The 42,438-nt window shown below is 64.0% G+C and carries 42 protein-coding genes (1 of these 42 running past the window's edge); 17 read left to right on the top strand and 25 right to left on the bottom strand.

Translation table 11 applies throughout. The features are described 5' to 3' along the window. The 14 genes from PVA39_RS23620 to folE2 form a co-directional block, all read right to left on the bottom strand. A partial coding sequence (locus PVA39_RS23620; protein WP_443201004.1) for a hypothetical protein occupies positions 1–138 on the bottom strand: 138 nt, incomplete at its 3' end. Between the two features lie 318 nt (positions 139–456). Next, the gene (locus PVA39_RS22465) at positions 457–1,404 is read right to left on the bottom strand and encodes a dihydrodipicolinate synthase family protein (protein WP_093506508.1); all 948 of its coding nucleotides are present in this window, start codon (positions 1,402–1,404) and stop codon (positions 457–459) included. A gap of 102 nt (positions 1,405–1,506) precedes the next feature. Continuing rightward, positions 1,507–2,562, bottom strand: coding sequence for a trans-3-hydroxy-L-proline dehydratase (locus PVA39_RS22460; RefSeq protein WP_274125945.1), 1,056 nt, complete (start codon positions 2,560–2,562; stop codon positions 1,507–1,509). 12 nt (positions 2,563–2,574) lie between these two features. Continuing rightward, entirely contained in the window at positions 2,575–3,297 is a 723-nt protein-coding gene (locus PVA39_RS22455) for an amino acid ABC transporter ATP-binding protein (protein ID WP_092371754.1), read from the bottom strand. Beyond that, positions 3,290–3,940: an amino acid ABC transporter permease gene (locus PVA39_RS22450; RefSeq protein WP_274125944.1), complete on the bottom strand. Its 651-nt coding sequence runs from the start codon at positions 3,938–3,940 to the stop codon at positions 3,290–3,292. The genes PVA39_RS22455 and PVA39_RS22450 overlap by 8 nt, the downstream gene beginning before the upstream one ends. Before the next feature lie 9 nt (positions 3,941–3,949). Further along, the gene (locus tag PVA39_RS22445; protein ID WP_093506515.1) at positions 3,950–4,615 is read right to left on the bottom strand and encodes an amino acid ABC transporter permease; all 666 of its coding nucleotides are present in this window, start codon (positions 4,613–4,615) and stop codon (positions 3,950–3,952) included. Further along, on the bottom strand, positions 4,608–6,419 hold the full coding sequence (lhpI, locus tag PVA39_RS22440; protein WP_274125943.1) for a cis-3-hydroxy-L-proline dehydratase: 1,812 nt from the start codon (positions 6,417–6,419) through the stop codon (positions 4,608–4,610). The genes PVA39_RS22445 and lhpI overlap by 8 nt, the downstream gene beginning before the upstream one ends. Before the next feature lie 96 nt (positions 6,420–6,515). Then, positions 6,516–7,334 carry an ABC transporter substrate-binding protein gene (locus PVA39_RS22435; RefSeq protein WP_093506519.1) on the bottom strand — a complete coding sequence of 273 codons (819 nt, stop codon included), beginning with the start codon at positions 7,332–7,334 and terminating at the stop codon, positions 6,516–6,518. Between the two features lie 221 nt (positions 7,335–7,555). Continuing rightward, entirely contained in the window at positions 7,556–8,305 is a 750-nt protein-coding gene (locus PVA39_RS22430; RefSeq protein WP_274125942.1) for an AraC family transcriptional regulator, read from the bottom strand. A gap of 635 nt (positions 8,306–8,940) precedes the next feature. Further along, complete coding sequence (locus PVA39_RS22425) at positions 8,941–10,206, bottom strand: NAD(P)/FAD-dependent oxidoreductase (RefSeq protein ID WP_274125941.1); 1,266 nt, start codon at positions 10,204–10,206, stop codon at positions 8,941–8,943. Continuing rightward, entirely contained in the window at positions 10,203–10,439 is a 237-nt protein-coding gene (locus PVA39_RS22420) for a (2Fe-2S)-binding protein (RefSeq protein WP_093506525.1), read from the bottom strand. The genes PVA39_RS22425 and PVA39_RS22420 overlap by 4 nt, the downstream gene beginning before the upstream one ends. Next, positions 10,432–11,547 (bottom strand): NAD(P)/FAD-dependent oxidoreductase, encoded by a 1,116-nt coding sequence (locus tag PVA39_RS22415; protein ID WP_274125940.1) that lies wholly within the window; start codon positions 11,545–11,547, stop codon positions 10,432–10,434. The genes PVA39_RS22420 and PVA39_RS22415 overlap by 8 nt, the downstream gene beginning before the upstream one ends. Then, complete coding sequence (locus PVA39_RS22410) at positions 11,544–12,476, bottom strand: 4-hydroxyproline epimerase (RefSeq protein WP_274125939.1); 933 nt, start codon at positions 12,474–12,476, stop codon at positions 11,544–11,546. Before PVA39_RS22410 ends, PVA39_RS22415 begins: the two co-directional genes overlap by 4 nt. 105 nt (positions 12,477–12,581) lie before the next feature. Continuing rightward, positions 12,582–13,469 (bottom strand): GTP cyclohydrolase FolE2, encoded by an 888-nt coding sequence (gene folE2, locus PVA39_RS22405; RefSeq protein WP_274125938.1) that lies wholly within the window; start codon positions 13,467–13,469, stop codon positions 12,582–12,584. Between the two features lie 79 nt (positions 13,470–13,548). Here folE2 and dksA point away from each other — a divergent pair, with 79 nt between their 5' ends. The 3 genes from dksA to PVA39_RS22390 are packed head-to-tail and all read left to right on the top strand — an operon-like array spanning position 13,549 to position 15,827. Beyond that, complete coding sequence (gene dksA / locus PVA39_RS22400; protein ID WP_274125937.1) at positions 13,549–13,953, top strand: RNA polymerase-binding protein DksA; 405 nt, start codon at positions 13,549–13,551, stop codon at positions 13,951–13,953. A 27-nt stretch (positions 13,954–13,980) separates the two neighbouring features. After that, positions 13,981–15,183, top strand: a complete 1,203-nt coding sequence (gene zigA / locus PVA39_RS22395) for a zinc metallochaperone GTPase ZigA (protein ID WP_274125936.1) — start codon at positions 13,981–13,983, stop codon at positions 15,181–15,183. Beyond that, positions 15,183–15,827 (top strand): DUF1826 domain-containing protein, encoded by a 645-nt coding sequence (locus tag PVA39_RS22390; protein ID WP_274125935.1) that lies wholly within the window; start codon positions 15,183–15,185, stop codon positions 15,825–15,827. Before zigA ends, PVA39_RS22390 begins: the two co-directional genes overlap by 1 nt. A gap of 390 nt (positions 15,828–16,217) precedes the next feature. Here PVA39_RS22390 and PVA39_RS22385 read toward each other — a convergent pair whose 3' ends face one another. Beyond that, entirely contained in the window at positions 16,218–16,571 is a 354-nt protein-coding gene (locus PVA39_RS22385) for an NADH:ubiquinone oxidoreductase (RefSeq protein ID WP_274125934.1), read from the bottom strand. Between the two features lie 98 nt (positions 16,572–16,669). Between PVA39_RS22385 and PVA39_RS22380 the strand changes: the two genes are divergently transcribed. Continuing rightward, positions 16,670–17,623, top strand: a complete 954-nt coding sequence (locus PVA39_RS22380; protein WP_274125933.1) for a CobW family GTP-binding protein — start codon at positions 16,670–16,672, stop codon at positions 17,621–17,623. Between the two features lie 18 nt (positions 17,624–17,641). Here PVA39_RS22380 and PVA39_RS22375 read toward each other — a convergent pair whose 3' ends face one another. The 4 genes from PVA39_RS22375 to PVA39_RS22360 form a co-directional block, all read right to left on the bottom strand. Beyond that, complete coding sequence (locus PVA39_RS22375; protein ID WP_274125932.1) at positions 17,642–18,850, bottom strand: hypothetical protein; 1,209 nt, start codon at positions 18,848–18,850, stop codon at positions 17,642–17,644. A gap of 18 nt (positions 18,851–18,868) precedes the next feature. Next, on the bottom strand, positions 18,869–19,303 hold the full coding sequence (locus tag PVA39_RS22370; RefSeq protein ID WP_274125931.1) for a DUF3301 domain-containing protein: 435 nt from the start codon (positions 19,301–19,303) through the stop codon (positions 18,869–18,871). 98 nt (positions 19,304–19,401) lie between these two features. Further along, positions 19,402–21,123, bottom strand: coding sequence for a YbaL family putative K(+) efflux transporter (ybaL, locus tag PVA39_RS22365; RefSeq protein ID WP_274125930.1), 1,722 nt, complete (start codon positions 21,121–21,123; stop codon positions 19,402–19,404). Positions 21,124–21,301: 178 nt separating this feature from the next. Next, positions 21,302–21,784 carry an acyl-CoA thioesterase gene (locus tag PVA39_RS22360; RefSeq protein ID WP_274125929.1) on the bottom strand — a complete coding sequence of 161 codons (483 nt, stop codon included), beginning with the start codon at positions 21,782–21,784 and terminating at the stop codon, positions 21,302–21,304. Positions 21,785–21,936: 152 nt separating this feature from the next. Between PVA39_RS22360 and PVA39_RS22355 the strand changes: the two genes are divergently transcribed. Then, positions 21,937–22,665, top strand: a complete 729-nt coding sequence (locus PVA39_RS22355) for a tetratricopeptide repeat protein (protein WP_274125928.1) — start codon at positions 21,937–21,939, stop codon at positions 22,663–22,665. 242 nt (positions 22,666–22,907) lie between these two features. Continuing rightward, positions 22,908–24,671 (top strand): cation:proton antiporter, encoded by a 1,764-nt coding sequence (locus PVA39_RS22350; RefSeq protein ID WP_274125927.1) that lies wholly within the window; start codon positions 22,908–22,910, stop codon positions 24,669–24,671. A 127-nt stretch (positions 24,672–24,798) separates the two neighbouring features. Here PVA39_RS22350 and PVA39_RS22345 read toward each other — a convergent pair whose 3' ends face one another. The 4 genes from PVA39_RS22345 to uvrD form a co-directional block, all read right to left on the bottom strand. Next, entirely contained in the window at positions 24,799–25,206 is a 408-nt protein-coding gene (locus PVA39_RS22345) for an SMI1/KNR4 family protein (RefSeq protein WP_013789246.1), read from the bottom strand. Positions 25,207–25,479: 273 nt separating this feature from the next. Then, positions 25,480–26,337 (bottom strand): Tim44 domain-containing protein, encoded by an 858-nt coding sequence (locus tag PVA39_RS22340; RefSeq protein WP_274125926.1) that lies wholly within the window; start codon positions 26,335–26,337, stop codon positions 25,480–25,482. A 241-nt stretch (positions 26,338–26,578) separates the two neighbouring features. Further along, positions 26,579–27,679, bottom strand: a complete 1,101-nt coding sequence (locus PVA39_RS22335) for a TRAP transporter substrate-binding protein (RefSeq protein WP_274125925.1) — start codon at positions 27,677–27,679, stop codon at positions 26,579–26,581. Between the two features lie 319 nt (positions 27,680–27,998). Next, positions 27,999–30,200, bottom strand: coding sequence for a DNA helicase II (gene uvrD / locus PVA39_RS22330; protein ID WP_274125924.1), 2,202 nt, complete (start codon positions 30,198–30,200; stop codon positions 27,999–28,001). A 407-nt stretch (positions 30,201–30,607) separates the two neighbouring features. On the opposite strand from uvrD, the gene PVA39_RS22325 reads away from it, so the two are divergent. The 11 genes from PVA39_RS22325 to PVA39_RS22275 all read left to right on the top strand — a co-directional run bounded on the left by PVA39_RS22325 (position 30,608) and on the right by PVA39_RS22275 (position 41,198). Further along, complete coding sequence (locus PVA39_RS22325) at positions 30,608–31,123, top strand: MaoC family dehydratase (protein WP_274125923.1); 516 nt, start codon at positions 30,608–30,610, stop codon at positions 31,121–31,123. A gap of 73 nt (positions 31,124–31,196) precedes the next feature. Next, a complete protein-coding gene (gene dctP, locus PVA39_RS22320; protein ID WP_274125922.1) occupies positions 31,197–32,189 on the top strand; it encodes a TRAP transporter substrate-binding protein DctP in 993 nt (330 codons plus the stop codon). Next, the gene (locus tag PVA39_RS22315) at positions 32,189–32,749 is read left to right on the top strand and encodes a TRAP transporter small permease (RefSeq protein ID WP_274125921.1); all 561 of its coding nucleotides are present in this window, start codon (positions 32,189–32,191) and stop codon (positions 32,747–32,749) included. Before dctP ends, PVA39_RS22315 begins: the two co-directional genes overlap by 1 nt. Before the next feature lie 9 nt (positions 32,750–32,758). Beyond that, positions 32,759–34,024: a TRAP transporter large permease gene (locus tag PVA39_RS22310; protein WP_274125920.1), complete on the top strand. Its 1,266-nt coding sequence runs from the start codon at positions 32,759–32,761 to the stop codon at positions 34,022–34,024. A gap of 12 nt (positions 34,025–34,036) precedes the next feature. Further along, on the top strand, positions 34,037–35,428 hold the full coding sequence (locus tag PVA39_RS22305; protein WP_274125919.1) for an MmgE/PrpD family protein: 1,392 nt from the start codon (positions 34,037–34,039) through the stop codon (positions 35,426–35,428). A 31-nt stretch (positions 35,429–35,459) separates the two neighbouring features. Beyond that, positions 35,460–36,611 (top strand): acyl-CoA dehydrogenase family protein, encoded by a 1,152-nt coding sequence (locus tag PVA39_RS22300; protein ID WP_274125918.1) that lies wholly within the window; start codon positions 35,460–35,462, stop codon positions 36,609–36,611. Next, a complete protein-coding gene (locus PVA39_RS22295) occupies positions 36,608–37,792 on the top strand; it encodes a CaiB/BaiF CoA transferase family protein (protein ID WP_274125917.1) in 1,185 nt (394 codons plus the stop codon). The genes PVA39_RS22300 and PVA39_RS22295 overlap by 4 nt, the downstream gene beginning before the upstream one ends. Position 37,793: 1 nt before the next feature. Then, positions 37,794–38,564, top strand: coding sequence for a GntR family transcriptional regulator (locus PVA39_RS22290; RefSeq protein ID WP_274125915.1), 771 nt, complete (start codon positions 37,794–37,796; stop codon positions 38,562–38,564). After that, positions 38,557–39,756: an MFS transporter gene (locus PVA39_RS22285; protein WP_274125914.1), complete on the top strand. Its 1,200-nt coding sequence runs from the start codon at positions 38,557–38,559 to the stop codon at positions 39,754–39,756. The genes PVA39_RS22290 and PVA39_RS22285 overlap by 8 nt, the downstream gene beginning before the upstream one ends. Before the next feature lie 54 nt (positions 39,757–39,810). Continuing rightward, the gene (locus tag PVA39_RS22280) at positions 39,811–40,611 is read left to right on the top strand and encodes an HpcH/HpaI aldolase/citrate lyase family protein (protein ID WP_274125913.1); all 801 of its coding nucleotides are present in this window, start codon (positions 39,811–39,813) and stop codon (positions 40,609–40,611) included. 17 nt (positions 40,612–40,628) lie between these two features. Next, positions 40,629–41,198, top strand: a complete 570-nt coding sequence (locus PVA39_RS22275) for a TetR/AcrR family transcriptional regulator (RefSeq protein ID WP_274125912.1) — start codon at positions 40,629–40,631, stop codon at positions 41,196–41,198. 28 nt (positions 41,199–41,226) lie between these two features. On the opposite strand, the gene PVA39_RS22270 is transcribed toward PVA39_RS22275, so the two are convergent. Continuing rightward, entirely contained in the window at positions 41,227–41,703 is a 477-nt protein-coding gene (locus PVA39_RS22270; protein WP_093506590.1) for a MarR family winged helix-turn-helix transcriptional regulator, read from the bottom strand. A gap of 218 nt (positions 41,704–41,921) precedes the next feature. Continuing rightward, a protein-coding gene (feaR, locus tag PVA39_RS22265) for a transcriptional regulator FeaR (protein ID WP_147176140.1) crosses the window boundary here: on the bottom strand, positions 41,922–42,438 show its 3' portion. 389 nt of this gene lie beyond the right edge of the window; the window shows 517 of its 906 coding nt (coding positions 390–906); its start codon lies off the right edge, out of view — the gene reads right to left on this strand; its stop codon occupies positions 41,922–41,924.

The raw sequence follows: 42,438 nt of genomic DNA, 5'->3' as shown, positions 1-42,438 counted from the left end.
ATCGACTTCTTCAGGGGTGGCCTGGATGAAATCGTAGGAAAGGGCTTCGCCAGTAGTGGCGTCGTGACTCTTGTGGACTACGGAGCCGGCTGCGCTGTAAGCGCCGCCGATGATGTTGTGGCCGATGGTAGCGGGCATTGTTAGCTCCTGTTGGGGACGAATGAACACGTACGAAAAGGCTTTGATTGTACGATGTCTGATCAGTTGCGCAAGTCTGCTATTTTTCTTGCGGCGTACTGAACGCTTTAGCCGCCATATTCCAATGAGCAGGGCTTGGGTAGGCAGAGCGGAAAGGCGCAGCGCCAGGCTTGATCAGCGGCCGATATGAGTATCTGGATGATCATCTCGGTAGATTTGGGCAGGCAAGGCGATCTACCCGCTGAACTGCGCAGGTTGCCGACCACTGCGAGCCCGCTCGGCCGGATGCGCTGGACGCATCCGGCCGACGTACAGTGATCAGGCGATGTTGTTTTCGACTGACCAGTTGGCGTACCACTGGCGGAACAGGGTGTACTGGGTCTCGGCGTAGTTGCGCTGGGCGTCGCTGAGGGCATCGGTTTCATAGAAGTGCAGGGCGTATTCCTGGTCGCCGCCCAGCACCATGAGGTGCTTGTAGTAGAGAACCAGGTCGGTACCTTCGTCGAAGGAAGACAGTACGTTCAGCGCCTCGGACAACTCCAGGGCGCGGCGGCGGGCGACGGCGTCGCCTTTGGCGGCCTGCTTGCTCAGCTCGACCAGTTGCAGCACTTCGCGCGGCAGAGCGTTACCAATCCCGGTGATGGCACCAGTCGCGCCGCAATTGACGAAGCCATGCACCACCTGGGTGTCGACGCCGGCCATGAGAATCACGTTCTCATCCTGGGAGGTGATGTGCTCGGCGGCGTAACGCATGTCGGCGGCGCCACCGAATTCCTTGAAGCCGATCAGGTTGGGATACTTGCGGCGCAGCTTGAAGAACAGCTCGGCGCGGGTGGCGAAGCCGTAGTACGGGCTGTTATAGATCACTGCCGGCAGTTTCGGAGCAGCTTCGAGAATTGCAGCGAAGTGGGCTTCCTGAGCGGCTGGCGAAGCACCTCGGGACAACACGCGCGGGATGACCATCAGGCCATGGGCGCCAACCTTGGCGGCGTGGGCAGCATGGGAAACCGCTTCGCGGCTGTTCACCGCACCGGTGCCGACGATGGTCGGGATGCCGGCAGCGACCAGGCGCGCCACCCCTTCCTGGCGTTGGGCTTCGGTGAGTAACGGCCAGTCGCCCATGGAACCGCAGTAGACCACCGCGCTCATGCCGGCCTCGATCAGCTCTTTGCCCTTGCGCACCAAGGCGTCGAAGTCCGGCGTGCGCTCGGCGGTGCAGGGGGTCATTAGCGCGGGAATGGTGCCGGTGAAGATGCTGCTATTCATGGTATTGCCTCCTGGGAGCATTCAAAGTATTTCGTATACGAAAGAAAAATGTCGTAGTTGGTAGGCGTTATGCCCGTTTATTGCGCCGGCGAACCGGCAGTTTCAAATCTTCAGCAAGTCTTGCAGTTTCAGCTCCACCGGCCATGTATCCGACAGGCGATAGCCCGTTGGCCAGGGGTCGCTCGGGTCGAGCAGGTGCTGGTGAGTTCCGGTGATCCACGCGCGGCCGGATAGGCAGGGGTAGATCGCCGGGCGACCGGCCACGTCGGTCAGCGAGTCGATGCGGCAGTGAAATTCGGAGCCGATGATCGAACGGCCGATAAAGCGTTCGCCTACTGCCAGCTGGCCTTTGGCATGCAGCACCGCCATGCGCGCCGAGCAGCCGGTGCCGCAGGGCGAGCGGTCGATCTTGCCGGGGCGAATGACCACCGCGTTGGCGCCCGTGGCGATGCCGTTCTCATGCACCACCGGCGCGGCGATCTGGCAGAAGGAGATATGGCTCCAGTCCGGGTTCAGCGGATGCTGGAAACCGAGCTGTTCATTGGCGGCCTGAGTGATGCGCAGGCCCACAGCGACCAGATCGGCAGCTTCATCGGCCTGTATGGCGAAGCCCAGGTGGTGTGCATCGGCGATCACGAAACTGTCGCCACCGTAGGCGGTATCGACCTGCAGCGAACCCAGTCCTTCGACCTCGATCCAGGCGTCGAGCTTGTCGGCGAACGAGGGCACGTTCTTCACCTCGACGCGCTCGGCCTTGCCGCCCTTGCAGTCGGCGATCACTTCCACCAGGCCACCGGGCGCTTCCAGGGTCAGGAAGGTCTGCGGCTCGGTCATCGGCAGGATGCCGCTGTCGAGCAGCACGGTGGCCACGCACAGCGAATTGGAACCGGACATCGGCGGCACATCGGCCGGCTCCATGATGATCCAGCCCATCTGCGCCTTGGGATTCTTCGCCGGCACCAGCAGGTTGACGTGGCGGAACACGCCGCCGCGCGGCTCGTTGAGCACGAAGTTACGCAGGAAGTCGTCCTGTTCGATCCAGCGCGACTGCTGCCACAGCGTCTCGCCGGGCGGTGGCGCGACGCCACCGACGATGACGTCGCCGACCTCGCCTTCGGCATGGCAGCTGACCACGTGAATGACCTTGTTCGAACGCACGGCGCAGCCCTCTCAATGAACCGACTTGAGGAAGTCGGCGGTTTCCGGTTTCTGCGGATTGCCGAGCACCTGCTCGGGCGCGCCGATCTCGTGTACCAGGCCGTTGCGAAAGAACGCCACGCGGTCGGACACGTCACGGGCGAAGCGGATCTCGTGGGTCACCAGCACCATGGTCATGCCGTCTTCGGCGAGCATGCGCATGGTGTCGAGCACCTCGCCGACCAGTTGCGGGTCGAGGGCGCTGGTGGCCTCGTCGAACAGCATGTAGTCGGGGCTCATGGCCAGGGCGCGGGCAATCGCCATGCGCTGCTGCTGGCCCCCGGAGAGCTTGCCGGGGAACACCTTGAGCTTGTCGGCCAGGCCCACGTGGGTGAGCTGCTGCACGGCGATGGCCTCGGCCTCCTGCTTGCTCAGGCCGAGCACCTTTCGCGGCGCCAGCATGACGTTTTCCAGCACGGTCAGGTGCGGGAAGGCATTCCACTGCTGGAACACGATGCCGATCTTCTGGCGCAGCTTGTTGATGTCGGTGCCCGGCGCATGCACTTCGGTGCCGTCGACGCGGATGCTGCCGCTCTTGATCGACTCCAGGCCGTTGATGCACATCAGCAGGGTCGACTTGCCGGAGCCGGAGCCGCCGATGATCGACACCACTTCGCCCTTGTTGACGGTCAGGCTGACGCCCTTGATCACATCCAGGCTGCCGAAGGATTTGTGTACGTTGTCGATCTCAATCATTTTCCTGCCACCTTTTTTCCAGCCGTGCGCCCAGTTGGGCGACCACCAGGCTCATGACGTAGTAGATGAGGCCGGCGATGCACAGCACCAGCAACGGCTCTTGAATGCGCGTGACGATGGTTTGCGAGGCGCGCAGTAGCTCGACAATGCCGATCCACATCACCAGCGCGGTGTCCTTCATCACGCTGAGCACCAGGTTCAGCCAGCCGGGGAAGGCCACCCGCGTGGCCATCGGCAGCACGATGTAGCGCAGGTCCTGCAGGTAACTCAGGCCCAAGGAACGGCTGGCGCGGCGCAAGGTGAATGGCACCGAAAGCACGCCGCTGCGCACGATCTCGGTGAAGTAGGCGGCGGCATAGATGCCCAGCACGATGCAGCCCACCGCGAAGGCGCTGATGTCGATGCCGGCGATGCTCTTGAACGAGTTGAACAGCACGAACTGGATGAGCAGTGGCACGCTGCGAAAGACATCGAGCACCCAGGCCAGCGGCAGGGTGGCGCGCGGCAGCAGGGCACGCAGCAGGCCGAACAGCAGGCCGGCGAAGGAGCCCAGCAGGATGGCCCAGAAGGTCAGTTGCAGAGTGACCCAGGCGCCGTCGAGCAGGTAGAGGAAATCGTTCCAGGTGAAGCTGGTATCGAACATGAGCGATCCTCAGTAACGGAACAGGCGCCAGGCCAGCAGCCGGGCAACCGCTACGATCGCCTTGGCGATCAGGTAATACAGCACCGCCGCGATGGCGAAGAACTCGAAGGTGCGGAAGGTCTTGACGTTGTAGTCCTGGGTAACGCCGGTGAGGTCGTTGTTGAGGCCGACGATCACCCCCAGCGAGGTCATCAGCACGGCCCAGACCATCTGGTTGGTCAGCGGGTAGAAGACGATGCGCAGCAGCTGCGGCACGACGATCATGCGGTAGGCCTGAAAGGCGCTCATGCCCAGCGAGCGGGCGGCACGCACCTGGGTGCCGGGCACGGCCTTGAGGCCGCCACGGAAGTTTTCTGCCAGGTAGCCGGCATTGTTGAAGGTGATGCCGGCCAGCAGGGCGACCCAGGAGCTGACGTGCCAGCCCATCGAGCCCAGGCCGAAGTACAGGATGTAAATCTGGAACAACGATGGCGTGTTACGCGCGATGGATACCCAGGTGTTGGCGAAGCCGCGGGCCACGGGGTTTTTCAGCTCACGCATCACCGTCAGGGCGAGGGCGATGAGCACCCCGAAGATCATCGACAGGGCGGCCGTCTCGAAGGTCACCCAGGCGCCGGCGAGCATGTCGGGCAGTGCCTTGAAGGCCTGGCGCCAATGGAAGGTGTAATCAAACATGCGTGGGGTTCTCCACAGGGGAAGCCGATTGCAGCCAGCGCGGCAGACGGCCGCTGGCCTGGCCCGAACAGGCGGCGTCGACGCACTCGGCCAGGCTGGCGAAGTGCACCGCACGGCCGACCAGCCCTGGCGCGTAATGGGCGTATTTGCCCGAATTGGTCATCAGGGTGCGGCAGGTAGTCGGTACCACCGGCTCGCCGAGCATGCACCAGCAAGTGTCGGTGACCAGCGTTGCTCCGAAGGCCTCCAGCACGGCGAGGTAACCGGCCGCGCGGGCCTGCTCGTGAATCGCCCGGCCGCAGGTGATCACCAGGCTCACCTGAGCGTGCTTGCTGCGGCCCGTGCACAGATCGGCGAGGCGGGCGAGTTCACTGAGCGAGAAATGCGGATTGCCGAGGGCGATCAGCCCCACCTCGGCTTCATCAGCGCTGTTCAGCTCATCCCAGCTGCGGCGCAGATCGGCGAGGCTGATCCGTTTGATCGGAAGCTCTCTACCGTTGTGGATAACCTGCTGTGGATCACGGGCTTCCGGGGTAACACCGGCGATATGGAACAGTGGCGCCGCCGAACTGGTGGCGAAGGCGGCGCCAAAGGCCTTGAGATCGTCCAGGCTCGGCCCGGCGTTTTCCAGGCCGTGTACCAACGGAATATGGCTGCCGCAGAGCAGGCCGATGTGGTAACCGAGCAGTGGGTAGAAGGCATCGTCGAGTTCAGCGAGCTCGGGCAGCTCGATCTGCAGGCTGGCCATGCGCTGCTCGTCGAGGTGGCAGCCGACCTTGGGAGCACGGCCGGTGAGGGCGATGCAGATATCCAGATAATCGGGGTATTTGAGGGTGCGTGCCCCGAGCACGCTGTTGGCGTAGACCACCGCATTGGACTCGGCCCAGACGATCTGCTCGCCCTCGGCGGGCGCGCTGTCCAGCAGGTAAGGCGCACAGGTGAAGCTGAGCTGGGCACCCATGGCCATGTAGGCATCGCCGAGTGCACTGGCCGGTTCGCCGAAGGCGGCGTCTATGCCCAGAGCACGCCAGCGGCGCTGATCCACGGAAATCGAGTTGAGGGTAGTCGGTACCCGTACCTTGGCGCCCCAGGCCACCAGTTGCTCGGCGAAGCGCAGGCTGGCCGGACCGGTGTAGATGCAACCGTCGATATGCGCCTGGGTGACATCCAGCAGTTCGCTGGCGCCCTGTAGTTCGGCCATGCGCAATACCAGTTGCATGGCCACCTGTGCGGCCTTGCCGTGGCTGCCGTCGAGCAGGGCACGGTCGCTTTCGCTCAATTGCAGGGCGCTGGCGAAAGGCGGCTGCTGATGTATTGAAGCCACGCCTGTCGGCCGGGCATCGGCAGGGCGCTGTGGATAAAGCTGCAGTCGCTCACCGTCGAGGCGGGCGTAAGCCTGGCCGCGCAGGCGGGTGAAGGCTTCATGCCCGATGCACAGTACGGCAATGGAGCGCTGGAACAGCAGTTCAGCCACCAGCACGCCCAGTGTGAGAATCTCGTCTGCCTCGGCGAGCACCAGGGCGCTAGGCGCGTGCTCGCCGCTGAGCAGCTCCATCATCACGCTGCTGCCGGTGCAGGAGCCGCGACCACTGGGAATCGCCAGTACGCGGCCCGCCAGGCTCTGACCACTGAGCGGGTGATGACGATCGATCACCTCGCCCGTGAACGGGTCGACGCCGCCCCAGAAACTCAGGCCCATCTCGGCGAACAGCAACTCACCCTCGGCGCGCCCAGCGACCAGGCTGCGCCCCTGGAGCGCGCACGCTTCAGGGGCGGACGAGGTGTGATCCGCGACTGCTGTCATCAAGGGCTCCGCCTTAGGCAAAAGCTCGGCGCCACCGGGGCAAGCGAGCGAAAAAGGGTTGAATGCGCCGCCAATGGCGGCGCATTGATGCGTCGATCAGTAGTAAACGCCTGGTACGGTCAGGTTGGCCGGTTTGATTTCGTCGCCCACCCACTTCTTCCACAGCTCGTCATAGCGGCCGCTGCGTACCTGCTGGTTGACGAACAGGTTGAGGTAGTTGATCAGGCCGTACTCGTCGCGCTTGGCCGCCAGGGACACGTAATCGACGACGTAAGGCGCGTCACCGACCACTTTCAGGCCCTTGTACTTGCCGGACTTGAGGGTGGCCGCGGCCACGGTATTGGTGACCACGGTGGCGGCGATGTGGCCCTGAGCGACAGCCAGGATGGTGTCGTTCTGCGACTGATAAGCGCGGAAGCTGCCGTCGCCCCAGGCTTTCACGTCCTTCTCCAGGGCGATGGCCTCGTAGGTACCACTGGTGTTACCCACGGCCTTGCCCTTGAGGTCTTCGTATTTGTTGATGCCGGTATCGTCCCGCGTCAGTACGACCATCTGGAAGGCGAAGTAGGGCACGGTCAGGCCCACCGTCTTGGCACGCTCCAGGGTGTCGGAGGTGGAGGCGACGATCACGTCGGCACGGCCGGAAACCAGCGCCGGGATACGATCCGGGAACGGTGTTTCCACCACTTCGGCGTCGACGCCGAGAACTTTCGCCAGGTCGTTGCAGTAGTCGACGTCGAAGCCGACCGGCTGGTTCTTGTCGTCACGCGAGCCCATGGGTGGGAAGTCCAGGGTTACCGCGCAGCGGAGTTTGCCGGACTCGATGATCGAGTCGAGTTTGTCGGCGTGAGCGGTGCCGATCAGGGTGGTGCTGAGTACTGCGCTGAGGGCTACGGCAAAAGCGGGATTTTTCATAGGGGCCTCGAAACGGTGCAGACAATCATTATAGGAAATTTCGTATACGATATTTAATATGCAACCGCTGTGCCTGTTCTGCAGCATGGTGCTGCGGGCCGCGCGCTGTGACGGCTCCAGAGGGAATGAAGCGTAAACGGAGGAGTCTAGAGCGCAGGTCGGGTGTTACAGATGGGAGCGAAAGCCAAGCGCTGTCGCCCTGTTTCGGAACACCGGTGGTATCAGCCGGCGTGCGATTCGCGGAACTGGCTAGGCGTCAGCCCAGTAAGCGCACGGAACTGGCGGCTGAAGGCGCTGTGGTCGGTGTAACCGCAACGCAGGGCGATTTCGGTGATTGGCAGGTCGTGCTGCAGCAGGCGACTTGCCTCGCCAAGGCGCGCCTTGTGGATCATCTGTCGCGGGGTGAGCTGGAAGATGCGCTTGCAGTGACGCTCCAGTTGCGCCACTGACAATCCGGCCAGCTCGGTGAGCTCGGCCAGGCTGATTGGCCGGGCGAAGTGCTCGCGGATATAGGCATCCACCGCAGCCAGCTTCGGGTAGGCGGGATGGCCCGATTGTGGCAGCTGTACATCCCGGGAGATGCCGGCCAGGCCGATGATGTCTCCACACCGATTGCGCAGCGCCAGCTTGTGGGTCAGGCACCAGACCGGCTGGTTGCCGTAATAAAGGTGCAGCTCCAGCTGGTCGTCGAGCTGGCTACCCTCATCCAGCACGCGCCGATCCTGCGCGGTGTAGGAGGGCCCGAAGCTGGCAGGGAACACCTGTTCGGCGGTCATCCCCACCAGCTTGTCTTTGCTCTTGAAGCCCAGCCGCTGCACCAGCGTCTGGTTGACCAAGGCGTAGCGGGTCTGCGTGTCCTTGATGAAGAACACTACCTCGGGCATGGCATCGAGCAACGGCTCGATCTGCATGAGGGTGCTGATCAATGTCGGCAGGTCGGGATGAGGCGAGTTCGGGAGCAGGCTGTGCATGGCTGGCTGCAGACAGTTTGAATAGGTGCAGAGCCTAGCGCGTTATTGCAAGACGGGCAGCTAATTGAGCCTGTGGGTCTGCAAGGATTTGTGGTGCGAAGGCGAGGCGGCTGGCGAGAACGCCAGAAAGCAGAAAGGGGAGCCGAGGCTCCCCTAAATCTTGTTCGAATCATCGTTCTTGTTAGTGCTAACGGCCTATTGTTCTTGTTTTAGCCGAGGCCCCTAAAGGAGGCCAAGAGCGAACGGATTTGTTTGGACGCTGATGTTGCCGTGATCCGTAGATCCAACCCGTCTGTCGCTGCCTTGCAAAGCAGTTTTATTGTTCTCGACCCGGTTGCGGTACAAGCCCGAGGGCGGTCCTCTCCAAAGAAATCAGTTAGCTGCGTCTCTGCGTTTTTGTCTTTCTTATGCTAGAGCCGTTGTCTTGTTCTTGTTATCAGATGTGTCTTGTTATTTTTGTTGTGCGGGAGATAGAGCATAACCTGTGCCAATTTTGAAATATCGTTATTTATCAATGGCTTAATATTTTCGGTATTTTTCTGACTGTGCAGCGGAGCACAAAAGCGTTACCGCGCTACCCGCTTTGTTACCGTTTGAAGTGTGCGGCTGGCCCGCGATTAAAATAAGCGCCACGCTCACGGTGAGCTGCTCTGGGCCGCTTCTTCCAGCAGCGTAAGGGTGTCGATTCGCGTTGGTGTGAATGGCGGGCGCGGCGCGGCAGGCTGCCAATCGAACAGGTATTGCGTGGCGCCGCCGCAGATTCGTCCCTGGCAGGCGCCCATGCCGCAGCGGGTCGCCAGTTTCGCTTCGCGCCAGTTGTCGTGGGCTGCTACGGCGGCGTAGGGGACGTCTTCGCAGCGGCATAGCAGGGTGTCTGGTTGTGCCAGGCGTTTGAGTAAGGGGTCCAGCGCGAAGTGTTTGTTCAGCGCATCGGCAAAGCGTTGCCAGCGGGCACGGGCTGGCCACATCCGCCGCGCAGCCTCGCGGTTGCCGGCAGCGGCGTGGCCGGCAATGCGACCTTCGACCAGGGCCAGTTCGCTGCCGCCGAAACCGGTACATTCGCCCGCCGCGTAGATGCCGGCCATATCGGTCGCCTGCCAGGCGTCCACCTTGATGGCGGCGCTGCCCAGCGCACAGCCGAGCGCCTGCCCCAGTTGCACGTTGGGAATCAGGCCGAAACCGCAGGCAAGGCGCTCGCACTCCAGCTCTTCGATTTCGCCGCCGCGCTGCAGGCGCACGCCTTCCAGACGATCCTGCCCCAGCGCGGCGACGATGCGTGTACCAGGGCGATAACCGCCATCGAACAGGCCGAAGGACTGCAGCAGCTTGTGCGGCCAGCGCGGCAGTTGCAGGGCGAAGGCCGCGACTGCGCTTGTCGAGGCCTGCTCGGCAATGCGCAGCACCTGAGCGCCGGCCTGTTTCGCCGTGCTGGCGCTGGCCAGCAGCAGCGGGCCGCTGCCGGCAATCACGGTGCGCTCACCGGCCACCGGCAAGCCGCCCTTGATCAGTGCCTGCAGGCCGCCGGCACCGGTTACTCCGGGCAACGTCCAGCCAGGAAACGGCAGTAACAACTCGCGTGCCCCGGTGCACAGGATCAGCCGGTGATAGTCGATTACCCAGCCGCGCTCGGCATTTTCGACCAGCAGGCCAGTGCTGCCGGCCCTGGCCGCCACCCGCGTCGCAGCATGGCGCTGGATGGTGGCGTGGTTATCCACAGCGTCGCGCAACTGGCGAGCCTGGGCCGGCACCCTGGCCTGCGCACCATCGCGCCAGATCTGCCCGCCGGGCAGCGGGTTGTCGTCGACCAATACCACCCTTGCGCCGTCGTTGGCGGCGGCCAGGGCGGCCGACAGACCGGCCGGGCCGGCGCCGATGATCAGTACGTCAGCCTGTTCGCTCATGGCCGTGTCTCCACCTGCATGCCATCGCGGCACAGGGTCTGGCAGGCCAGGCGGCGCATGCCGTCGACGGTTACCCGGCACTCCTGGCAGATGCCCATGCCGCATAGCGGTGCCCGGCGCTGTCCGATTACCGAGGTACGTGCGCTGCCGTCGCCGCCCAGGGCAAGCGCGGCAGCGACCGTGGTGCCCGGCGCGACGCTGAGCGGGCGCCCATCGAGGTGCAGGTCAGGCATGGGCGGTTTCTCCAAGGTAACGTCGGGGCGCATAGGCGGCAGCCGGAATGGGTTCGGCCTCGTCCCACAGCAGCGCCGCGAGCAGGTCGGCGGTAGCCGGCGCCGCGGTAACACCCAGCCCCTCATGGCCGACCGCCAGCCACAGGCCAGGCTGCGCAGGGTGTTCGCCGATCAGCGGCATGCCGTCCGGTGTGGCGGCGCGAAAGCCGGCCCAGGCGCGGATGCCATTGAGTTGCGCCAGGCCCGGCGCATAGCTCGCGGCGTGCTTGAGCATGCGCGCCAGCAACCAGCCGTCGACTTCGGGGTCGAGGGTGTCGAATTGCCGCGAGGTGCCGATGAATAGCTGTCCGGTCGGCCGCGGCTGGATGTTGCAGGCCACCGAGGCGCCACTGCTGTTGTGCACGCTGGTCAGGTAGCTCAGCTCGGTGATGGTGTGGGTGACCGGGTGCGGGTAACGGTCGGTGATCAGCAGGTGGCCTTTCTTCGGCGCGATGGGCAACTCCGGGCAGAGCTCCACGGCTTGAATACCGTTGGCGAGCACCACGGCATCGGCGCCTAGCCAACTGCCGTCTTCGAGGCGCACGCGGTTGCCGTCCAGCTCCGTGACCTTGGCGCGCCGCCGGGTGATGCGCGGGTTGTCGAGCATCCAGCGTGCAGTATTCGGTGCGTAGAGAATGCCGTCGTCGGGCAGGCGCAGGGCGCCGTGCAAGCCGTCGCGCAGGATCGGCTCCATGGCCTGCAGCGCGTGGCCGGGCACCATCTCGCAGCGTATTCCTTCGGCGCGCAGGTTGCCGCTCTTGGCTTCTGCCGCCGCCAGCTCTTCTTCGTTGGCGGCCAACCACAGGGTGCCGTTGTTGCGATACGCGCAGTCGTCCGGCAATTGCGGGCCCAGCTCACGCCAGCGGTTCACCGAGTAGCGGCTGATATCGAGTTCGGCCTGGTTGTCATCGAGAACTAGCAAATGACCCATGCCGGCGGCGGTGGCGCTGTGCAGGCCGGCATCGATCACCAGCACCTGCTGGCCGCGGCGCGCCAGCTCGCGGGCACAGGCCGCGCCGATGATGCCGGAGCCGATAACGATCACATCGGCGACCCGCGTTGGCGTCATGGACGGATGCCCCAGGCGAACGGGTCGTCCGCATCGAGCAGCAGGGTCGCTTCGGCGCTGATATGGGCGCGGCCGCGGATGGTTGGAATCACCTTGTCGCCCTGCCACTGGTACGAGCCCTCGAACAGGCTGCCGATCACGCTGGCCTGGCGCCAGGTCTCGCCGGGCTGCAGCTTGCCATCGGCAGCCAGGCAGGCCAGCTTGGCGCTGGTGCCGGTGCCGCAGGGCGAGCGGTCGTAGGCTTTGCCTGGGCAAAGGACAAAATTACGGCTGTCCGCCTTATCGTCATCCGCAAACAGCTCGATATGATCGATCAGGCCGCCGTCCTCGCCACGAATGCCCTGATCTTCCAGCGCCTTTTGCACGGCGTAGGTGTAGGCGGTCAGCGCTTCGACGTTGTCGCCGGTGATGCGCTGGCCATGCTCGGCGATCAGGAAGAACCAGTTGCCGCCCCAGGCGATATCGCCCTGCACCGGGCCGTAGCCCGGAACCTGCAGTTCGACGGCCTGGCGGTAACGGTAGGACGGCACGTTGCGCACGCTGACCGAGCGATCCTCGTGCAAGGTTGCCTCGACCGTGCCCACCGGCGTTTCGATTTTGTGCACGCCAGCGCCGATACGGCCCATATGGGCCAGCGACACCACCAGGCCGATGGTGCCGTGCCCGCACATGCCGAGGTAACCGGTGTTGTTGAAGAAGATCACACCGGCACAGGCGCTGGGGTCGACGGGCTCGCAGAGCAGGGCGCCGACCAGCACATCATTGCCGCGCGGTTCGAGAATGCAGGCGGCGCGCCAGGCATCGTGCTCACTGGCCAGCAGCTGTTTGCGCTCGGCCATGCGGCCCGTGCCGAGATCGGGAAAGCCGCTGACCACCAGCCGGGTCGGCTCGCCGCCGGTATGAGAGTCGATCACTTCGATGCGTTTCATTGGCGCTGCGCCTGTATGCCGATTGAATGGCTACAGGGTGACGTGACGTGGCTTGCTCGGCTTGAGGGATTTGTTCGGATGCAATGACGAAATTGGCATAACGATTCAGCACCAGCCGTGGCTGGCTGATGCCACTGCATCATGGGCGTGCAGGCTTTCGGCGTGGGTCACCTGGATATGGAACGCGTCGATGCCCGGCATCTTCAACAACGCTTGGTACAGCCGGCGGGCGGCGTCCTCGCAGAACATCAGATTCTGGCCGTTGGCCAGAGCAAAGGCCTGTTCGTCCGTGCGTTTGACGGCGGTTTGTACGGCGGTGCCCAGGGCGGCTTCGGCACTATCGAGCAGGGCCAGAAAGGGCAGGTCGTTGGCCTCGTCAGGTAAGCGCACGCGGATGTTCGCGTCGCTGCGCTGGCTGTGGGGCGTGGCAACGATACCGGTGCTGCCCAGCCAGGCGTGCAGAGCGTCGAAATCCAGCGGAAGGTTCGCGAAGTCGGCGGCGAAGCGCTGCTGGATCAATTGCCTGGCCAGGGCGGCAGAGCAGGGGCAGATCGATGAATAGACCACGCGCAGGCCCAGCTCCAAATGAAAGCCTGCAGGATCGAGGCGTGCATTGATGGTCAGCGGATAGGCCTTGTAGCCGGCCAGCGGGCTGACCAGCGCCGGGCGCGAGAGCAGCCAGTCGCCGCGCAGTTCCAGGTAGGCGCAGTGCGACAGGCCGTAGTGGCTGACCAGAAAGTTTTCCAGCACATAGCGCAGCAGGGCTGGCGACAGCGGTTCGCCCTGCAGCGCGGCCAGGGCCAGGTACAGGCGCGACATATGGATGCCACGGCTCTGGCCGTCATCCAGGCTGACGCCAGCGTCCACCTGGGCATTGATTGGTTGCTCGCCCAGCAGCACCGGTAGGGCGATGCCGCCCATACCTACACAATCGAGTGGCACGTTGGCGTGAGCGCGTTGTGCGGCGATATCCGGCATGGGCTGGCTGTTCATCGGCTTCCTCTGAATGTTCGGCATGACAATATTTGGTTTAATGTTATGTTATAACAATTGAATCGAGTTCGAACCCACCATGACTGCCGATGAATTGCTGGCCCAGCCCGCCGAGGCCTACTTGAACGACGCTCAGCAGGCGTTTTTCCGTGACCTGCTCACCCGCCAACGCAAGGAACTGCAGCAGCGCATCGACGACGAGTTCGGCGAGCTGCGCGAGCAGGAGCGTCCCGCCGACGAGGCCGATATCGCCAGCCGCGAAGAACAGCGCCAATGGCAACTGCGCCTGCTGGAGCGGGAAAAGAAGCTGCTCGACAAGATCGACCAGGCCCTCGAGCGGCTGGCTCGGGGCGAGTACGGCTGGTGCCGTGAAACCGGCGAGCCGATCGGCCTGCGGCGCCTGCTGCTGCGGCCTACCGCCACCCTGTGTATCGAAGCGAAAGAGCGCGAAGAGCAGCGCGAACGCCACCAACGTGACCTGTGAACCCTGATGCCGATGAGGACCTGCGCCATGCCCGACCGCCTTCCCGTTACCGTGCTTTCCGGCTTTCTCGGGGCCGGCAAGAGCACCCTGCTCAACCATGTGCTGAAGAACCGCGACGGCCTTCGCGTCGCGGTGATCGTCAACGACATGAGTGAAATCAACATCGACGGCAGCGAGGTGCAGAAGGGTGTCAGCCTCAACCGCGCCGAAGAGAAGCTGGTCGAGATGAGCAACGGCTGCATCTGCTGCACCTTGCGCGAAGACCTGCTCGACGAGGTCAGCAAGCTGGCCCGCGACGGCCGCTTCGACTACCTGCTGATCGAGTCCACCGGCATTTCCGAGCCGCTACCGGTGGCCGAAACCTTTACCTTTCGCGACGAGCAGGGCCAGAGCCTGGCCGACCTGGCGCGTCTGGATACCTTGGTCACTGTGGTCGACGGGGTGAACTTCCTGCCCGACTTCCAGGCCGCGCAGAGCCTGGCCAGCCGCGGTGAAACACTGGGCGAGGAAGACGAGCGGTCGATCACCGACCTGCTGATCGAGCAGATCGAGTTCGCCGACGTACTGCTGATCAGCAAGATCGACCTTATCAGCCAGGCCGAGCGCGAAGAGCTGACCGCCATCCTGCGCCGCCTCAACACCCGCGCCCGGATCGTGCCGATGAGCATGGGCGCGGTACCGCTGGAGGCCATTCTCAACACCGGCCTGTTCGACTTCGAGCGAGCCGCCGAGTCGCCCGGCTGGCTCAAGGAGTTGCGTGGCGAGCACGTACCGGAGACCGAGGAATACGGCATCGCATCCAGCGCCTACCGGGCGCTGCGGCCGTTCCACCCGCAGCGATTCTTCGATTTCCTCAGCCGCGAATGGACCAATGGCCGGCTGCTGCGCTCCAAGGGCTTCTTCTGGCTGGCCAGCAAATATCAGGAGGCGGGCAGCTGGTCCCAGGCCGGCGGCCTGATGCGCCATGGCCTAGCCGGGCGCTGGTGGCGCTTCGTGCCGAAGAGCCAGTGGCCCCAGGACGAGGAAGAACTCAAGGGCATCATCCGCCAGTGGGACAAGGCCAGCGGCGATTGCCGCCAGGAGCTGGTGTTCATCGGCCAGCACATCGACTTCGATCAGCTGCACGCCGAGCTGGACGCCTGCTTGCTGACCGACGCGGAAATGGCCGCCGGCACCGAGGCCTGGCGGCAGTTGCCCGACCCGTTCGGCCCCTGGCAGGAGGCCGCGTGATGCTGGCGCTGAAGATCAAACCGGCGCCACTGCAGGTCAGCAGCGAGCGCATCGACGTGTTGGGTGAGGCCCTGCGTGATGAGGTCAACCTGGCGGTCTGGCAGCGCCAACTTCCCGAGCACCTCGCCGCATTCGCCTTCAGGCTGCTGGTTCAGGGTGAGCCGCTGGCTGAATCGCTGAGCATCGAGTTGGCCGACCCGGAAGCCGAGCCGGCGCTGCACGGGATGCTCAGCGGCTACAGCGATCTACCCGGCCAGGCGGCATTTCTGGCGGATGTGGCCTGGCTGGTACGTGCCTATGCCTGCCTGCTCGATGCGCGGCGTATCGGCCTGCGCCTGCGCGCGCTGGATGGCGCCATGTGTCCGCGCTTTCACGTCGACCATGTGCCGCTACGGCTGATCACCAGCTACGCCGGCCCCGGTAGCCAGTGGCTGGCCGAAGACGAGCTGCCGCGTCAGCTGCTGGGCGGCACACAGGCGTTGCCGAGGGAGGGCGCGGTGGTCGAGCAGATCGGCTGTGGCCACGTGGCGCTGGTCAAGGGCGAGCGCTGGGTGGGCAACGAAGGGCGCGGGCTGATCCATCGCTCGCCGGCCTTGCCGGCCGGTGAGCGTCGTCTGCTGCTGACCCTGGACTGGCTGGCCTGAATCGCGGGCAAAAAAATGCTGCGCCTGGGCGCAGCGACATCGCCACCGGGCCTGTCCGGTAGCCAAGAGAGGTTGCATTAACGCCGATGCAGATGACGATTGAATGACGGCTTGGAAGCGGTATGTGCATGAAGCGGCAACTACAAGGCAGAAGCAGGACATCCAGCGAACTCGCGGGAGCGGCTTTAGTCGCGAGTTTTTTATCAGGCAAACGAAGAGCTCGGGGCTAAAGCCCCTCCCACAAAAGCAGCTACGTAGGATGGGTCCATTGTGAGAATGGGCCACGCCCGCCATTTTTCGCGGGCATGGCCCGCTCCCACAGATAGTGCCCCAATGGCCGCTTGCGCCACTTAGCTATCACGGCGAGCGTGGGCTTAATAGAGCAGGCTCTTAGTACGCCATCCACACGCCCTTGCTCTGGCTTTCGCAGAAGGGCTTGAGGTAGGTGGCGTCTTCGGCGACGCCGTAGTAGTGGATGTCCTGCTGATAGGGCGTGCCGCCCACCCGAGCGTTGCGGCACACACCGAAGGCGCCGACCGGGCATTGCTCGACGAAGCTAACCTCGACCTTCTGGCCCTTGAGCTGCGGCTGGCAGAAACCGGTGCGGAACAGGTTCGGCGGAATACTGCGATTCTGCTGGCAAACCTTCACGTCCAGCCGCTCGGCCTGGCTGTGCACCACGCAGGCTTCGCCCCAGGCCAGACCGGACAGACCACACAACAGCAGGGGCAGCAAACGGCGCATCGTGACGACTCCATTAGAGATGCGGCGACTTTAGGTGGGCCGCTCGATCAGCGCAAGCCGGGCTTTCCCCAGGGGCGCGGAGCCTTCACCATAGCGCCATGATGAAGCAGATCCCTACCCACCTGATCGCCGGCCCATTGGGCGCCGGCAAGACCAGCCTGATCCATCAGTTGCTGGCGCAGCGGCCTGCCCATGAGCGCTGGGCGGTGCTGATCAACGAGTTCGGGCAGATAGGTCTGGACGCCGCTCTGCTGGCTCGTGACGAAGATGGCCTGAGTTTCAGCGAGGTGGCTGGTGGCTGCCTGTGCTGCGTCAACGGTGTGCCGTTCCAGGTCGGCCTGGGCCGGCTGCTGCGCAAGGCCAAACCGGATCGGCTGTTCATCGAGCCGTCCGGGCTCGGTCATCCGCTGAGCCTGCTCGAACAGCTTGGCCAGGTGCCCTGGGAAGGCGTGCTGGCCGTGCAGCCGTTGCTGATGGTGCTCGACGCCGCGGCACTGGCTGCCGGTGAGCCGCTGGCGGGCAGCCAGCGTGAGGCATTGACCCATGCCCGACTGCTGGTACTGAACAAGAGTGAGGGGCTGGATGACGCCAGCCGTGTGCGGCTGGAGGCCGAACTGCCGCTGGCGCCGTACTGGACCAGCCAGGGCCGCCTACCGTTCGAGCGGCTGCCCCAGGCCGAAGCGCGCGCCGCGAGTCCGGGCGGCGCGTTGCCCGATGGTCCGCTTCCACCGTCCATGGTTTGGCGTAGCGCCGATGAGCCGATCTGCCTGATTCAGGGTCAGCCCGAAGGCTGGAGCATCGGCTGGCGCTGGCACCCGAGCCAGCGTTTCGACCTGCTGGCCATCCAGCAATGGCTGGCAACGCTGCCCTGGAGGCGCGCCAAGCTGGTGCTGCAGACCAATGCCGGCTGGCTGTCGGCCAATGCCCTGCAAGGCCAGGCGCTGCATTGGCAGAACAGCGAGTGGCGCAAGGATTCGCGGCTTGAGCTGATTTTCTCAAGCGCTCAGGACGAGGCGGCATTGCGGGCCGGCATGGCGGCCTGCCGGCTCTAGATTCGCCAGCTCAGGGCGTCACCCGCGGCGCGGTGCTCGCCAGGGCTCCGACAGCGGCGTGACATTATTCAGGTTGTAACGCTCTAGGGCCGAACCGCAGGGCGCGGCCCCGGGCAGCCCCGGCGGAACGCCGGTATTGGCGACACCCAGGCGGTCGTCGGCCAGTTCGATTTCCTGAAACTGCTCGGCCAGTACCTGTCGGTCCTTGGTGATGTACAGCAGCACCCGCGGCAGGCGGGCCTGTTTCTGCTGATCGGCGGTCAGCGGGAGCGCTGGCAGGCTGACCGTGGCCTGGTGCCAGACGCCGGGTGCCTCGGCTTCCTGCCAGCGCACCTGCCAGGGCGCGTCGAGCGGCAGCAGGGCCGGCCCCAGGTTCGGGTAGCCGTGATAGCAGTCGCGGGCCGGTTGCAGTGCCCGGCCCCAGATATCCATGGCCAGCGCCTGGCCGTCGATCTCCACGCGCACCAGGGTGTGCTCGCTGAGGTTGGCCGCTGACACCAGTACCGGGGTGTGGCGCAGACTGCGTGCTTGGCTGGTTTCCAGATTCGAGCTGCGGGCCAGGGCGGCGGCGACTTCGATGCGATCAGGGTAGTGGTAGAACTGGTAAATCAGCGGCAGCTCGTCGGCCGCGGGGTAGGGCGTGGTCATGCGCAGCGGCGCGGGTGCCAGGGTGTTTTCCTCGCTGCCGCCCAGCTGCCGGGCGATGCTATCGACGTTGGCCTTCAGCCGGGTGCCTTCATAGGAAAAGCGGCCCTGGGCGATGGCTTGTTCGTCCGGCCAGCGGGTCCAGACCAGCAGGCGTTCGGGCTCACTGCCCGCCATCGGCAGGTTGGCGCTGCCGCCCGAGCTGGTGCTGGTGCCCGAGGCGTCTAGCCACAGGTCCTGGCCCGTCAGGTTGATGTGCACTTCGCTGATGGGCGGGTGCTGTGCGGAAAACGCCAGGCCGTCCAATTGCCCTGCCGTAAAGACCAGCGGCACGATCAGCACGGCGGCCAGGCTGGGCAGCAGCATCAGTGCGTGGGCCTGGCCGGGCATCGCGGCGCGGTCACGCCACAGGTAGCAACCCCAGCTGATCAGTAGCAGGCCCAGTAGCGGCAATGCGAGATAGAGGGCTGCCAGTACGGCGAGTATGGCGGCGCTGCTGTCGATCAGTACCAACAGGCTGAGGGTGGTGATCAGCAGCGCCGACAGAGTGCTCAACAGCAGGCCGAAGCCATATCTCACCATGTTGAGGTGCCCAGGGGATCAGTCCCGCGAAACCGGATGGTCGCGACGCCATTGCTGCAGCTCAATCACCTGGCAGGATTGCCGTGGGGCAGGTACCGGAGCCGCTTCGACAACGGGCGGCAGGGCCTCGGGCGGTTCACGGAACGGGTAGGGATCGAGCTCGATATTGCCCGGGTGTGAGCCGAACATGACGATGCGCCCGGCATGGCGCTGTTCGCCGGTGACGGTGAACTCGAACCCGTAGGTTCGTGCGAAGCGGCGGTTGCCGCGGCCATCGCGCACGATGCCGAAGCGCTGGAAGGCCACGTTACCGTCGAGCAGCTCGATATCCAGCTTTGTGCAGTGCTGTTTGACCCGCGTGAGCGCGCGCTCGCGGATACCGTGGCCGTGCCACAGCCAGGCGGCGCCGGCTGCAAGCAGCATCAGGATGAACAGGTTGCCGAGGGTCAACATGGCGGGTGAACTCGCGACGAGGAGCGCTCAGCTTACCCGATCCAGAGTGACAGTTGCCGCCATGAATCGGGTCACCGCTCAGCGCTTTCGATCGTGTCTCAACTGGCCAGCCCGTGCGGGGTAACGACTGGCGCAACCGGCGCAGGCGCCTGCAGGCCCAGACGCTCGAACATCACCCGGGCGATTTCCCGCTCACCCATCACCACCAGGTCGGCCTCGTGGGTTTGCAGGTAGTCGACTTCATCGTCGAAATGGGCGCGGGCGATGATGTCCAGGCCGGCATTGGCCTGGCGGCCATGGAGGGCTATCTGCCCAGCTTCCAAGCTGTTGGGAATGGCGATCATCAGCCAGCGCGCCGAGGTCACGTTGGCCAGTTCCAGCACTTGGGTGCTGGCCGCGTTGCCGAGCACCACGCTGAAACCTTCTTCGCGCAGCTCCTGAGCGCGGGTGCGGTTGTCGTCGATGATCACCAGCGGCACGCCCTCGTCGCGCAGGCGCCGGCTGATACGGCTGCCCACTCGGCCGTGGCCGATGAGAATGGCATGGCCGGTCTCGGTGATCGGGTGCAGGTCGTGGTCTTCGTCCGGCTCGACGGTGGCCAGGTCGGCCGGCGTGGTGTTCTCGCGGCGGTCCAGCCAGGGTTGCAGGCGGTCGATGAGCAGGAACAGCAACGGGTTGCAGAGGATCGACAGGATCGCCCCGGCCAGTACCAGATCCCGGCCGGCTTCCGGCACCAGATTCAGGCCGATGCCCAGGCCGATGAGGATGAACGAGAATTCGCCGATCTGCGCCAGGCTCACCGAAATGGTCAGCGCGGTGCTAAGCGGTTTGCGGAAGGCCAGCACGATGAGCATCGCCGCCAGCGATTTGCCGAGCACGATGACCAGGAAAGTGCCGAGCACCAGCAGCGGCTGCTCGAGCAGAATCGCCGGGTTGAACAGCATGCCTACCGAGACAAAGAACAGAACCGCGAAAGCGTCGCGCAGCGGCAGCGAATCCTCGGCAGCCTTGTGGCTGTATTCGGACTCGTTGAGGATCATCCCGGCGAAGAACGCGCCCAGGGCGAAGGACACGCCGAACAGCTGCGCCGAGCCGTAGGCGATGCCCATGGCGATGGCCAGTACGGCGAGGGTGAACAGCTCGCGCGAGCCGGTACCTGCGCTGAGTTCGAGCAGCCATGGAATGACCCGGCGGCCGACCACGATCATCAGCGCCACGAAGGCGCTGACTTTGCCGAAGGTGATCAACAGCTGCATGCCGATGCTGCTGGAGCCGTCGCCCTGGGGAATGCCGCCGAGCACGCCGGACAGCGCCGGCAGGAGCACCAGCGCCAGGACCATCACCAGATCTTCGACGATCAGCCAGCCGACGGCTATCTTGCCGCGGCGTGTGTCGATCAGCTGGCGTTCTTCCAGGGCGCGCAACAGCACCACGGTGCTGGCCACCGACAGCGCCAGGCCGAACACTAGACCGGCGCCCCAGCCCCAGCCCATCGTCCAGGCCAGGCCCATGCCCATCAGCGTGGCCACGGCGATCTGCACCACGGCGCCGGGAATGGCGATGTGTTTGACCGACATCAGGTCTTTGAGGGAGAAGTGCAGGCCCACGCCGAACATCAGCAGGATGACGCCGATCTCGGAAATTTCGTGGGACAGCTCTTTGTCGGCAACAAAGCCAGGGGTGAAGGGGCCGACGATCACGCCAGCCAGCAGGTAGCCTACCAGTGGCGACAGGCGCAGGCGGTTGGCCAGGCTGCCGAACAGGTAGGCCAGCACGAAGCCGGCAGCGATCGTCGCAATCAGGGGGGTGTGATGCGGCATGCGGTCTCCTTGATGAAGAGGGCCTGGCATGCTGCGGGCAGGGGATACCGCGCAGAACAGCGTAACGGCCAGCGCCGGATTGCCCGGCGTAAAGACCGTTACCTTATATTAAAATATTGCTTATAACTAAAAGCTATTTATACAGAATGTTTCGCTGCGCCTCGAACTCAAAGCATTGTCATGATTCGCCTTTGAGCGCCCGGTAACGGTTTTCCAGTTCCTGGCGGATCTCGCGGCGTTGACGACCCTGCTCAAAGCGTCGACGCTCCTCCGCACTTTCCGGCTGGCGCGGCGGCACCTCGGTGGATTTGCCGTTCTCGTCGACCGCCACCATGGTGAAGAAGCAGCTGTTGGTGTGGCGCACCGAGCGCTCACGGATGTTCTCGGTGATCACCTTGATGCCGACTTCCATGGAGGTGCGGCCGGTGTAGTTGACCGAGGCGAGGAAGGTCACCAGTTCGCCGACGTGAACCGGCTCGCGGAAGGTCACCTGATCAACCGATAGAGTCACTACATAGCGGCCGGCATAACGGCTGGCGCAGGCGTAAGCCACTTCGTCGAGGTACTTGAGCAGGGTCCCGCCGTGTACATTGCCGGAGAAGTTGGCCATGTCCGGTGTCATCAGCACGGTCATCGTCAGCTGGGCGTTGCCGGGTTCCATAAAGTCTCGCTCATCAGGGTGGACGGGTCGCGATTGTCGGCAGTCTGCGCGGCGTTGGCTGGTCGATTGTGCCTATACAGTCGATTGCTGCAACGTATGTACCGGCATTTCACTCCCAGAGCCATAGTCTCTCACTTATTCAGGACGATCCCATGACGCGCCCGATTATTTGCCTAGCCCTGCTGCCACTGTTCGCCGGCATCGCCCAGGCTGCGCCACAGCCCTGTGACAGCATCAGCCTGTGCAATGCGGCAGGGACGGCGGCCTACCAGGCGGGCCGTTACGAGGAAGCCGCCGAGGCCTTCGAGCGGCAGCTGCGGCGCGCCGAGCTGCAGGATTCGGACAGCCTCGCGGCCCGTGAGTTGGCCTTGAACAACCTGGTGGTCACCATGCTGCGTCTTGACCAGCCCGGCCAGGCCCGGGCCTGGCTGAACGTGGCCCTCGCCGATGGCATGCAGGGCACCGCCACCCGCAACAACCTGCGCGCCGTAGCCGCGGCCGTGGACTACCCGGAGCTGGCCGCCAGTATCGAAGGCCGTTACCTGCGTTACTCCGGCCTGGCGGTCTGGAGCAGCCTGGAGATCAGCCGCCAGGCCGACGGCAGCTACCAGGCTAACTTCGCGCCGCTGCGCGCAGGCCTGAAGGTCGAGGAATATGGCCCGGCCGCCATCGGCCAGCTGCAAGGCACCCTGCAGGGCGAGAAGGCCTACTACCGGCTGACGAATGCAGGGCTACCCAGCGGCTGCTCGGTCGAGTTGCTTCACGAGGGGCTGGATATCCAGGTGCTGGAAGTGATCGACCAGAAATGCCAGGAATATGGTGGGTTTGGTATCAGCGTGGCCGGCAGTTACCTGAAGGTCAGCGCCAAGCCGATGCCTTAGGCGCGCTGCTCGCCGCCGCTCTGGGCCGTGGTCTGAAAGGCGGCTGCCGGTCCGTGCGGTTTCGCTGCGCGGGCAGCCGGGTTGGATCGGCGCCAGGGTCGCGACAGGTCCAGCCCGGGTGTTAACCTTCGGGTTACAGCGCCCACAACGGGCCTGTCTTCCCCTTCCAGCAACCCTCAACGAGCCCCGAGCCGTCAGCCCGAGCGCGTTCGTGTTGCCCGAAAACAAGGAGCAGTTACGCCATGCATGCCATCAGCTTCATCCAGGACCTCGCGGTGATCATGCTGGTGGCCGGTGTGGTCACCGTGCTGTTTCACCGCTTCAAGCAGCCGGTGGTGCTGGGCTACATCCTCGCTGGCTTTCTGATCGGCCCGCACACACCGCCGTTCGGCCTGATCCATGAAGAGGAGACCATCCGCACCCTGGCCGAGCTGGGGGTGATCTTCCTGATGTTCTGCCTGGGGCTGGAGTTCAGCCTGCGCAAGCTGTTCAGCGTCGGCGCCACGGCGTTCATCGCGGCGTTCCTGGAAATCGTTCTGATGATCTGGATCGGCTTCGAGATCGGCCGCTACTTTGGCTGGAGCACCATGGACTCGCTGTTTCTCGGCGCGATTCTGGCGATTTCCTCGACCACCATCATCATCAAGGCGCTCGGCGACCTGAAGATGAAGAACGAGCGCTTCGCCCAGCTGATCTTTGGCGTGCTGATCGTCGAGGACATCCTCGGTATCGGCATCATCGCGCTGCTGTCCGGTATCGCCCTGAGCGGCACGGTCGAGACCGGCGAAGTGTTCGCCACCGTCGGCAAGCTTTCGCTGTTCATGATTGTTGCGCTGGTTATCGGCATCATCCTGGTGCCGCGCATCCTCGCCTACGTGGCCAAGTTCGAGAGCAACGAGATGCTGCTGGTGGCGGTGCTGGGCATGTGTTTCGGCTTCTGCCTGCTGGTAGTCAAGCTCGAGTACAGCATGGTGCTGGGCGCCTTCCTGATTGGCGCGATCATGGCCGAATCGCGCCAGCTGGGGCAGATCGAGCGCCTGGTCGAGCCGGTACGCGACATGTTCAGCGCGATCTTCTTTGTCGCCATCGGCCTGTTGCTCGACCCCGGCGTGCTGGTCGAATACGCCTGGCCCATCGCGGTGATCACCGTGGCGGTGATCGTCGGCAAGGTGTTCTCCTGCAGCCTCGGCTCGTTCATCGCCGGCAACGACGGGCGCACCTCGCTGCGCGTCGGCATGGGGCTTTCGCAGATCGGCGAGTTCTCTTTCATCATCGCCACCCTGGGCATGACCCTGCAGGTGACCAGTGACTTCCTCTACCCAGTGGCGGTCGCCGTATCGGTGATTACCACCCTGACCACGCCGTACCTGATCCGCGCCGCCGACCCACTGGCGGTGAGCCTGGGCAAGCGCATGCCGCAGGGCGTTTCCCGGGTGTTCTCGTTGTATGGCGAGTGGCTGCGCAGCATTCAGCCGCAGGGGCAGGGCGCGATCCTGGCGGGCATGATCCGCAAGATCGTCCTGCAGGTGCTGGTCAACCTGGCGTTCGTGGTGGCGATCTTTCTCGGCATCGCCTTCTTCGCAGGGCAGATCGGCGCCTGGCTCAGTGGCTGGGTTGACCAAGAAAACCTGCGCAAGGCGTTTATCTGGGGCGCCGCCCTGCTGCTGGCGCTGCCCTGCCTGATCGCCGCCTACCGCAAGATCAAGGCGCTCTCCATGCTGCTCGCCGAGATGGGCGTGCGCCAGGAGAAGGCCGGTCGCCACACGGCGCGGGTGCGCAAGGTGATTGCCGAAGTGATCCCGCTGCTCTCGCTGGTCGGCATCATGCTGCTGCTCACTGCGCTGTCGTCGAGCATCCTGCCGTCCAACGACATGCTGCTGTTGGTGGGTGTGGTCGCGGCGGGTGTGGTGGCAGTGCTGTGGCGCTGGTTCATCCGCGTGCATACGCGCCTGCAAATTGCCCTGTTCGAAACCCTCGACAAGCCCGAAATACCGGGGCATCACTGAAACAACAAGGGCGCCTTATAGGCGCCCTTGTTGTATTGGTCGTAGCCTGGTGTTGAGCGAAGCTGTACCCAGGACAGCATTGCCGGGTATCGCTGTGCTCAACCTGGGCTACCACGGCTGACCGGCATTACTCCTCCAGCCAGACTTCCCGCACCCAGTGCCAGACCGAGTCCCAGCTGTCGTCGGTGAGGTCTTCTTCTTCGCCGTCCCAGAGCAGCACGGTGCCGTCCTGTTCGACGCAGTAGTAGTTGCCGCGGTCTTCGCAGATCGGCACCAGCTCGCGCGGCACACCCAGGGACCAGGCGACCGAGGCCACTTCGGGCAGGTAGGTGTGCGATTGCGGATCGGTGACGGTGACCGGCTCCAGGCGGCCGTACACCACGTCGCTGACCTTGAGCAGGAATTCGCGAAGCTCGAACGGCAGGTTGATGAGGATCTGCTCCTCGATCTCCACCAGCAGCTCCTCGTCAGGCAGCTCCAGCGGCACCGGCACCGGCTCGTTCAATTCACGCAGTTGTTCGATGACTTCTTCCACGGCGGCTCCACCTGAGTTCGGCGACTCTCATCAGATTCTGAAACGCACGAAGCCGACGCAGGCCCGACTGGCCTCGTCTGCTCTGCCGCTTCCTAGATAACGCAGCTTTTTACGCTGAATGGAAAATAGTCACAAGCCGTGCAAAGGCAAAACGCCATGTTGCGGCTTGCGACGGGTTTCGCATCCCGTTGAGTGCGATGAGCGCCTGGAGGTTCCGAAAACTGCAGACCAAAAAAACCCGGGCAAGCCCGGGTTTTGTCTGTGCCTGTGGGATCAGCCGTTCTGGCGGATACCGGCGACCAGCCAGGGCTGGTTCTCACCAACCACACGCTCCAGGCGCCAGCTTTCGCTGAAGGCTTCGCCTTGGTCGAAGCGCGAGGTCTTCGAGACACCGCTGAAGGTCAGGGTGGCGATGGTCTTGTCTGCGTGGTCGTCGACACCGTCCAACTGCACGTCGAGGTTGTCGATGTAGGTGGACTGGAAGCCGTCACCCAGATCGGCGCGCTCGCGCTTGAGGAACTCCAGCAGTTGCGGGGTCACGAACTCGGCGATCTTGTCCATCTCGTTCGCGTCCCAGTGCTGCTGCAGGTTCAGGAAGTGCTCGCGACCAGCGTTGACGAAGCTCTCCTCGTTGAACCAGGCCGGTGCGTTGATCACCGGCTTGATGGCGGCCGCATTGCTGCCACCGAAGATCGACGGCTGAGCCGGCTGCGGCTGGCCGTGGGCCTCACGCTGGAACGGGGCACCACCGGCAGCGGCGACGTTCGGCTGCTGCTTCTGGCGACGGGCAGCCAGGAAGCGGAACAACAGGAAGGCAATCAGGCCGAAGATCAGCATGTCCATGATCTGCAGGCCTTCGAAGCCGTCACCCATGAACATGGAGGCCAGTAGGCCACCGGCGGCCAGGCCGGCCAGCGGGCCGAGCCAGCGCGAAGCACCGCTTGCGGCAGCCGGCGTACGGCCTGGCGCGGCGGCAGTGGAATTAGGCTGGGAAGGCGGGGTGGCCTGACGAGTCTGGTGGCTCGGCGCGGCGCCGAAGGATTTGCCGCCGCCCATACGCTTGGCGTCGGCAGTCAGACTGAAAGACAGGCCCAGGCAAATTACCAGGGCGATGCTGAGGAAACGCTGCATTATCGGTTTCTCTTGGTTGTTGAAACACTGACGGGCATCTTGCCCGCGGCGGGTCGGCGTGACCAGCAACAGAATGTTTCGAGCTTTTGCCCAGCGAGGCGGTGCGCTGGCGGGGCTGGAGATGCGAACGGCACACTCGCAATGTGCCGTTCGAGGGGGAGCTTGCCGATTGTCGGGGCGCATCATCGTCGATGAAGCCGCCCCGGCTTGGTATGGCCACGCAGGTTACACGGCCCCTGGCTCAGCGCCAGTTGTAGAGTTCCTTCTCGGTCACGGCGCCCATCGGTGCCGCTTCGTCCTGGAAGCTCTTCATGGATTTCCAGATACGGCCATTGAGGTCGTTCTGGCTGGCCAGGTCTTCGAGCACGACCTGGGATTCACGCTTCATCGCAGCCAGCACTTCGTCGGGGAAGCGCTTGATCTCCACGCCCTGCTCCTTGAGCTGGGTGAGGGACTTGGCGTTGTGGTAGACGTAGTCGTCCATCATGTCCAGGGTCGCGGCGCGGGCCGCTTCGACGACGATCGCCTGCAGGTCGGCCGGCAGCGCGTCGAAGGCCTTCTGGTTGACCATCGACTCGACCACCGCCTGCGGCTCCTGCCAGCCCGGGAAGTAGTAGTACTTGGCGGCTTTGTGCAGGCCAAAGGCCAGGTCGTTGTACGGGCTGACCCAGTCGGTTGCGTCGATGGCGCGGGTCTGCAGTGCGGTGAAGATCTCGCCGCCAGGCAGGTTGACGGTGATCGCGCCGAGCTTGGTCCATACCTCGCCACCCAGGCCCGGCATGCGGATCTTCAGGCCCTTGATATCGTCCAGGGAGTTGATTTCCTTGTTGTACCAGCCGCCCATCTGCATGGTGGTGTTGCCGGCCGACAGCGGCTTCACGCCATACGGCGCGTAGGTCTCATCCCACAGAGCCTGACCGCCGCCCTTGCTCAGCCAGGCGTTCATTTCCAGGGTCGACAGGCCGAACGGCACCGAGGAGAAGAATTGCGCTGCTGGTACCTTGCCCTTCCAGTAGTAGGGCGTGCCGTGGCCCATTTCGGCGGTCCCGCGGGACACTGCATCGAACACTTCCAGCGCCGGAACCAGCTCGCCAGCGGCGTAGACCTTGACGGTCAGGCGCCCGGCGCTCATGGCATTGATGCGCTCGGCCAGGCGCTCGGCGGCGGTGCCCAGGCCCGGGTAGTTCTTCGGCCAAGAGGTGACCATCTTCCAGTGCACGGCCTCCACCTTTGCGGCGGCAGCGGTGCCCTGGTCGGCAGCGGGTTTGTCTTCCTTGCAGCCGGCCAGGCCGATGGCAGCGAACAGCGCCACAGCGGCGCCGAACAGATTGCGGCGGTTCATGGTGTTCTCCCTTGCAGTGTCGAGCAGCGTGCCCAGATTGCTTTTGTTATTGGCAGCCGTCCGTAATGGCGGCTGCCATGTTGGTAATCGTCGAGCTGACCTAGAGTCTGTTCAAGATCTTTGTCGGACTTTATCTATTTTTGACTGCAATGCGGCGGAAGCGGTCATCGGCGCAGTCTCTGTGGGAGCGGGCCATGCCCGCGAAAAATCACGGGCATGGACTAGGCATCCCCGCCCGTTCCCACTGGTGAAACAACAATTTCTGCTTTCGCCCCAGTAGTTGCCCGTACGCATCCCCAGAAAAATCGCTAACAGGCTCTTAAATAGCCTCGAGCTTGGCGTACGCCAGCATCAGCCACTTGCTGCCTTCGCTCTCGAAGTTCACTTGCACCCGTGCCTGGGGCCCCGAACCCTCGAAGTTGAGGATGGTGCCTTCGCCGAACAGCGAGTGCTGCACGCGCTGGCCGAGGTTGAACGGCGTGTCCGGTACGGCGCTGCCGGCGAACAGGCTGCTGCCGCTCATGCTGCGGCTGCCACTGCCGTAGGGGCGGCTGACGCTGTTGGACAGGCGCACTTCCTGCACCAGGTGCGGCGGTACTTCGCGCACGAAGCGCGAGACCTTGTTGTAGGTCTCGTTGCCGTACAGGCGGCGGGTTTCCGCGTAGCTGATCACCAGGTGGCGCATGGCCCGGGTGATGCCCACGTAGGCCAGGCGGCGTTCCTCCTCCAGGCGGCCGGGTTCTTCCAGGCTCATCTTGTGGGGGAACAGGCCTTCTTCCATGCCCACCAGGAACACCCGCGGGAACTCCAGGCCCTTGGCGCTGTGCAGGGTCATCATTTGCACGCTGTCTTCATGTTCGGCGGCCTGGGTGTCGCCGGCCTCCAGCGAGGCATGATCGAGGAAAGCAGCCAGCGGCGTTTGCGCTTCGTCACCGTCCTCACCCTCATAGGAGTCGAAGGCACGGGCGGCGGACACCAGTTCCTCGAGGTTTTCCACCCGCGCCTGGGCCTTCTCGCCCTTCTCGTCGCGGTGATAGGCAAGCAGGCCGGATTGTTCGATGACCAGCTGCGCCGTGCTGTGCAGCTGGAGGCCCTCGACCTTCAACGCCAGGGTGTCGATCAGTTCGACGAAGCCGTTCAAGGCACTGGCGGCGCGGCCGGCGATCACCTTGGTGCCGACCGCTTCGTGCAGCGCGGCCCACATCGACAGGTCGTTGGCGCGGGCGAACTGGCGCAGGGTTTCCACCGTCTTCTCGCCGATGCCACGTGCCGGCACGTTGATCACCCGCTCCAGGGCGGCGTCGTTGCCGCGCTGGTGGATCAGGCGCAGGTAGGCCATGGCGTTCTTGATTTCCGCGCGCTCGAAGAAGCGCTGGCCTCCATAGATGCGGTAGGGGATCTTCTCGCGCAGCAGCGCTTCTTCCAGCACCCGCGACTGTGCGTTGGAGCGATACAGGATGGCGATTTCGCTGCGTTTGATGCCGTCCTTGCGCAGGGCATCCCCGATGGTCTCGACCACGTAGCGCGCTTCGTCGTGCTCGTTGAAGGCGGCGTACAGGCTGATCAGGTCGCCATCGCCGACATCGGTGCGCAGCTCCTTGCCCAGGCGCCCCTGGTTGTTGGCGATCAGCGCGTTGGCAGCGTTGAGGATGTTCGCCGTGGAACGGTAGTTCTGCTCCAGACGGATGATCTCTGCGTCGGCGAAGTCGCTGTCGAACTGCTGGATGTTCTCGATCTTGGCGCCACGCCAGCCGTAGATCGACTGGTCGTCGTCGCCCACCACCATCAGGCTTTCGCCGCCCATGGCGAGAAAGCGCAGCCAGGCGTACTGCACGGCGTTGGTGTCCTGGAACTCGTCGACCAGGATGTGCCGGAATCGCTTTTGGTAGTGCGCCAGCAGGCCGGCATTGTTGCGCCACAGGTCGAGGGCGCGCAGCAGCAGCTCGGCGAAATCGATCACCCCGGCGCGGGCGCAGGCGGCCTCGTAGGCTTCGTAGATGCTGCGCATGGTGGCCAGGAACAGGTCGCCGCTGGCCTGGATGCCGGCCGGGCGGATGCCTTCGTCCTTCTGGCCGTTGATGAACCACTGGGCCTGCTTGGCCGGCCAGCGCTGCTCATCCAGACCCAGCTCGCGGATCACCCGCTTGATCAGCCGTTGCTGGTCGTCGGAATCGAGAATCTGGAAATTCTCGACCAGCTTGGCTTCCTGCCAGTGGGCACGCAGCAGGCGGTGCGCCAGGCCGTGGAAGGTGCCGACCCACATGCCCGCCGGGCTCTGCCCGAGCACGTCCTCGATGCGATGGCGCATCTCGGCCGCCGCCTTGTTGGTGAAGGTCACCGACAGGATGCTGTGCGGCGAGACGTCCAGGCGCTGGATCAGAAAGGCGATGCGGTGCACCAGTACGCGGGTCTTGCCGGAGCCGGCACCGGCCAGCACCAGTTGATGGCCAGGCGGCGTGGTAACCGCGTGGTGCTGGGCTGGGTTTAGAGAGGTGAGTCGCTGATCGAGGTCATTTTGCATCGCGGCATTCTAGGGGGCCGGCGCAGGTTGGGCAAACGGCGCCGCGTAGCGGTATTGCACGCAGTTCGCGCTGGAGTGCTGTTGCGGCCGCAGACGGGAATAACGACTCCGCATATTTCTGCGCTGACAGCGCGACGCTATTCGAACAAGACATCTGCGCCTCGTCATGGAGGGCTCGGCAATGCCGCTTTCCCACCACGAAGAAACGCTGCCGACGAACGGTAAGTGCCGGGCGAGATCGCCGACCTAGGCGCGTTGCCACTCGTACTTTGCTAACCGAAACGGGTATTCACAGCGCCATTTCGCACTATGTGGGTGGCAGGAATTTTTATCGTCTCCTATCCTGTTGTCCGGACAACCTGATAACTAAGGCGACCCGTTCGCCAGACAACAAGAAGGAGCTCCATATGAGCGTCAAGCAGATTGGCGAACAGCGCTACCGTGGGCAGATCGGCCGCTATTTCGAAGACTTCGAAATTGGTGACGTGTACGAACATCGTCCCGGCCGCACCATCACCGAGACCGACAACATCCAGTTTTCCCTGCTGACCATGAATCTGCACCCCATGCATTGCGACGCTGCCTATGCGGCCAAGAGCGAGTTTGGTCGGCCGCTGGTAAACAGCGGCCTGACCGTGGCCATCGTGCTCGGCATGACCGTGCCGGATGTCAGTGGCAAGGCTATCGCCAACCTCGGCTGGACGGACATCAAACTCACGGCGCCGGTGTTTCCAGGCGACACCATCTATGCCGCTTCCGAGGTGCTCGACAAGCGAGCCTCCAAGTCGCGACCCAACCAGGGAATCATCAGCGTCAAGACCACGGGTACCAAGGCCGACGGCACGGTGTTCATGACGTTCGAGCGCAACGTGCTGATTCAGATGAGAGAGGGCAACACGCTCGACGAGGCTGCCAATTACTGACGCCAGCGGCGCAGTTCCCAGTTCGCTAACGCGGTACGTCGTTCCTCAACAAGAACAAATACGAGGAAATACCATGTCCATGCTAAAGCGCTTCATCGCGGCCACTGCCGCGAGCTGCACGCTGGCGCTCGCGCCAGCAGCCTTCTCTGCCGAGCTGGTGTTACCCAACGAGGTCGCCGCCAGCCACTGGAAAACCGGCTACATGAACGAGTTCGCCGAACGGGTCGGCGAGCGCACGCAGGGCGCGCTTGAGGTCAAGGTCTTTCCGGCCTCGCAGCTCTACAACGATCAGGATGCCCTGGCTGCCCTCGGCACGGGCGCCGTGCAGATGGTCTGGCCGGTGTCGGTGCGCATCGAGACCATCGACCCGCGTCTGGGCGCGATCAACCTGCCGTTTACCCTCACCGACAAGCTGATGAACAACCAGTGTTACGCCAAGGGGCTGACCGAGCTGATGTCGTCCTATGTGGAGCCGCGCCAGCTGAAGATCCTCGGGCTGCTACGGGCTGCAGACCTGTTCTTCATCATGAGTCGGCGCGATGTTAAGCAGATCGCCGACTTCAAGGGCAGCAAGATTCGGGTCATTGGCGGTCGGGTGTTCCTCGACACCATCCGCGGCCTGCAAGCCAGCCCGGTGTCCATGCCCGCCTCGGAAATGAGTACGGCGCTGGGGCAAGGGGCTATCGACGGCGTGTTCACCTCCGCGGGTGGCTGGGCCGAGATGATCGGGCAGACCGGCAAGCATGCGTACTACGTCCCCAATTTCTCGCTCACCACCTATGCGGTGGTGGTCGACAAGGTCTGGTTCGACGGATTGAGCCAGGCCGAGCAGGAAGCCGTCACCAGCAGCATGGACGAGATCACTTCCAAACAGTGGAAAGAGGTGGTGGTCGAGGATCAGAAGCTGATCGACAAGATGGTGGCTGGCGGAGCGACCTTTACCCAGGCGACCGCCGAAGAGTCCAAGGCCTACCAGCAGATCGCCGAGAACAACAAGGAAGTCTTCGCCAAGGCTCATCCTGAGGTGCTGCCCGCGATGGACGCCATCGAGGCGAGGTGCCTGTGATGACCGCGCAAACCACAGCCGAACCACGGCAGCAGGCTGATAGTGGGCGCAGTTTCTGGCTGCTGTTCGAACGCAAGGTATTGCTCAACCTGGCCACGATCATGTTTCTACTGGCGACCGCGATCATGCTTTTCGAGGGCATTTCCCGCGCCGCCTTCGACAGTAGTGCGTTCTGGGCCGAAGAAGGTGTGCGCTACCTGATGATCTGGGCGTTCTTCCTGACGCTTGGCGTGGCAGGCCATTCAGGTAATCACATTCGCACCGAGCTGCTGGTGGAGCGTCTGGGGCCGCGTCTGCAGCGTCTCTGCCACGTGCTGTCGAGCCTGGTTGGAGTGCTGTTTTGCGGGCTGCTGTTTTACGCCTCGCTGCCGCAGGTTCACCGCTACTACACGATGGGCATGATGACCGAGTCCAATCTCGATCTGCCGCTCTGGTTGTTGTTCCTGGTCATGCCCATCGGTGCCTTGTTGTTCCTTGCCTATTACCTGCGTTGTCTGGTTGTCGCCCTAAAGGGCAATGACCCGTTCGGTAATGGCGAGATCACCGGCTCACAGCTCTAGGAGGCCACCATGCTTATTGCTCTGTTGGTGATGCTGGCATTCCTCGCCATCGGCACCCACGTCGCCGTGGCCCTGGGGCTGGTGACCACCGGCCTGATCCTGTTCGTTGCCGGGGTGCCGACCACGGTGATCGCACAGACCGCCTTCAAGTCGGTGAACAGTTATCCACTGATGGCCATTCCCATGTTCGTACTGGCCGGCAACCTGATGATGCGCGGCAATATCGCCGAGTTGCTGATCCAGTTGGTTGGCAGCGTGGTGCAGGCGGTGCGTGGCGGCCTCGCGCTGACGGCGATGATCGCCAGCGTGTTCTTCGCTGCGGTGTCAGGCTCCAGCGTGGGTTCGGCAGCGGCCATTGGCGCTTCGACCGTCGGTGGCCTGACCAAGGAAAATTACCCACCACGTTTCTCGGCGGCCATCGTCGCGGTGGGCGGCACCCTGGGTCTGATGATCCCGCCATCTTTGGGCTTCATTCTGATCGGCTCGATCGTCGGCTTGCCGGTGGACCAGCTGTTCATCGCCGGTGTGCTGCCGGGGTTGATGGAGGCCTGCCTGCTGATGGTGGCGGTGATGTTCTTCTCGCGGCGCAACGGCTATGGCGCCCAGGCGCAACGTGCTGACTGGCGCGCTTTCAGCCGCCGTTTGCCAGGTGCCGGTGCGGCCTTGCTGATGCCGGTACTGATCCTGGGCAGCATCTATACCGGTTACCTGACCCCTACCGAGGTCTCGGCCTTCGCCGCCGCCTATGCCGCGATTCTCTGCCTAGTGGTGTACCGCAGCGTGACTCTGGGCGGCATCTGGGACGTGGCCCGCGACTCACTGCTGCAGACCACCATGATATTCGCCGTGGTCATGGGTGGCAGCCTGGTTGGCTTCGCCCTGGCCCGCATGGGGGTATCAGCCAGTTTGGTTGCGATGGTCGGTGCCATGGACCTGAGCCCCTGGCAGTTCCTGATCCTGGTCAACATCGTGCTGCTGATTCTGGGCATGTTCCTCGATGGTATCGCCCTGATCGTGCTCACCGCACCGCTGCTGTTCCCGATCGCCACGCACCTGGGCATCAACCCGATCCACTTCGCCGTGATCATGGTGGCCAATGTCGAGATCGCCACCCTCACACCGCCCATCGGTCTGAACCTGTTCGTCATGGCCGGCATTTCCAAGCAGCCAGTGCATGAGGTGGCACGAGGCGTGTTGCCGTTCTACGGCGTGCGTTTGCTGGGGTTGGCGTTGATCACCTTCATTCCGGCGATCTCGCTGACGCTGGTCAACTGAGGAACAACCATAATGAATGCCTCCGCTGAACACTCCATCGCCGCCACCCTTGCCCAGTTCGCTGCAGGGCTGCACTACGAGGCGATTCCCGAGGCCGCCCGCGAGCGAGCCAAGCTTCTGATCCTCGATGCGGTGGGTATCGCCCTGGCTTCGACCGGCTACGAATTCGCCCAACGCACCTTGTCCGCCGCCCGTGAGCTGGGCGAGGGCGACAGCGACGTGATCGGTCTGGGTGCCAAGCTGTCGTTGCGTGACGCCATGCTGCTCAATGCCACGCTCGTCCACGGTCTGGACTTCGACGATACCCACGGTCGCGGCGTCATTCACGCCACGGCCAGTTGCTTTCCGGCCGCCCTGGGCATTGCCGCGAAATACCAGAGCAGTGGCCGGGAGCTGCTGACGGCCTACGTGCTGGGCATGGAAGTGGCGACTCGCGTTGCAGCGGTGGCCAAAGGCGGGTTCCATCAGGTCGGCTTTCATCCCACCGGGTTGATCGGTGCCTTTGGCTGCGCGCTGATCGCCGGCAAGCTGCAGCAGCAGACGGCCGCTCAGTTGGCGATGGCTCAGGGCATCGTGCTCAGCACCGCCTCCGGCAGCCTGGAGTTTCTCGAGGACGGCGCCTGGACCAAGCGCATGCATCCGGGCTGGGCTGGGGTGTCCGGGCTGACCGCCGCAACTCTTGCACGTCACGGTTTCACCGGCCCGCAGGCGGTTTACGAGGGGCGCTTCGGCTTGTTCAAGAGCCACCTGGGTGAGCGCGAGGCCGAATGCGATTACACCCTGGCCACAGCCGACCTCGGCGAGGTCTGGGAGGTCGGCGAGGTGGCGGTAAAGCCGGTGCCGGCGTGCCACTTCACCCATGCGGCGGCCGACTCGGCGGTGATCCTGCATGGCCAGGGTGTGCGCGCTGAAGACATCGTGCGCATCACCGCTCTGGTGCCAAAGGAAACCATCGGCATCGTCTGCGAGCCGCAGGCGGCCAAGCGCAAGCCGGCGAACAGCTACGAGGCGCAATTCAGTGTGCATTACGCCATCGCCAGCGGCCTGCTACGCGGGCGCTTCGGTTTACCGGATCTGGAGCCCGAGGCATTCACCGACCCGGCAGCGTTGGCGCTGATGGAGCGGATCGACTACCAGATCGACCCACAGTCGGGCTTTCCGCGCCATTACTCCGGTGAGGTACTGGTGACCCTCAGGGACGGGCGCGAGCTGCGGCACCGCGAGGCGATCAATCGCGGTGCTGCGGATCGTCCGCTGAGCAGCGCGGACATCGTCGCCAAGTTCCTCGACAACGCACATACCGCCGTGGCGCCGCAGCGCGCCCAGACCATCCTCGACGCCTTGCTCGACCTCGACGGAGGCAGCGCTCGCGCCCTGTCGCGCGTCCTGGCGGCCGCGGCCTGACCCCCAACAAGAACAATCGGGAGATACATCGATGAGCGAATATGACGAGCAGGAAAGCATGATCCTCGACGCCCTGGATCGCTTCCTGGAAACCGAAGCCAGGCCGTTCGTGCATGAGCTGGAGAAAAACGACATTTACCCCGAGGAAATGGTCGAGAAGATGAAGGCCATGGGCCTGTTCGGCTGCATCATCGACCCGCAGTACGGCGGCCTCGGGTTGTCCACCGCCACCTACGCGAAGATCGTCGAGCGCATTTCCTGCACCTGGATGTCGCTGTCCGGGATCATCAACTCGCACCTGATCATGGCCTCGGCGATTCAGCGCCACGGCACCCCCGCGCAGAAGGATCGTTTCCTGCCGCGCATGGCCAGTGGTGAGTTGCGTGGCGCGGTAGGCTTCACCGAACCGGATGCCGGCACCGACCTGCAGGCGATCCGCACCACCGCACGGCGCGAAGGCGACCACTACGTGGTCAATGGCGCCAAGACCTGGATCACCAACAGCCTGCACGGCGGCGTGGTGGCCCTGCTGGTGAAGACCGACCCGACCGCAGAGCCGCGCCACAAGGGCATGAGCTGGCTGATCGCCGAGAAAGGGCCGGGGTTCAAGGTGGCGCGCAAGCTGGAGAAGCTCGGCTACAAGGGCATCGACACCTGCGAGCTGGTGTTCGAGAACTTCAAGGTGCCGGTCGACTGCCTGATCGGTGGGGTCGAGGGCGTTGGCCTCAAGCAGGTGCTGTCCGGCCTGGAGCTGGGGCGTATCAATGTCGCGGCCCGTGGCGTCGGCGTGGCCCGCGCGGCGCTGAACGAGGCAGTGAGTTATTCACAGGTGCGCAAGACCTTTGGCAAACCGATCTGCGAGCACCAGGCGATCCAGCTCAAGCTCGGTGAAATGGCTACGCGCGTTGAAGCGGCGCGGCTGCTCACCGAGTCAGCCGCCAAGGCCTACGACAGGGGTGAGCGTTGCGACATGGAGGCCGGCATGGCCAAGTATCTGGCCACCGAGGCCGCGGTAGAAAACGCTCTGGAGTCCATGCGTATCCATGGTGGCTACGGCTACTCGAAGGAATACAACGTCGAGCGGCTGTACCGCGACGCGCCGCTGCTGACCATTGGTGAGGGTACCAACGAGATGCAGCGCATCATCATTGCCAAGCAACTGATCGAGAGGAACCCGGTATGAGCCTGCCCCTGGAAGGCGTGCGCATCGTCGCCGTCGAGCAGTACGGTGCCGGCCCGTTCGGTACCCAGCACCTGGCCGATCTCGGCGCCGAGGTGATCAAGATCGAGAATCCCGCCGATGGCGGTGAAATCGGCCGGCATGTCGGCCCCTATTACTTCGAGGAAGGCGACAGCCACTTCTATCAATCCTTCAACCGCAACAAGAAGAGCGTCACCCTCAACCTCAAGAACCCCGAGGAAAAGGTTCAGCTGATCGAGTTGCTTAAAAGCGCCGACGCGCTCTACGACAACCTGCGCGGCGACCTGCCGGAAAAGCTCGGGCTGACCTACGCGCAGCTCGCCCAGCACAATCCGAAACTGGTTTGCTGTCACCTGTCCGCCTATGGCCGTGAAGGTGCACGCAAGGCCTGGCCGGGTTATGACTACCTGATGCAGGCCGAGGCCGGTTATTGCTCGCTGACGGGCGAGCCGGGTGGGCCGCCGGCGCGCTTCGGCCTGTCGATCATCGACATGATGACCGGCACCACCGCGGCCCTGGCGCTGGTCTCGGCACTGGTCGGCGCGCGTGCCACGGGCATTGGCCGCGATGTCGACGTGAGCCTTTACGACGTGGCCATGCACAACCTCAACTACCTGGGCACCTGGTACCTCAACGAAGACGTGAAGACCGAGCGCACACCGCGTTCGGCGCACCCGTCGCTTACCCCCAGCCAGCTGTACAAAACCCAGGATGGCTGGATGTTCATCATGTGCAACAAGGAGAAGTTTTGGGCGGTGCTGGCCAATCTGATCGGCAAGCCCGAGTGGGCCAGCAGCGATCAGTACGGTAGCTTCAAGGCACGCCTGGCCAACCGCGACCAGCTGACCGCCGATCTCGATGCGGTGCTGATGCAGCAGCCGACCGCCTACTGGCTCGCGCACTTTGGCGGCCAGGTACCGGCAGCACCGGTCAACGATGTCGGTCAGGCCCTGGATAACCCCTTCGCCCATGAGCAGGGATTGATTTTCAGCGTCGAGCACCCGGTGCGCGGTACGATCAGGACGCTCGCCTGTCCGATTCGCTGCGCGGGCGAGACCTTGCCCAACCGACCGGCCCCGCGGCTAGGTGCGCACAACCAGACGATCCTGGGCGCTTTGCGCGGCAAGGATGCCAACTACTCGAAGCCTGCAGGAGTGAGCTGAGATGAACCAGGAATTGCCCTCGCTGTTGTCCGGTGGACAACCCCGCTATCTGATCCTGGCGCAAGCGCTGATGGAGGCGATCAAGGCGGGCCGTTATCCCCTGAACAGCCTGTTGCCCACCGAACATGAGCTGTGCAAGCAGTTCAATGTCAGCCGGCATACGGTGCGCGAGGCAACTCGTCGGCTCAATGAGCTTGGCCTGATCAGCAAGCAGCAGGGCGTCGGCACCCGGGTCAAGGCGACTCAGCCGGCGTCACGCTACATACAGGCGAGCGAAGGGATTTCCGACCTGCATCAGTATGTGCGTGACGTGCGCATGGAGCTCAGCGGTACCGAGGAGGTCAGCGCCGACGAGGAGCTGGCCGAGTTGCTTGAGTGCAAACCTGGGCAGGTCTGGGTACGGGCGATTGGCGTGCGTCATCGTGAGGGTGATAGCGCGCCGCTGGCGCGTACCCTGGTATACGTGCCGCGTGCCTACGGCGCAGCGCTGGAGGGATTCGGGGATGGCAAGACGCCGATCTACGAACTCCTGCAGCGGCGTTTTGGATTGCAGATGGCGGAGGTACGCCAGACCATCAGTGCGGTGAGCCTGGAACCCGAGTCAGCGCGTGCTCTGCACGTTGAGCCCGGCTCGCCGGGCCTGCATATCGTGCGCAAGTACTACGGCGGCAACGATGAATTACTCGAGGTGGCGGTCAACGTGCACCCGGGTGAACGCTTCAGCTACTCCATCACCCAGCGGCTGATCTGGCAGGGCAGCTCCGGTGAATAACAGTTACGCGGCGTTGGCGGTCACCCTGGCGATTCAGGCCCTGGTGTCCATGGCTTCGTTCACCGTGCCGGTATTGGCGCCTGTGGCGCTGCCGGATCTGGGTGGTAGCCTCGCCCTGGTTGGTTTGTTCGTGGCGCTGATCTACCTGGGCGCGATGATCTCCAGCCTGCTCAGCGGCAGCTGGATTCTGCGCTTCGGTGCTATTCGCGTCAGCCAGGTCTGCTTGCTGCTGTGCGGTGCTGGTCTGGCCATCGCCGCCGGTGGCCAACTGTGGTGCCTGGTGATCAGCGCACTGGCGCTGGGTGCCGGTTACGGCCCGGTGACGCCGGCCAGTTCGCACATCCTGGCGCGCACCACACCGCGCCACCTGATGGGCTTCATGTTTTCCCTGAAGCAAACCGGCGTGCCGATTGGTGGGGTGCTCGCCGGCATGTTGGTGCCCAGCTTGGTGGGGCTGATTGGCTGGCACGGCGCACTGCTGGCGGTGGCTCTAGCCTGTGCACTGATGGCGCTGGTCGCCCAGTGCGTGCGTGAGGCGCTCGACGATGACCGTAGCCAGAGCCCGGCGCCGCGGCGTGATCCGTTCAAGCCGCTGCGGCTGATCTTCGCCATGCCGCGCATGCGCAACCTGGCGTTGTGCTCGTTGCTGTTCGGGGCCATGCAGCTGTGCCTGACCACCTATCTGGTCAGCTACCTGACCGAAGATTACGGGCTGGCACTGGTTACCGCCGGGGTGATTCTCGCCCTCACTCAGGGCGCCGGGGTGGTTGGCCGGCTGCTGTGGGGCTGGGTGGCCGACCACTGGTTGGAACCGCGCCGGCTGCTGCCGTTGCTGGCCCTGCTGATGGCGATTTCCTCGTTGCTGACCGCTGCCTTCACCCAGAGTTGGCCGCTGTCCCTGGTGGCCGCGGTGAGCATGTTGTTCGGCGCCACCGCCATTGGCTGGAACGGTGTGTACCTGGCCGAAGTGGCGCGCCTGGCGCCTACCGGGACGGCCGGGCAATACACTGGCGGCACCTTGTTTTTCACCTATTTCGGTGTGGTCGCCGGCCCGCCGCTGTTCGCCGGGGTGACTCACTTCAGCCATTCCCTGGCCAGCGGCTACCTGCTGTTCGGCGGGCTGATGCTGGCGATCGCCCTGCTGCTCTGGCGCTTCGCCGGCGCCCCTGCGCCGCGCTGCGACACAGGCTGACGCTTCCCCGTCACCACTCATCCGCCCATCAACTCAATTACGTGGAGACCTGCCATGGCAGCCCGCTCGTACCTGTTCGTCCCCGGCGACCGTCCGGAACGCTTCGACAAAGCCTGCGCCGCTGGCGCCGACGTGGTGATTCTCGACCTCGAGGATGCCGTCACGCCCGACCGCAAGGCCGAGGCGCGCGAGGCCATTGGCAGCTGGCTACAGGCCGGCGGCCGCGCCTGGGTGCGCGTCAATGGCAGTGATACCGAGTGGCACCTCGATGACTGTTCGCTGCTGGAGATGCCTGGTTTGCTCGGTGTATCGCTGCCCAAGGCGGAAAGCGCTGACCAGCTCGCCGCGCTAGCCGAACGCCTGCCCGAGCCGTTGCGGATTCTGCCGATCGTCGAGAGCGCCCGTGGCGTGTGGAACGCCGAGCAGATCGCCACCGCGCCCAAGGTGCAGTGCCTGGCCTTTGGCTCTGTGGATTTCCAGGTCGACACCGGCATTCTCGGCGACGGCGAAGAACTGCTGTTCGCCCGCTCGCGCCTGGTGATTGCCTCGGCTTTGGCACGCATCGGTGCGCCGGTGGATGGCGTGACACTGGATCTGGCGAATCTCGACTTGCTCGCCCGTGACGTGCAGCGCGCCCGCCTGCAAGGTTTTGCCGGCAAGCTCTGCGTGCATCCCAAACAGGTTGCGCCGATCAATGAAGGCTTCCGGCCTGCCGAGCATGAGCTGCAGTGGGCGCGCCAGGTGCTGGACACGGTGGCAAACCACAGTGGCGTCGGCGCCATCAGCCTGAACGGCAAGTTGATCGACCTGCCGGTGATCCTGCGCGCCGAGCGTATTCTGGAAAATCTCGCCTGAGCGCTGGAGACTCGACCATGCCTGCTTCGCTTTCAGCCAATACCCAGGCCCGCCAGCACCTGCTCGATATGGCCCGCCAGCTGTTCGCCGCCAGGGGCTTTCATGCGGTCAGCCTGCGCGAACTCGCGCAGGCGGTGGGGCTGCAGGCGGGATCGCTGTATAGCCATATCCACAGCAAGGAAGCGCTGCTGGAAGAACTGATCGAAGAGGGTTACGAGCAGCTGATCGACAGCGCGCAGCTTCGCTTGCGGCGCGTCGAGCCGGGTAAGGCGCTGGCGGCTTTCCTTCGCCATCATCTGGCCTTCAAGTTCGAAAACTCGGATTGGTATGTGCTCGCATCCCTCGAGAGCCGCCACCTCAACGGCGAGGCCCAGTACGAGTTGCAGGCGCTTAAAGTCGACTACGCAGCGCTGCTCGAACGGCTGCTGCAGGCGCGTCTGGCGGGGCGCGGCGAGAGTCGCCGCGTGGCCGCGGTGGCCCGTCAGACGCTGTGCCTGCTGGATGGCCCGCCCGATAGCGACGGTATGAACCTGGATGACTGGATCGAGGGTCTGGAGCGCCTGCTAGTCGATCGACTACGCCGCTAGTGGGCAGTCTTGTGAGCGGCGACGCTGTTCAGTGCTCCGGCAGGTTGGCGAAGATGCTCGCCAGCACCTGATTGAGCTTGCGCAATTGCGCTTCGGTCAGGCCTTCAAAGCTCTTGTGGAACAGCTCGTCGGTGAGCTCGTGCATGGCGAAGAAGGCCTTGCGCCCGGCTTCCGTGAGGGCGACCTGGGTAACGCGGCCGTCCTGAGCGCTCTGGCTGGTTTCCACCAGACCGTCGTCCTTCATGCGGTAGACGATCTTGGTGATGGTCGACAGCTTGGCCACGGCGTGTTCGGAAATTTCCGAAATGCTCGAATTGTCGTTTTCGAACAGGATGTTGAGCACGCGCCAGCGCGGAATGTCGAGGTCGATGCGCTTGAGCAGTTTCTCCATGGCCAGGGAGTAGCGGCCGTACACGCGCGCCAGCCAGTAGAAGGGAAATTCTTCCTTGTGGAAATCTTCGCTGGCGGGGTTGTAACGGCTGCGGCGTTTCTTGGCGCTGGACATGAATGGGCTGCTTTATGAAAGTCGACGGGCAATCATAGACATTTCTACTAAATCCGGCACCCGCCGGGCTGCGCGTCAGGGTGACGCATTGTTGCAGCCTCGCAACCTTCCGCACTGTTTGTGCCGGGCGGCTGCAGTGTGCGGCCGGGCGAATGATTCAGGCTTGTCATTGCCTGCCAGAAACTGTGCTCTACCAGCCGCTGTAGCAACGCAGCAGTTCAGCTTTGCTGGGTCTGCACCCGGTAGTCGCGCGGCGAGACGCCGTACTGGCGCTTGAATGCTCGGGAGAAATGCGCCGAGTCGGTAAAGCCCCATTTGTAGGCGATGGTGGTGATGCGCAGGCTGTCGTCGAGCAGGTCGCGGGCGCTGTATTCCAGGCGCTGGCGCTGCACATAGCGGCAGATGCTGTCGCCGTCGATTTCGAACTGCCGGTACAACTGACGTACCGAGATGTTCAGGCGCGCGGCCAGCTCGGTGGGCGAGGGTGCGTGGGGCAGCGACTCCTGAATCAACTGCTCGGCCATGCGCCGCAACGGGCGGCCGCGAGGGGTATCGGTCTGGTCCTGCAGGCAGGGCTGCAGCAGGCTGATCAGCGCATCCTGCACGGCGGCGCCATCCTGGGCATCGTGCGTGTATTCGTCCTGAGGCGCGGCAATCTGCGTCAGCATGCTGGCCAGCACGCGACCACTGAGGTTGCCGTGCTGCACCTTGCCAAAGCGTTTGGCGCGGGCCGGC

This window comes from Pseudomonas sp. CNPSo 3701 (genome assembly GCF_028674975.1).
GTDB classification, from domain to species: Bacteria; Pseudomonadota; Gammaproteobacteria; order Pseudomonadales; family Pseudomonadaceae; genus Aquipseudomonas; species Aquipseudomonas straminea.
The sequence above is the reverse complement of the archived record's forward strand: the minus strand, read 5'-3'. Positions and strand labels throughout refer to the sequence as shown.

Bases quoted from the DNA above. Each gene is read 5' to 3' on its own strand.
- PVA39_RS22465 (WP_093506508.1), bottom strand. From the start codon at position 1,404: ATGAATAGCAGCATCTTCACCGGCACCATTCCCGCGCTAATGACCCCC.
- PVA39_RS22455 (WP_092371754.1), bottom strand. From the start codon at position 3,297: ATGATTGAGATCGACAACGTACACAAATCCTTCGGCAGCCTGGATGTG.
- PVA39_RS22450 (WP_274125944.1), bottom strand. From the start codon at position 3,940: ATGTTCGATACCAGCTTCACCTGGAACGATTTCCTCTACCTGCTCGAC.
- PVA39_RS22445 (WP_093506515.1), bottom strand. From the start codon at position 4,615: ATGTTTGATTACACCTTCCATTGGCGCCAGGCCTTCAAGGCACTGCCC.
- lhpI (WP_274125943.1), bottom strand. From the start codon at position 6,419: ATGACAGCAGTCGCGGATCACACCTCGTCCGCCCCTGAAGCGTGCGCG.
- PVA39_RS22435 (WP_093506519.1), bottom strand. From the start codon at position 7,334: ATGAAAAATCCCGCTTTTGCCGTAGCCCTCAGCGCAGTACTCAGCACC.
- PVA39_RS22430 (WP_274125942.1), bottom strand. From the start codon at position 8,305: ATGCACAGCCTGCTCCCGAACTCGCCTCATCCCGACCTGCCGACATTG.
- PVA39_RS22425 (WP_274125941.1), bottom strand. From the start codon at position 10,206: ATGAGCGAACAGGCTGACGTACTGATCATCGGCGCCGGCCCGGCCGGT.
- PVA39_RS22420 (WP_093506525.1), bottom strand. From the start codon at position 10,439: ATGCCTGACCTGCACCTCGATGGGCGCCCGCTCAGCGTCGCGCCGGGC.
- PVA39_RS22415 (WP_274125940.1), bottom strand. From the start codon at position 11,547: ATGACGCCAACGCGGGTCGCCGATGTGATCGTTATCGGCTCCGGCATC.
- PVA39_RS22410 (WP_274125939.1), bottom strand. From the start codon at position 12,476: ATGAAACGCATCGAAGTGATCGACTCTCATACCGGCGGCGAGCCGACC.
- folE2 (WP_274125938.1), bottom strand. From the start codon at position 13,469: ATGAACAGCCAGCCCATGCCGGATATCGCCGCACAACGCGCTCACGCC.
- dksA (WP_274125937.1), top strand. From the start codon at position 13,549: ATGACTGCCGATGAATTGCTGGCCCAGCCCGCCGAGGCCTACTTGAAC.
- zigA (WP_274125936.1), top strand. From the start codon at position 13,981: ATGCCCGACCGCCTTCCCGTTACCGTGCTTTCCGGCTTTCTCGGGGCC.
- PVA39_RS22390 (WP_274125935.1), top strand. From the start codon at position 15,183: ATGCTGGCGCTGAAGATCAAACCGGCGCCACTGCAGGTCAGCAGCGAG.
- PVA39_RS22385 (WP_274125934.1), bottom strand. From the start codon at position 16,571: ATGCGCCGTTTGCTGCCCCTGCTGTTGTGTGGTCTGTCCGGTCTGGCC.
- PVA39_RS22380 (WP_274125933.1), top strand. From the start codon at position 16,670: ATGATGAAGCAGATCCCTACCCACCTGATCGCCGGCCCATTGGGCGCC.
- PVA39_RS22375 (WP_274125932.1), bottom strand. From the start codon at position 18,850: ATGGTGAGATATGGCTTCGGCCTGCTGTTGAGCACTCTGTCGGCGCTG.
- PVA39_RS22370 (WP_274125931.1), bottom strand. From the start codon at position 19,303: ATGTTGACCCTCGGCAACCTGTTCATCCTGATGCTGCTTGCAGCCGGC.
- ybaL (WP_274125930.1), bottom strand. From the start codon at position 21,123: ATGCCGCATCACACCCCCCTGATTGCGACGATCGCTGCCGGCTTCGTG.
- PVA39_RS22360 (WP_274125929.1), bottom strand. From the start codon at position 21,784: ATGGAACCCGGCAACGCCCAGCTGACGATGACCGTGCTGATGACACCG.
- PVA39_RS22355 (WP_274125928.1), top strand. From the start codon at position 21,937: ATGACGCGCCCGATTATTTGCCTAGCCCTGCTGCCACTGTTCGCCGGC.
- PVA39_RS22350 (WP_274125927.1), top strand. From the start codon at position 22,908: ATGCATGCCATCAGCTTCATCCAGGACCTCGCGGTGATCATGCTGGTG.
- PVA39_RS22340 (WP_274125926.1), bottom strand. From the start codon at position 26,337: ATGCAGCGTTTCCTCAGCATCGCCCTGGTAATTTGCCTGGGCCTGTCT.
- PVA39_RS22335 (WP_274125925.1), bottom strand. From the start codon at position 27,679: ATGAACCGCCGCAATCTGTTCGGCGCCGCTGTGGCGCTGTTCGCTGCC.
- uvrD (WP_274125924.1), bottom strand. From the start codon at position 30,200: ATGCAAAATGACCTCGATCAGCGACTCACCTCTCTAAACCCAGCCCAG.
- PVA39_RS22325 (WP_274125923.1), top strand. From the start codon at position 30,608: ATGAGCGTCAAGCAGATTGGCGAACAGCGCTACCGTGGGCAGATCGGC.
- dctP (WP_274125922.1), top strand. From the start codon at position 31,197: ATGTCCATGCTAAAGCGCTTCATCGCGGCCACTGCCGCGAGCTGCACG.
- PVA39_RS22315 (WP_274125921.1), top strand. From the start codon at position 32,189: ATGACCGCGCAAACCACAGCCGAACCACGGCAGCAGGCTGATAGTGGG.
- PVA39_RS22310 (WP_274125920.1), top strand. From the start codon at position 32,759: ATGCTTATTGCTCTGTTGGTGATGCTGGCATTCCTCGCCATCGGCACC.
- PVA39_RS22305 (WP_274125919.1), top strand. From the start codon at position 34,037: ATGAATGCCTCCGCTGAACACTCCATCGCCGCCACCCTTGCCCAGTTC.
- PVA39_RS22300 (WP_274125918.1), top strand. From the start codon at position 35,460: ATGAGCGAATATGACGAGCAGGAAAGCATGATCCTCGACGCCCTGGAT.
- PVA39_RS22295 (WP_274125917.1), top strand. From the start codon at position 36,608: ATGAGCCTGCCCCTGGAAGGCGTGCGCATCGTCGCCGTCGAGCAGTAC.
- PVA39_RS22290 (WP_274125915.1), top strand. From the start codon at position 37,794: ATGAACCAGGAATTGCCCTCGCTGTTGTCCGGTGGACAACCCCGCTAT.
- PVA39_RS22280 (WP_274125913.1), top strand. From the start codon at position 39,811: ATGGCAGCCCGCTCGTACCTGTTCGTCCCCGGCGACCGTCCGGAACGC.
- PVA39_RS22275 (WP_274125912.1), top strand. From the start codon at position 40,629: ATGCCTGCTTCGCTTTCAGCCAATACCCAGGCCCGCCAGCACCTGCTC.
- PVA39_RS22270 (WP_093506590.1), bottom strand. From the start codon at position 41,703: ATGTCCAGCGCCAAGAAACGCCGCAGCCGTTACAACCCCGCCAGCGAA.